The sequence below is a fragment of the Spiroplasma ixodetis genome (genome assembly GCF_059729505.1).
The window spans coordinates 173,015-230,685 of sequence record NZ_AP038353.1 but is presented as its reverse complement, the minus strand read 5'-3'; the positions used below and the strand labels follow the sequence as shown (position 1 = coordinate 230,685).

The window sequence follows — 57,671 nt, the reverse complement described above, 5'->3', positions numbered from 1 at the left end:
GGTGCTTGTGGTATTGATAGTAGTTTTAATCTTGCAAAAGCATTTATATTATTAAATTATGGACAAATTGCAGCAAATACTTTAGCAACTGGTAAAAGATATACAAATCAAATTATGGGAATGGAATTTTATGAAAGTTTTTATTTAGAACAAGATTTTATTCATGATACTGTTTCTGGTATGCATTTAGAAAAAGATTATAAATTATTAGATTTATTTGGTGTAGTTTATAACAGATATATGTGAGGTATGACTATTTCATTTACTAAAGTAAGAAATAAATTAGATAATGCTACAGATAATATTCGTATTATTGGTAAAGCATTATATTCATTACCAGCAGCAATAAGACCTAATTTAATGTATATTATTCAAGAAAAAATGCCAACAATAGATGAAATTAAAGAAGCAAGAGCAAAAAATTATAAAGTTGATACAACTAATATTAATGCAACATATCAAAGTACTGATTATGATAATATGAATATTTTAGATTTACAAGATGTAATTTATTATAAAAATTTAGGAAAAATTACTATTGCAGGAACTACTCCTAATAATAATGAATTAGAAACTATAATAATAAATATTGGTAATAATGGTTATGAAAAAGGTAAAACAACATTTAGTAATATTACATCAACAAGTGCTATTATTTCTGGTAATAATAAAGATTATTATGGAACAGTAAAACTAGAATTTACTAAAAAATAATTATGGAATTTATATATAAATATTTTAATGAAAAAGCACATATTACTATTTATTCTCCTAAACCAGAAGATTTAACTACAAGTAATGATATAAGAGCAATTTTATTAGATGAATATCCTAAATTAAGAAATGATTATTTTATAGTAAGTAATGTAAATGATAATTTTGCTATATGTGTTGGAGATAATATTCATTGTCAAGGAACAGTTAGAATTCAAATTAAAAAAACTAATCAATTATTAAAAGGAGAAATTAAAAATGCCACAACATGCTAAGACTACACCATTGAATAACTATACTTTATTAAAATTAATTAGAGCTGGTATAAGTCCAATTTGTGCAATGATAGGTACAAGTGCTTATTATGGGCAAGTAATTGCAAATCCAGTATTAGGTTCAATTAATAGTTCTAAAAAAATATTATTAGGTTTAGAAACAATTGGTTTAGCAAATTATAGTAAATTTACTAACTCTTCTATTAATCCCAATCCAACAGAAAATACAATTACTACAACAACAGTAGACCCTTTTCCACCAGATTTATTATTTAGTAATAATGATAAACAATCTTTTATGGATTGAGATACTTATATTAGTTTAAATGCTTATGGTATTTCAAATCTTATTAATGGAATTCTATAATTAATTCCTAATAGATTTGAAACTATACGTAAAATAGCAAATATGGCTACTGGTGGATGTTTAATATCTTCTGGAGTTGCTATGGGTATTAATAATGATTTTAATAATGATTATGCCATTCCAACTATTGTTGCTGGTGCAAGTGAAATTATTCATAATTTATTACCTATGGAAAGAAAATTTGATGTAGAAATGCAAGAAACACCATTTACTAATGAAACTGCAAGATTAATTAATGATAATGCAAGTCAATATGGTAGTGATAATATGAGCGAAGTACCATTAAATGATGATAATGGTTCATTAACTTGAGATTATAATCATATGATTTTATAATGTTTCCTTTAATTATTGAATGAATATATTATGCATTAGCAAGTAATGATATTAAATTAGCATTAATAAATGCTTTAAAAAATTATTATAAAAATCAATCATTAAAAGCAGTATTTGATAGTGAAAATGTTAATGAAAATGAAATACATCAACCTTATTCATTTTTAAATCCAAATATACTTAAAAAATTAATAACTATATTAAAAACAAGTGAATTAAGTATACTTCAACATGAAATTAATAAATTTAAAAATCCAATAAATAGTTTTAAAAAATCTATTATGCCAACAGAAATTAGAACAGTTAAAAATTATGTAAATAAATTTAATAATTTATTTAAAGAAAATGAAGAAGAAATACCAGATAATGAATGATAAGTATTATCAAGTTCATGATTTAAAAAAGGAATATTTATCGTTGATAATAAAAATTTAAAAATTGGAACTTTAAAAACATTATTTCAAAGTGATAATGATAAAAAACAAATATGATATGGTCGTTATACTTATCCAGCATTTCCACAAGAAATATGAATATTAATGACACAAGCAAAAGGTAAAAATGGTACTGGTGCTGGAACTATATTTTGAAAATTTTGAAATAGAAAATGATTACCAAGTGAATTAAGAAAATATGTTAAAAGTGAATTAGCAAAAAAAGGTAAATATTATGGTTCACAAAATAATAGTGTAATTTATCCAAATAATATTAATGTACAAAAAACTATGAATTTTATTAATAGATTAGAAAAGGGATTTTTTAAATTAAAAGAATATAAAACTTTATCTAAAAATGAAATAGGAAGTAATCAATGAAGATATGAAAGAAAACAATTATTAAAAAAATCTTTACATACAAATAAATATATAAAAATTAAAAGAAATTCTAATTTTTATAAAACATGAAAGTAGGTGGTAATTATTATTGAATTAGATACACCAATTAAACCAATTGGTATATGAAATACTATTAATCCATTAAGTAAAGATAATAAAGAATATAAAAGATTAAATAAAATTTGATTTAATAAAAATAGTACTCATATAGATAAAATAAAAATTTTAATATCAAATATTTTAAAAATAACAAGTCATATTATTGGTATGTTAATAACATTATTTTTTTACAATAACACCTTGATTGATACCTAAAATACCAATATCACTGGGAATAGGTAATTATACTAATCAATATAATTTTACTTGACCAGACCATTTAATATTAACTTTATTTCCTATGTTTGGTCATATTGGATTAAATTTAGTAACTAAATTAGGTAATTATGGAAAATTAATTAAATATTTATTAATAACTATACCAATTATTATTACAAGTCCTTATTTAATATATCAATATAAAGAAATTAAAAAACATAAAAAAGAATGTCATTTATGTAAACAACATTCAAATAAAATACAATTGGAGGAATAAAAAATGAATTTATCAAAAGAATTAATATCAGCAGTATTAAGTGGAGCATTAGCGAGTGGAGTATGTATTACTTTAGCATTTCTATTATTTGGCAAATTAATTAAAAAATCAAAACAATCAAATTTAGCAAAAGAATTAAAACGTAATAAAGAATTAGAATTTATTACAGCAAATATTAAACAATTAAATACTCATTTACAATTAGAAACTACATCAACTGCAAAATTACTTGATAGTTTTAATGTAGATAAAGAACAAGTAGATAATTTTGTTTTTTTACAAAAATCTAAAAAGAAAGAATTAACTGAAAAAGATAAACAAAAAGCAACTAAATTTAAAATTTAAAGGGTTTAAATAACCTTTATTTTACATTAAGGAGTAAATTATTATGGCTATTAAAAACCCAATTTTATTTATAACAGTTCAAGAATTTAAATTATCTAAATATTTTAATGATTTATTATTTGATAAAGTTACTACTCCAGATAATGAAATTTGATTTGCAATATCTGTAGCAAGTAGTAATATTGATTATTTAAGTGGTTTTACTATTTCAAAAAAATGACCAGAAATAACACCAACTGATTTTACTGATAATATTCAAACAGCAACTACTCATTATGTTAGATTTTTATTAACTAAAGATGTAGATTATTTAGGTGGTCAAGGTTCAATTAGTCAAGGTTGATTAACTTATAGTTAAACTAATCCAGATGACCCTTATTTTATACCACCAGAAGTATTTAATTGTTTAAGAAAAATTAAATAATATCCAAATATTAAAGGTTTTAAATTAAAAGATATAGAACCACAAAAAAATAATTGATTTAATAAATTTATTTCAAATTGTGGTGAAGATAGTCCATTAAATGCATATATACCATATAATAATATAAAATCATTAGATTTTAGAACTAAAATTACTATTAGTCATCCACAAAATTTATTAAGACCAATAGTTAATATTGATACTACTCGTATTAAAACAGATATTGATAATTCATTGTGAGAAGTTGATAAAGATAATCCTAATTTTATTAAACCAAAAGATGATAAAGGTATTGATGTTAATGGTAAAAGAATAATTGATGTTGGAACTCCTACATTTTTAAGTGATGCTAGTACTAAAGAATATGTTGATAGAAAAATAGATGAAGAATGTGGATATTTAGATACTATTAAACAAAATAAATTAACAGCAGGTAAAAATATTACTATTGATGATGATATTATTAGTGATAATGGTGGTAGTGGTGAATCATTATGAATAATAGACCCTAATTCTCCTAATATTATTCAACCTAAAGAAAAAAGAATTATTACTTCAAATAATACTAGAATTGTTGATATAGGAGACCCTACACAACCACAAGATGCTGTAAATAAAAGATATGTTGATAATAAAATACAACAAATTCCAAGTATTTTACAATGAAAAGAAGTTGGAACAAAAGTTAATATAAATCACATTAAATATATTTTTAAAACAAATACTAAATATAAAATTTTTCATAATTTTGAAAGTCAAACAAGTATTAAAAAATTTGCTTTTATTTGTAAAGAATTTTTATATGGTGAGTTAAATACTGAGGTTCAAACTTTGGATTGAGATAATATTAATGGTATAATAATGCTTTCTTTACAAATGCAGAAGGATACAATCGCTATTGTTAGTGACCTTATAAGATATGGTCAACTTTTAAAATTAGAAGAATTACAGTAATAATATTATGAATAAAGAATTTACTTATTTACATGAAATTAGTTATTGATTATTAAATAAAAGTGATTTTACTCATAGTGAATATAATTCAAGTGGAAGTAGATATTCAAGTAAAACATATAGTATTGCTGAAGAATTAGCAATATTAATTGCTATTTCAATTAAAAATAATAAATCAATTGCTATATATTGTTTTAGAAAATTAAATAAATATATTAATGATTTAGTTAAAGAAATATATAATGCTTTATTAATAATTGGATTAAATGATTATAAAGATTTTAGTCTAAAATATCCAAATAAACAAGCAGATTTTCGTTTTAAAGGTAGTAAATCATTTATTAGAGTTATGGGTGTATATAGTAATTCAAATGATAGAATACCTTTAAAAGAACTTTCTCGTAGTGAAATAAAAGGTTTTGATTTAGCAATTGAATGATGTGAAGAAGCAAATGAATTTAGTCAACAAGAATTTCAAGCAATTACATTTGCATTAGGTAATGCTAAAAAAAGAATAAAAATAAAAAGTTGTAATCCAGATAATATTTATCAATATTTTATTGAATATATGAATAATATTGTTCCATTTAATTTAGAAATTATGAAAAAAAATAATGAACAAATTAATTCAGTATTTGATAATAATATATTTAAATTATTTCATTATTCAAATTGAAAAGTAAATGCTCATAATTTAACATTAGATATGATTAATGATTTAGAAGAATTAAAAGTATTAGACCCTATTAAAGCACAAAGTTGATATTATGGAGTTCATAGTATTCTTACTGGTGCTATATTTGCAAGATATTTAGATAAAGTAGGAACTAAATTAGATTTTCAAGTAGAAAGATTAACTGGTGGATTAGATATTGGTATGGCAACAAGTTCAAGTGGTCATCCTACTGCTGGAAGTTTATGATTTATTGGTGAAAATGAAAATAGTAGAAGAGCGCATAAAGAAAGTGAATTTTATCATAGTAATGTTACTATGCAATATAAATATACTGATACTTTAGCAAATGATATTATTAATTATTATTTAAATGAAATTAAACGTTATATAGCAATGGTATTTGGTTTTATTTGTTATGTTGATTATGGTAATGGTGGATTAGTATTTATTGATGTTTTAAAAAGTTGAGTTAAAAAACGTAATATAACATGATTAAAATTTATAGCAGTAGATAAATCAATTTTATATTTAAATGATAGAATTGATTTTACAAAAATTTGTATGCTTAAAAATATTATTATTTTTAATTGAGAAAAATGTCCAGAAATTAAAAGACAATATAGTTTAATGCAATGATTAGATAAAAAGAAATTAGATAGTAATAATAATACTCCTAAAATGTTAGATTTACATGATGATACTTGAGATAGTGATATGTATGCTTTAATGCATGAAATGAAATGATTAATTAATGGTATTAATAATAAATTATTAATTAATAAAAATAAATTTAATGGTGATGAATTATGATAAATACAATGGAATATTTAAGTTGTGATAAAAGTAATTGATATATTGATATACCTATGATTATTGCTCAAAAATCAACTAAATTATGATTAGGTAAAGGTTTTTTATTTAATTCAAGTAAAAAAGAAATATTAGATTATTTAAATGAAATGAATTTAAAAAATAAATGATTAAAAAAATTTTATAAATTTGGTTTACAAAATAGTTTAATGGGTAAAGTATTTATTATGATTATAGTTAATGAAGATAATAGTAAATCACTTAAAATATTACCTAATAGTTTTTGTGGTAGAGTTGCTAAATATAATGAACAATAACAATCAGCAGAACTTTATTTTATTAATGAACAAGCAGATAGTGCAACTTTAACATGAGTAACAATACAAAATGGAAAAGTTAAATATTAAACATATAAAGATAATAATAAAGATATTATTTTAGGTTCTACAAGAACAAAATTAAAACCAAATATTATTCCATTAAAAATTTATGAAATTAAAAATCCATTTAATTATATACCTATTTTTGAAATAACAAATTTAACAATAATAAATTTATATGGTAATTAAACTACTTTAAATGCTTATCAAGATTGTACACCAGTATGAGATTTTATTTGAGATTTAAATCGTGTAATTAGACAAAAAAGATTAGAAAGAGAATTAAACGTTACTACTTTATTTGCTGCATTAGATAATGAAACAGTTAAAGAAATGCAAGAAAATGGTAATATTGCAGAAAATCCTAAAAAAGATATGTTTGTTAATGTTGGTAGTGCTGGATATGATAAAAATGGTAATGGCGGTATGCAAATTATTCAAGGTGACCCTAAATTTAATGAATATTGATTAGATTATAATGGTACTGCTAAAGCAATATTTAATGGTGCTGGTTATGATTATGATGAACATGGTAATGATGTTTATACTAATAAAACACAAAGTATGTTTAATAATAAATATGATATGGAAACTACAGAAATAAAAATAGCATTTTATAGTGCTTATTTTTATCGTATATTTTATTTATTACTTATTAGTGAAAATTTATGAAATGGTATTGGAGAAAGACCTTATAGTTTTAAATTTATTCCAATTGCTATGACTGACCAAATAGTACAAGACCAAATTATTAATTCAAGATTAAATAATGGCACAATGACAATAATTAAAGCAATTGGTGAATATGATAATATTGACCAATTAATGGCTGAAAATAAATTAGAAAATATTATTAATGAAAATCAAAAATTAAATAAAGATTTAGGAGATAATGAAAATAAGCAGACATCAACAAATACAATTAATGAAACACGCTCACATGAGATTAAAGATGCAACAAATAATGATTAAAAAACAATCACATTGAAAAATATTTTCATTTATTATAAATAATGGTGCAATACCTTTAACTGAAACTGGTTATAAACCAATTAATAGTAAAATAAGTGATTTTGGTCAATATGAATTAATATTAACTGGTAATACTCCAGTTGTATGTATTTGAAAAAATAGTACAAAAATATATCAAAAAAATAAAGGTAAAATTGACCCAGTAACTCATAAAGTTACAGGTCAAAATGAATTTTATACAAAACAATATAAAATTGGTGATTATTGAAATGCTTATTTAATTGATGATACAAGTGGTGTTGATTTTAGTAATTTACCAAATAATCAAATATTTAAAACAGTACAAACTAAAAGACAATATAATTTAGTAATGTTTAAAGAACATATTACAATTGATGATTATTTACAATTTTTTTGTGTATTTAATGATGAAAATGAAAATATTGGTGGTAATAGTGGTAAAAATCAAGATAGACAATTATTATATATTTCAAATGTAAAAAATTATTATAGTCCTTATAATGGTGCATTTAGTATGCAAGTTTTAACTTTTAGTATTTTAAATGATAGAGTAGTTGCAAGTGGTCAAAATACACTTGATTTTGTACAATATGCAAGCCCGGGTAGTGGTTATGCTTTTCCTACTATTCAAAAAGGAAAAGTAACATTAAATCGTACTTTAATGAAAGATATAGGAGTAAGATATAGTCATAGACAAAGTTATGGATTAGAATTATTATCAAGTTGTTATTATTATGGAAGACCAATAATACAAGGTCAAGAACCAATACAACAAAATAATGAAGAAATATTTGAAAGTAAAGTATTTGCTTCAAGAAGATTATTTATTGCTGGTAATAATGAAAAATATACAACTAATATTAAAAATAATGGTGGTTTACTTGCTGGTATAAATGATAAAATAACAACAAGTAGTCATCCAGAAACAACATTTTATAATATTATGGATGCTAAACCTACTGGATTTACTAATTTTAAAAATTTTACAGAATGATTAAAAACTTCATTAAATTTTCAAGATAATTTATTTGTAACAAAAGATTTTAAAGGTATGCTTTCTTTTGATAAAGATAAAGCAAGATTAAGTAATGGTACATCAGTAGTAGAAGCAAAATTCTTTTGAGATAGTGAATGAAATATAAATAATTTAACGGGTAATTATAATGTTGATATGAGTAGTAATTTTAAATATAAAGACCCAGATACACATTTAATTATAGGAAGTCCAACTGTTGATTATAGTAAAATATCACAAAAATATATGTCAGCAATATTAAATTTTAATAGTGTTGTATTTTCTCCGTTAATACAAATGCCTTATGATAGTAATCAATGATTACCTTTTGCATTAAGTGATATTCCTTTAATTGGTAAATTATTAAATTCTTTAACATTAGGTATATGAAGTAGTTGAGTTATTACTCAAAATATTCAACAATATAAAAAAATGTTATATTTTAATGTTTTTATGAGTGCATTTTTTACAAGTAATTTAGAAAGTATTATTGGTAATGGTGGTTTAATTCCATTAAATGTATTTACAAATAATAATGATTTTACTATTGGTAAATTATTAGGTGCTAATGTTTCAACAACTGCTATGACAATGAAATTAAGTGATAGAATAAGTGTTTATCCATAAAACCCTACTACTGGTAAGAAATTAGAAATTAAAGAACAAATATCAACTGTTGATTTATCACAAAAGAAAAATAATAAAGTTTATATTTTAGCAGAAGATACTGAGTTTTTAGATATTGCTTCACCATTTACAAATGAAGATACTGAATGTCAATGAAATCCTACAAGTAATGGTGTAATTGATGGTTCAAATTATGCTTATATTATTGATACAATTGTAACTCAATCATTACATCAAGGTGAAGAAAGACATACATTTTATAGTGATAATCCTTTTACTTATCAAGGTGATTATAATGAAATAGCAGTTGCACAATTTCGTTATAATAATATGGGTTATTTAACTGGTAATGCTTTTAATTGAACAACTTTGTATAAATTAAATCATGATGAATATTCAGAAAGTGAAGAAACTACTTTTAGTTATCCAGCAAAAATATTACCACCAAGTCCTCAAAATATAGCAAAACAAATTGTAATAATTCCAAAAAATCCAAGTATAGAAGTTAATATACCACAAACAGTTATATTTACTCATACACAAGATAAATTAATATGAGATTATAATTCATGAGTAGAAAATATAGTTCCTAAAATCAAACCATTAGAAATAAATATTAATTTTAAAGATTATTTAGACCCTACATTATTAATTAATACTTTTAATGATTTAAAGAGATATTATAAAAGCATAGATGTATATTTAAGTTATGAATATGAAACAGAAGAATGATTTAATCTTGAATTAAGTATTTGTTCTACAACAGAAAACTTTAACCCATCTAAATCTCAAACTTTTGTTTTTTCAAGATAATTAAAAGAATTAGCAATATACAATCAACCATTAAAGTTAAAACATTATGAAGATAATAAAATAACATATCAATGATATCATCAAGGATTATATGCTGGATACTGAGGTAACGGTAAAATAGGATTAGAAATTAATAGAAATGAATATAATTTATATAGTATCGAAAATACTTATATGCAATCTAAAATTGATGATTATATTGTTGCACAAAGCATTGAAAATAAAAAAGATACAATGTTAGGATTTTTTGATTTTTATGATAAAGAATTTAATTTAATTGTCCAATTATTTCCGAATATCATGCAATTAGATATTGAGCTTTTTAGTGAAAAAGATATTTTAAGACCAATAACACAATATATAAGATATTATAAATACTATAAATTAACTATTTCAAAAATAATATTTAATCCTAGATAATGTGCTATAATAAAAACCATTAATGATAAGTAGGTGAATAATTTCATGAAAAAATTAATTAGAATTTTAACAACAATAATTTTATCAAGTACATCTAGTGCTAGTATAATTGCTTGTAATAATAATCCAGATGTTTTACCACAAAAATATGATATATTTTTTAGTGAAATTAAAGAAATTAATGTTGAAACATTTGACAAAAAAACCTTTTATTTTCTTTAAAATTGATAAAAAAAATATTATTGGTAAAACTTCTATACCGGATGATATAAATTCTCTTTATGAAAAAGCAAAATATGTTTATTTTGTTGTAAATAATAATAGTAATTTAAAACAAATTTTAAATGTATATAAACTTAATGAAAACTCTACAGAAAAAGAAATAAAAGATAAATTATCTAATACTGTTATTAAAAATGCTAATATTAATGTTTCTAAAAATGGTTATCCTTATTTTAATATTATTGTAAATTCTTTTTCAGGAAAAATATAAAATAATATTTTTTGAGGCTTTTTAATAATCTGTGTATCTTTGTTTTACAAATTTAATAGTTTAGATTAATTCTATCTTCAAATTTTATCATAAAATGAGCAATTGCTGTATTTCAATTTTGAATGGGCATTGTTCATTTTTTTGTTATATTTTCAATTGCTAAGTAAAATATTTTGAAAACTGCCATATCATTTGGAAAAACTTTTTTATTTCTAATAACTTTTCGTAATTGACTATTAACAGATTCAATAGCATTTGTTGTATAAATCACTCTTTTGATTTCTGCAGGATAACTAATAAAAATCATTAAATTATCTCAATTTTTATATCACGATTTAGCAATTTGAGGATATTGTTTATTTCATTTACTTTCAAAAGTTTCTAAAGCTTGCATTGCTTGTTCTTCACTACATGCACTATAAATTGGTTTTAAATCTGTAACTAGTGATTTTCTATGTTTGTATGAAACATATTTTAAACTATTTCTAATTTGATGAACTATGCATAATTGATGTTCGGTTTTAGGATAAACTGATTGTATTGCTTCTGACATTCCTGTTAAATTGTCACTACAAGCAATAAGAATATCATTTAAGCCTCGATTTTTCATTTATGTGAAATTAGATAATCAAAAATTAGAACCTTCATTTTCGCTAATTCATAAAACTAAAACATCTTTTTTACCTTCTAAATCAACTCCTAATGCTATATAAACTGATTTGTTAATAATGCGTTTATCTTGTCGTACTTTAACTACTATACAATCAAAATAAACAATCGGATAAACACTTTCTAATGGCCGATTTTGTCATGCTTTAACATCATCAATAACATCATCAGTAATTTGACTAATAACACTTTCACTAATATCAGCACCATGATATAACTCTTGTAACTGCATTCTAATATCTGATAAAGTAATGCCTTTGGCATATAATGAAAGAACTTGTTGATCAAAACCATCAAATCTTCTTTGTCTTTTTGCAATTATTACTGGCTCAAAATTACTATTACGATCTCGTGGTACATTAATCTCAATTTTACCTTGTTGGGTTATTAATTTTTTTGAATTTATACCATTGCGAGCATTATCACTATTATTATGTTGATTTTTTTCATATCCTAAATAATTTTACATTTCAGAATTCAACATTTTTTCAACTAATCTTTTTGTTAATTCTTTATATAAACCTCCCTCTTTAAATACGGTTGTTAAATCTTCAGTATTTTCTAATAATAAATCTACTGCTTTTGATATTGGATCATTATTATTAATATTTTGTTTTTTAGACATACCTAACTCACTCTTTCTAGTTATTTAATTTTATTTACTAGAATTAATTAAACATAGTTATTTTTGTAAGTTACACAGATTACTAAACATTACCTATTTTTCCACAATCTTAAATAATGTATAATATAAAAGTACTTAATTAAGTAAGTATAATTAATTCTGTATATGATTAGGTTGGCACCTAATTAAAAAGTTACCATATAGGTAACTTTTTTTATTTATATTTTTATAAACTTGTTACATTATTTGTAACAAAATTTGTTTTATTATCAATTGGTAAATGTTGTTCATGATTAATAAAATTGGTAATATTTTTGTTTCATTTTAATGTGTTTTGTAATTCATTGTTTTCTTCTAAATCATCTATAACAGATATTTCTCTTTTCTTTCTATTCTTTTCTACTTTATCATTACTTCATCCTATGAAATGTAAATGATATTTTTCACCTATATTATTTGTTACAAAAGCACTACCATGACCATCAAGTTCAATATTAACTATTGGAAAATTTAGATTATCAAATCTACTAATATCTGGGTTATCTTTAAATACTTGATCACCATTTACAAAATAAACACCATTTTCAGTACCAATATATATTGCTTTGTTAACTACATGATCTTTATCATCAGTATGAGTTACTACTTTTACAATATTTACTTTAAAATTATCTTTATCAATTTTTGTGTGACCTCATCCAAACAAATTTAAACGAAATAGTTTTCTTGCATTGTTAATAACGTAAGCACTACCTTTGTGGTCTAAAATTATATCTTTTATTGGAAAATTTAAATTATCAAATCTTTCAGTATATGGATCATCATTATACACTTTATCACTATTTATAAAATAAACACCGTTTTCAGTACCAATATACAATGCTCCTTTAACAATATGACTACCTTCATCATGTTCTTCATTCATACATTTGATAATATTTACTTTATTTCCAGTATTGATAGTTCCCGTTTTTCTAATACCTCATCTATTATCAAAACCATAATATTTAGTAAAAGTGTAAATTATTCCCATATTATTTGTTACATAAGCGTTTCCGTTATTATCTAATATAATATTTTCTACCGGAAAGTTTAATTCTTCAATTTTATCAATTCTTTCTCCATGAATTAAATATACTCCATTATCTGTACCAATATAAATATCTCCTGCTTTTAAATTTAAACCTTTACCACCAACTTTTTCATCTAAAATTTTTATTGTAGTTATTTTTCCTTGAATTTTATCAATTTGTGGTTTTAAATCACAAAATTTTTCATGTCAATAAGTATTTTTTATTTCTCTTTTTCCTCTACGACAATTTACATCTCGTCCATTATTTCTTAATCTAAAATTAATATAGCCAAGTAAAACTTGAACTGACGGTGAATTTAATTCTTTTGTAAGGTCTAACATTGTGAAACCATTTCAGTATCGATTATTAATATTATCAACAGATTCTATTAGTCTTTGTTGAAGACGATTATTTCTTGATCTTTGACTTCAACTAACTAAAATTCTATAAATTTCACTTCTTCGGTTAAATTCTAAATTTTCATCTTTATTAACTAAATGTGTTACAATACGGGCATAAATATCTGGAAATCTTATTGCTTCTGCAGTCATAAAAACAACTTGTCCCAAAGATCTGGCTAAGTTTCCTAAACTATGCTCTTCAGAAACATTAATATCATTAGTTAATACTATAAAAGCATTAACAATACTATTTCAATTAATATTGTTATTTTGAGTTGGAATCATATCTATATAATCTGGACTAATTCCAGTTAACTGTCTATTTTGCATTCCATCAATGTTTATTAAATGTGGAACTGTTCCATCTTGAACAGCTCTAGGTTGCATATTTGGATTAATATTCTCAAAATTAAAATGATAATAAGTAGACATTTCTCCTATATGATAACCTCTTTCAGTAACTATAAAACCTTGAATATATAAATTATCGGTTCTTAAAACTAATTCTAAATTATTTTCAATACTTTGTGTATTTTGTTGTCATCTAATTACAATTGGAAGCCGAAAATAACCATAATTTTGAGTATTTAAAGTAAATATTCTATTAATTTCTCCTCAATTTGTATTTTCGGTATTATCAAAAAAAACTCTTAATATATTATTATTTACTAATGAGTGAAGAACTGATTGAAAACTATTTCTATATTGTTGGCGATTATTACTATCAATAGTTAATTGTTCAGTTAATTGAAAAATTGCTCTTCGATTTGGATTAGGTTGTCTTTTATGTCTGTTTCTATTTTTTTTATGACGATGTTTATGTGTACTTGTTTCTAGTTCTGTTTGATAAATTGGATTAATATTTTGATTTGTTTCATTTAAACTATATGGTTGATAATTATTACTTGATTTTGTAAAATTAATTTCTTGATTTATTGATTTTAAACTGGTATTTTTACTAACTCAATCTTTAATCTTTTTATTATCAATTGACTTAGCATTAATACCTTGTGTTTTATCATTAAATAATGGTGCAGATAATACTCACAATTTAAATTAATAACTTGGATTAAAATATTTCATAATTTTATACCTCTTTATTTTAAACATAAAAAACCAATTTACTTTTTTAAATAAAGCAATGAGTTAAAAACTTATATTAAGTTTTATAAATTTTTTATACACCATTATTTTTTTTATACTTATTTAAACTTTTTTATAATATTCTTTAATTTCTTTTGCTTTATTTTTAAATTGTTTTTTATGAAAATAACACATATTAAAAAATTGTTCTGTACTATTTTCTATATCTAAAGTTTTTAAAGTAACTAATACATGACTATTACAATCTTTAACAATACTTTTTCTTGTTTTTGTTTTTGCATTAATTATTTACTCCTTATTTAAATAATATCAACTAATTAATAAACTATCTGCTTCATCATGATTATTAATATTAATATTTCATTCATATTTTTCATTTAAATAAAAACATATATCTTCACTTATTTTTTTATTTCAATTTTTTAAAGAAATATTAGTAATATTATTATCTATATATCATTTCTTTCATGAAGAAGGACTTATTAACATATTTTTTGTTAATAATTTATTAAATCTTCCTGCAATAAAACCACGTAAACGTTCTTGAGTTTAATAACCAATACTATTTTTTGAATGAAAAGTACCACGTTCCATTAATAAATCATATTCATTCATATCAATTAAATAACTTATTTGTTTTTGTATTTTTTCTCAATCATAATTATAATTTTTAAAACTATAACTATTTATTCATATTGGTTTTTTATTTTCTCATAATGTAAATCCAGTATTTTTTTATTGATGGGTCAATTGAAAGTAAATAATTATTCATAATTTCTATATTCACTTTTATTATTATTTTTTAAATTCTTAAATATTTCACGAATTTCTTTAAATTTATCAAATAATACTTTTAAATAATTTTCACCCATTAATATTAAAAAATCTTTATTATTACTTGGATTTAATCTTTCCATATCTTCTCTTATACATTCATCAAATAAAACTGTATTTGTAATCATATATTTTTCAAAATAATCTAATTGTTTTTCACTTGGTTCTCATTTTTCATTAGACATTTTTATATTATTACTATAACTTTGTTGTTTATTATTATTTGTAATTAAATTAACATTATCATTATCTGGGTCAAGTTCATCTTCACTTAATAAAAGTAAATTCATTAAAAAATATCTATAAGCATAAGTTTCTGCACTACCTTTTGCTTTTGCTATATCTGTATTTTTAGCACAAGCAAGTATATCAAAATATTTTAATTCTTTATCATTATCTAAATCTATAATTGTATATCTTTTAAAATAAGTTATTTCTACTTCTTTAGTATCTAAATAATTTAGGCTTTTATCCCTTTATGTACTATTTTTAAATTTTATCACATAAATGGAGATAAAAGCCTTATTAATATTTTCTTCATTAACACCTTCATTGAAATGAGGAACAATAATACCATTATTAATTATTTTACTAAAATCAGTAGTAACTGCTGCATCAATAATATTGTTATTAATATTCAAGTTTTTAAACTTATTAATAGCGTTTGTTATTGCTGCAAACATATCATATTTAATAATATTTTTTTTATTTTTATTTAATTCTTCAATAAAACCATCTAACATTTTATTAAAATTAGTAGTTAAATTTAAAATACGTTCCTTATCTTTTTCTTTATTTTTAAATAAAGGGATAATACTAATATTAGGCACATTACATAATAAAATATGTTGAGCACCTTTATTTATCAATTTAGTTAAAGCATTTTTTATTAACTCAACTGCTTTATTAATAATTTCTTCTTGGTCCTTTAATAATGATTGTTTAAAAGCATATAAAATATCATTACCACCAAAGTCAACTAAAATTATATCATTAATATTAATATGATGCTGACTAATTAAAGCATCTACTTGATGAGTAATATCAAAATGATTAATAACAAAGTTTTCTACTGTTAATTCTTTTTTCTACTAGCTAAAGTTCCACTAACTGCATAATTATTACCAATTTGCTCATCAGCAAATAAAAAAAGGTCAAATCTTCAAGCAGAAGTTAAATTTATATGCAAATAATCGGCAATAATTTTTGCTGCCACAGGACCATTAGAAAAAGAATTTTTATAAAATGGTGGCAACATTTTAACTATTTTAGGTATTTTTAAATGCTTAAAAAGAGCTGTAAAACCACTTACTAATGCTCCTGTGTCTGATAAACTATCTCCCAGAACATAAAAGTTACCTTTTATTTTTTCATTATTATTCATAACTTCTCCTTCTAACATAAACTTAAACTGAAAATATCTTAACATAATTGATTTAACTTGTCATAGTACAAAAAATAATTATGCTAAAAGCGGAAATTATTATATTTAAATAATAGAATTTCCTCTTTGTTTATAATTTTTAATAATATTAATAGTAATTAATGTTGACATTAAACAAGTAATACAACTAATAATATTTAAAACAACAGCAACAATAGTAATTTGATATGAAAAAACTTTATTATCATTAAATTGAGGTAAAAGCACAATAACACTAATAATTTCGCAACTTGTTCCAATAATACCTAAACAAAAACTAATAAAATCAAGCGAAATACTAAATTGATCTTTTCGATATAATTTCATATTTTGTTTTATCAAAGTTTTCTTTAATCTAATTAAACGGAACATTAAGAAAAAAGATAGAAAAGCTAAAGTAAAACTAGTAATATCAAAAAAAGATGCAACAACAGTTATTCAAAGTGATGCTTTATCATTATCTCAAAAAGGTTGTAATGCTAAAATACTTAAAATTCCCAAACAAATACCTATTAGACCAGTTCCAAAACTTATTAAGTCCATTTTAAGAATTTTTTTATTAAACTTTAAAAAATATACTCTTTTTTCCAAAGTGACAAATCCTTTCGTGTCTATATATATAAATAAAATTTTATCATATAAATGGATATATTTTCTCCAGTTTTAGATTACAAATAAATAAAAAGAATAACTATAATTGTGTTATTAATCTATTGTTTGTTGAAATTTCAATATTTTGTACATTAATTGAATTTATTTCCTTAACAAGAGAGACAATATTTTCTTTAAATAAATTAAGTCTTTGTCTTTTTTTCTAATTTTTATTTCAACTTTATTTAAACTTTTTTTAATATTACAAATTTTTAATCCAATTTTATAAAGTTGCTCTTTTTGATTATTTAAAACAACTTTTTCACATTCTATTCTATTAACTAATCTTATTTCAAAATTATAATAACCAAAAGTTAAAAACTTAACTAATTTACTTTTAAATTTAAAAATCTTACTTGTTTTCTGTTTTTGAAAAACTTCTAATTTTTTAAGACTATTATTATGAAAATTTAAAATAATTTCTTGTTGATTATTAATTTTATATAATTTTTTTTCAATTCTCATTTTTTACTACTTAATTTACAATTTAATTCTATTTTTAATGCTGTAATTTTATCAATAAGTTTATTCTTTTCCTTCTGATTTTGTTCTTTTCATATTAAAGTAAATTCAAGTAATTCAAACTCTAGTTCTTTATCTCATGGGAAAAAATTTTCTTTTTCAAACTTAAAAAAAAGAAATTCAAGTTTTTTTCTTTCATCAGTAAATACTTCATCTTTTACTTTCACTAAAAATTTTTGCATTCATTGATACTGTTTTTCCGTTATTTTTATTTTTTTTAAAAAAAATCTTTTTCAAAAAAAATAAATCAATACTCTAAGTATTGTATATTAGAAGAAGTACTAAAAAAATCTTTTAACTTTATTATATTACTTTTAACATTTTGTATAGTTGAATTTATAAGTACTTCTTTTAAATTTGGTACTACTTCTAAAGACATTTTATTTCTCCACTTCTTTTGTTAAAATTCAAGAATACTACAGAAAATATTTTAATTATTTTCTATTCAAATCGCGATTAATAACTGCTTTTAAATATTGTCCAGTATAAGACTTAGGATTTGTTATTACTTGTTCTGGTGTTCCTGTAGCAATGATTTCACCACCAAATTTACCACCCTCAGGTCCTAGATCAATAATGTAATCAGCAACTTTAATAACTTCTAAGTTATGTTCAATTACAACAACAGTATCACCATGATTAACGATTTTATTTAAAACTTCAATTAACCTTTTAATATCATCAACGTGTAAACCAGTAGTTGGTTCATCTAAAATATACATAGTTTTGCCAGTAGCACGTTTTTGTAATTCTTTAGCTAGTTTCACTCTTTGTGCTTCACCACCAGATAATTCAGTAGCGGGTTGCCCTAATTTTACGTATCCTAATCCTACTTCTTGTATCATTGCTAATTTTTTATGGATTTTTGGATGATTAGCAAAAAAAGTTAATGCTAAATCAACAGGCAGTTCTAGTACATCATAAATATTTTTACCTTTATATTTAACTTGTATTGTTTCACTATTATAACGTTTTCCTTCACAAATTTCGCAAGTTACATAAACATCTGGTAAAAAATGCATCGCAATTTTAATAACACCATCGCCAGAACAACGTTCACATCTTCCTCCTGGTACATTAAATGAAAATCTACCTTTAGCATATCCTCTAATTTTTGCTTCTGGTGTTTGTGTAAATAAATCACGAATATCATCAAAAACTGAAGTATAAGTAGCGGAATTACTCCTTGGTGTTCTGCCAATTGGTTCTTGCGAAATAGCAACAATTTTATCAATAAATTCAATCCCTTTTATTGCTTTATGTTTTCCTGGTCGTTGTCCCTTTAAACCCAAATACTTTTGAATACTAGTATATAAAATATCATTAACAAGCGTTGATTTACCACTTCCTGAAACACCAGTAACACAAATAAATTTACCTAAAGGTAATTTAACATTTATTTTACGTAAATTATTAGCTTGTGCTTCTTGAATTTCAATAACTTTACCATTACCACTTCTTCTTGATTTAGGTAACACAATAAATTTTTCACCATTTAAATATTGTCCAGTAATTGAATTAAGATTATTAGCAACTTGCTGTGGTGTACCTTCAGCAATTACTTCACCACCATAAATTCCGGCTTTTGGACCAATATCAATTAATCAATCTGCTGCTCACATTGTATCTTCATCGTGTTCTACTACTAATAATGTATTATCAAGATCTCGCATTTGTTTTAAAGTTTCAATTAACTTAACATTATCACGTTGATGTAAACCAATTGAAGGTTCATCAAGAACATACAATACTCCCGTTAATTGCGAACCAATTTGAGTTGCTAATCGAATTCGTTGTGATTCACCACCAGATAAAGTTTGTGCCATTCGCGATAAGTTTAAATAACCTAAACCAACATTAGTTAAAAAACTTAAACGATTAATGATTTCTACTAATATTAATTTAGCAATTTCTTGTTGATAAGGTAATAATTTAATATTTAACATAAATGTTAAACTTTCTTCGATGTCTAAATTAGTATACTGACTAATATTCATTTCTTTATTATTTTCATCTTTAATTTTAACTGCCAATGCAAATTCATTTAATCTTGTTCCTTGACAAGTTAAACAAGTGCGTTCACTCATAAATTTACGATAATAATCACGGGCAAAATCACTAGTTGTTTCTAAAAAACGTCTTTCAATTAAAGTGGCAATGCCTTCAATATAATCATGATTAGGATATTTACGACCATTTGCCGAAGTAATACTGAAAGTAATGGCTTCATCACTACCGCGCATAATATAATTAAGTTGTGTTTTTGTTAAATTTTTTAATGGATGATTCAAATCAATTAAATAATGATAACAAAGAACTTTTAATTTTTGTCATTCTAAATTACTAGTACCAACTAAGTTTTTATAATACTCAATGCCACCATCATTAATTGATAATTTTAAATCTGGCATTAATAATTCTTCGTCAACTTCTAATTTTACTCCCAAGCCTTTACAATCAAAACACGCTCCACTTGGTGCATTAAAAGAAAATAAACGCGGTTCTAAACTGGGAATTGAAAATCCACAAATTTTACAAGCATATTTTTGAGAAAATAATCACGTTTCATTTGTTTGCGATAAAATAACCTTTGCTAAACTATTACTATGATTTAAAGCAACTTCTAAAGCATCATGAATTCGTGAAATAGTATTATCATCATTGGTAAATTTAATACGATCAATAACAATATCAATATCATGACGTAATGATTTATTCAATTCAATTGGTTCATCTAAACTATATATTTTATTATTAATTTTAACTCGCAAAAAATTTTCTTGTTTTAATTTTGCTAATAAATCTTGATGACTACCTTTTTTAGCATTAATAACTGGTGCTAAAATTTCAATATTAGTATTATCTTCTAACGTTTTAATTTTATTAACCATTTCTTTTAAAGTTTGTGTGCTAATTGGACCATGACCCTTATTACAATAAGGAATTCCAATTCGTGCATAAAGTAAACGCAAATAATCATAAATTTCAGTAACAGTACCAACAGTACTGCGAGGATTATTACTTGTAGTTTTTTGATCAATAGAAATTGCTGGTGCTAAACCATCAATAGCATCAACATCAGGTTTTTCGCTGTTTCCTAAAAATTGACGAGCATAGGCTGAAAGTGATTCAACATATCTTCGCCTTCCTTCTGCATAAATTGTATTAAAAGCTAATGATGATTTACCACTTCCTGAGACACCAGTAATAACTACTAACTTATACTTTGGAATTTTAATATTAACATTTTTTAAATTATGTTCACGTGCACCTTTAACAGTAATATATTTTTGATTATCTGTCATTTATTCCTCCACTTATATGCTTTTTCTAATTAATTATATACTATATATAATTAACTTTAATATCAATTATAATTAGTTTAAAATATTATCTAAATCAATATTTAAAATTTTAAAATTATTTATTGCAAAAGAAAGTATATAAAAACTTAAATTACAAAAAAAATGAACAATATATATTCAAAAATGAAATACAGCAATTGCTCATTTTATAATAAAATTTAAAAAATAGAATTAATTATTACTAAAAAATGTTATATTCCAATATTTTTTTCTAATAAAAAATAATTGGAATAATTTTATTTACTTAAATTATATAAATTTATCCATTAACTTTATTTATATTATTTTTGGCTTTTATCCCTTTATGTACTATTTTTAAATTTTATCACATAAATGGAGATAAAAGCCTATCTAGGAAATTATCCCCACATGTATCTAAATCAAACACAAAATTATAGTTTCAAAACTAGGTATCTTATTGAATTTATATGCAGCTTCATTTGCATATAAATGAATATTGTGTTTTGAAACTTTTATGTGTGTTCGGAAAGTTCGTCGGATGTGTTTTCATGCAGATTCAATCTGGTTTGTGTTTACACCTGTTGATGACACATACCCAACTTCATGATTTACGATTTCATGTTTGTGATATAAGTTTTTGAAACTTCCATATCTCTTCCAAGAATCCGTAAATAGACAACACCCAGTAGAAATGTGTTTCAATGCAAATCATAAAAGGTTTTTCTCATCTGCTTTTTTCAATACTTTCACAATTAGTTTGTTGCTGGTTTTCTCATAAACTCCAACAATCAAGGTTTTATTCAACAAGAAAGATCCTTTTTTTTTTAAAACCTACATGTGAAAGATACATTTCATTCATCTGTGCTGTGCCATCATCAATGAACCCTACATCTTGATTCCAAATTCTAGTTCTGATTTCATGACCCATTCTTCAAGTTGTTTTATATGTCACACCCAATTCCCTTGCAACATCTGTTGATGGTATACCATGTTTGGTGTTTATTCATCTAAAGATGAGATAAAACCAAGATGTCAAAGATGTTTGTGACTTGTGAAAAATGGTGTCATGAAGAATAATAAGATGTTTGATGACATTTCAAACATCTTATTCTTCTCAAATCAGAAACATTCAAACTAGAAGAAGCACACCTGATACATTTCATTACTTTCAACTTCGCTATATATTTCTAACAATCATTTTCATTTTGAAATATGCTATTGAATTCATTTCAATTCATTTTTTCTTCCACACTAGTAAATGTGGGGATAATTTCCATATTTTTTTTCTTTCTTTTTTATTAACTTTAACTACTACTATTTTCTCCTTGATATTGTCAAAGTTCAGCAAATATTCCAGCAGCTAAATTATTCTCGGTATTAGAGATGCCTTTTTCAGTATCAGCAGTTGTTTTAGTTCGCAAAAGATTATTATAACTACCTAAGAATGGTACATATTTAGAACCTAATGATCCTGAAGTTCTTTCATTAATAAAAACTAGTTTTGCTGAAGCAGGAGTGGTTCATACCTGACCATTATTTAAAAATGTATGATTATGCTTTCCAACACTTCCTGATGTTTGTCCTTCTTTATCACTATGAACTATTGTTAAACCTTTAGCAAGATCTACTTTTACTCAACCTTCTGGCATTTTTGATCCAACAGGCATTCATTTATATTCACCAGGAATTCATTGTCCTTTACTTTCATCTGATTTTTTATTTTTTTCTTGACAATCTTTTAATTGTTCTTCCAATTCTTCTCTTTTTGCTTTACATTCTTTTAACTGTGCTTCTAGTTCTTCTCTTTTTTCTTTACATTCTTTTAAATCTTCTTCTAATTTTTTAACTTTATCTTCAAAACTTTCTAATTTTTTATTTTTTTCTCTACATGCTTTTAATTGTTCTTCCGATTCATCAATTTTATCTTCTAGTTCTTTAATTTTTTTGATTTATCTAATGATTCTTTTACTGATTTTGCATAAAGACTACTTATTTCTTCTAATTAATTAGCTGTTTCTTGTAATTTTTTATTTAATTTTTCCATTTTTGCTTGACAGTCGCTATCATCAACATTAACAGTAGTAACACTTTCTCAACTATCTTCTTCTACTGTCTTATTTTTTTCATTTATCATTTTTAAGTATCCTCCTTTTTATTAAAATTCTCGTATACTATTTTTATTAATAATGAAAATTATTGAAAATATTATTTTGTTTCAATTTTAAATAAATCTCACTTAAAGTTTAAAAATGAAAAAATTACTATACAATAAACTTTCCTAGAAAGCAATTATTAATAAAATTAAATATTAAAAATTATTATTAAAATTGAAAAACAATTAAGTTATAAAAAATTATTAATTTAATTATTTTAAAATAATTAAATTAACATACATTAATATTTTAAACATTTGATAAGATAGCGTAAAATAATTAGTAGTTTAGAAAAGGCTTAAAAATGACAGTAATCAACACATCTGTGAATCAAAAAATTTTATTAACTGTTTATAAAAGATTTTGTTATTCTTTTAGCAAAATTTTATTAGTTATTCTATTATTTATTTTTGTTTATTTTTATTCAAAAAAATATCAAAAACAATTTTTAGAATTTTGCTTTTCTTATCAAAAAGAAGGTAAATTTAAAATAAATAACGAACAAACAGTTGATATTAATAGTTTTAATTATCATCAATATGATTGTCAAATTAAAAATCTTAATAAATATGACTATCCAATTGATTGAAAAAAAGAAAATTATCAAGAATTTACCATTAAAAATGATAATAATCAAAACATTAGTTGTCTAAATGTCATTCAAAAAAAGAAAAGTGATAAATGAGTTATTGGTTTTCATGGTTGAACAGAAAATTAATATTTAGTATTAAGATTAGTCTCATGATTTTATGAAGAAGGATAAAATATTTTAACTTTTGATAGTGTTGCTCACGGTAAAACTGATGGCCAATATAGTGACATTGGTCTTACTTGTGCTGAAAATATTAACTGTTTAATTAATTGAATAAAAGATAATTATCAAGTTAGCAGTATTGGTTTAATTGGTAATAGTATGGGTGCATCAACAATTAATTATTATTTAGGAAATTATCCCCACATGTACTAGTGTATAGGAAAAAATGAATTGAAATGAATTCAATAGCATATTTCAAAATGAAAACGATTGTTTGAAATATATAGCGAAGTTGAAAGTAATGAAATGTATCAGGTGTGCTTCTTCTAGTTTGAATGTTTCTGATTTGAGAAGAATAAGATGTTTGAAATGTCATCAAACATTTAGTATTCTTCATGACACCATTTTTCACAAGTCACAAACACCTTTGACATCTTGGTTTTATCTCATCTTTAGATGAATAAACACAAAGCATGGTATACCATCAACAGATGTTGCAAGGGAATTGGGTGTGACATATAAAACAGCTTGAAGAATGGGTCATGAAATCAGAACTAGAATTTGGAATCAAGATGCAGGGTTCATTGATGATGGCACAGCACAGATGGATGAAATGTATCTTTCACATGTAGGTTTTATTCAACAAGGATCTTCCTTGTTGAATAAAACCTTGATTGTTGGAGTTTATGAGAAAACCAGCAACAAACTAATTGTGAAAGTATTGAAAAAAGCAGATGAGAAAAACCTTTTATGATTTGCATTGAAACACATTTCTACTGGGTGTTGTCTATTTACGGATTCTTGGAAGGGATATGGAAGTTTCAAAAACTTCTATCACAAACATGAAATCGTAAATCATGAAGTTGGATATGTGTCATCAACAGGTGTAAACACAAACCAGATTGAATCTGCATGAAAACACATCCGACGAACTTTTCGAACACAAATAAAAGTTTTAAAACACAATATTCATTTATATGCAAAAGAAGCTGCATATAAATTCAATAAGATACCTAGTTTTGAAACTATAATTTTGTGTTTGATTTAGATACATGTGGGGATAATTTCCTAGATAGGCTTTTATCTCCATTTATGTGATAAAATTTAAAAATAGTACATAAAGGGATAAAAGCCATTATTTATTTAATTATAAAGTAACCAATTTAATTAACTGGGCAATTACTGATTGTGGATTCTCTAATCTACTTGTTCAATTTCGTTATGTCGTGCAATATCGCTATAAAAAAACTTGATGATTAATTAGTAATGGTTTAACAAAAAGATATCAAAAATTTAAAAATACAAATATTTTAGAATATGATTTATTAAAAAAAGAAAAACAGGTTTTCAAGTTCCTACTTTATTAATTAACGGTAAAAAAGATAATTTTGTCCCATTTTTCATGGCTAATGTCATTCATAATTATCAAGTTAAACTCCATTATAAAAATTATGATTATTTATTTTTGGAAAATATTGGTCATATTGAAACCTTACCAAATGCTTATCAAACTTACATTAATAAAATAAAAAGTTTTATCAATACATACGAAATAAAAAAATAGAGATAGGAAAAAGACATGAAATTAAAAAAGAAGTATTCGTTTTGAGTAATATTAATGATGGCAATTTCTGCCACAGTTGGATCATCAGTACTAATTTCATTTGGACAAGTAGCATTTCAAAGTGGATTTAATCCGATTTTAATGATATGTGCCTGAATTTTAGGCGGTATTTTAATTTTGCCAGAAATGTTATTACTAGCAGAAACTGCTATTTCTTTTCCGGGAAATGGAAGTGCTTATTATTGATTAAAAAAAGCAAATTGAATGGCTTGTTCGTTTTGATTGGGATGGATTTTAGTTTTAATGGTTAGTGCTACTGCCGTTGCTTCTGCTACTTTAGCATTAGGTAATATTATCGGTACTTTAGCTCATATTACTAACCAATGGTTGATAAAATTATTTGGAATTTTAATTTTATTTGTATTAACTATAGTCCAAATATTTATTAAAAATAGTTCTGGAAAAACACAAATTATTTTTACAATTTTAAAAGGATTACCAATTACTTTTGTTTTATTTATTGCTATGATTTATGGCAATACAGATAGTTTTAATAGTGAACTAGTTCAAAAAGATTTATCAAAAATTTTTCTCGCAACTTATGTTTTATTACCAGCTACAACAATGACACTATTTGCCTATTCAGGAATTGAAGCAATAACTTATGTTACTGAAGAAGTAGAAAATCCAAGAAAAAATGTACTTTGAGCTTTAATTGTTGCAACTGGACTAATTATTTTTTTATATTTAATACTATTAATTGCTTTGTTAACTATTAATGAACAATTTTCATGATTAGATAAAAATGATGGATTTAGTAACGTTTGATATTATGCTATTATCAATAATCCTAATATTCCTCATGTTTTAGCTTATATTTTTTCAGGACTAGCAATTTTATTATTTGTTGGTTCACTAAATGCATTTCTACTTTATCAATCACGTTTAATTTTTAAAATGAGTGAAGAAAAAGATTTGTTTAAATTTTTTCAAAAAACAACTAAAAGAACTAATATGCCATGAGCTGCTATGCTACTATTAATATTTGTTGCTTTAATTTATATTTTATGAAATCAATTGTATGAAGTAACTAATTACTTTATTATTGCTATTAGTTTTTTAAAATTAATTGTTAATTCAGTCATTATCTTTTTAAGGCGCAAACATCCAGACTACCAAAAGATTTTTAATAATTTTTGATTTTATTTTTTCATTATTATTGGTTATTTAGGAGCAATAATTGCTATTGTTGGATCATTTTTAGCAATGTATTATTATGGTACACAAAATAATAATATGTGAGCATTATGAAATTCACTAATTTTAATTGCTGTTATGTTAGTAGGATATCCTGTTTACTATATTAAAAATTATGTAGTTAAAATTGTTAACAATTTTAAAAATCAAAAAAAGATAATCAATCATAAAAAATAATCTTATACCTTATTTACTTTCTTGTGCTAATAAAAAATTTTTTAATATGGGCAACATAAAGATAATTAACAATATTCTTATTTTTATTAACAACACGATGACAAGGAACAATAATTGCTAATGGATTTTTACTTAAAGCCGAACCCACTGCCCTACTTGCTTTTGGATAACCTATTTTTTGCGCTAATTCTTGATAAGTTAAAGTTGTCCCAAATTGAATAGTACAAGTTTTACTCCATACTAATTCTTGAAAAGGAGTTCCTTTTAAAGCTATTGGTAAGTTAAAATCACTTAATTTTTTATCAAAATACATTGCTAGTTGTTTTAAACAATTAAATACCACTATATTACTACTATTCTTAGCAACTTGACGAGTATTAACGAAACTAACTTTTACTACTTGTTCTGCAACTACTATGATTTCAATTAAACCTATTTTAGTAGTTAAATAACCATATTTTTTGATATTTTTTATTACCCCTTTATTTTATTTAAACTATTACTTTCTTTTACAAGTTTTTGTAATATTTTAGGCTTTTATCCCTTTATGTACTATTTTTAAATTTTATCACATAAATGGAGATAAAAGCCTATCTAGGAAATTATCCCCACATGTATCTAAATCAAACACAAAATTATAGTTTCAAAACTAGGTATCTTATTGAATTTATATGCAGCTTCTTTTGCATATAAATGAATATTGTGTTTTGAAACTTTTATGTGTGTTCGAAAAGTTCGTCGGATGTGTTTTCATGCAGATTCAATCTGGTTTGTGTTTACACTTGTTGATGACACATACCCAACTTCATGATTTACGATTTCATGTTTGTGATAGAAGTTTTTGAAACTTCCATATCCCTTCCAAGAATCCATAAATAGACAACACCCAGTAGAAATGTGTTTCAATGCAAATCATAAAAGGTTTTTCTCATCTGCTTTTTTCAATACTTTCACAATTAGTTTGTTGCTGGTTTTCTCATAAACTCCAACAATCAAGGTTTTAAAAAACAAGGATCTTCCTTGTTTTTTAAAACCTACATGTGAAAGATACATTTCATCCATCTGTGCTGTGCCATCATCAATGAACCCTGCATCTTGATTCCAAATTCTAGTTCTGATTTCATGATTCATTCTTCAAGCTGTTTTATATGTCACACCCAATTCCCTTGCAACATCTGTTGATGGTATACCATGCTTTGTGTTTATTCATCTAAAGATGAGATAAAACCAAGATGTCAAAGGTGTTTGTGACTTGTGAAAAATGGTGTCATGAAGAATACTAAATGTTTGATGATATTTCAAACATCTCATTCTTATCAAATCAGAAACATTCAAACTAGAAGAAGCACACCTGATACATTTCATTACTTTCAACTTCGCTATATATTTCAAACAATCGTTTTCATTTTGAAATATGCTATTGAATTCATTTCAATTCATTTTTTCCTATACACTAGTACATGTGGGGATAATTTCCATATTTTATTATCAGAATTTTTGTTTTAACAAATCTGAATTTTCAATAATCTTTTCAATACATCAATCTCATCACTTTATATTTTGTAATTTTTGAACTATTTTTTTAGAAAAACGATATTTTATAATTTTAGCAAGATTACCACCAACAATAGCATAATGAGGCACATTTTTTATAACTACACTTTTAGCTGCAATTACTGCCCCATTACCAATAGTTACCCCTCTTAAGAGTCACATCATGACCAATTCAAACATCATTTTCTATCACTGTTGGTGATTTAATCGGAAATTTATCTAATTTATCTTTTTCTGTAACTTCTGATAAATTTAATGATTTATAAAATAATGGTAAAGTAAATGTTGAAACTGCACAATAATTATGATTGCCACCATTCATTATAAATAAAACACCTTGTGCAATTGAACAAAATTTACCAATAATTAATTCATCATTTATCATATTTGGAAAATGATAAATTATATTTTTATTTTCAAAATCAATAACTGCTTGATCATCATTAAAATCATGATAATAAGTATAATCACCAATAAAAATTTTAGGTTTAGTAATATAATTTTTTATTAAAAATATTGTTGGTATATGAGGATTAATTTTAGTATTTGGACTTATCAAAATACCTTTTTGTGCTTTATCGGTCAACTTATTTTACTCCTTTATTTTTCACTTTCAATACTCAAAATTAAATCACGAAGTGAAGCTGCCTTTTCAAAATTTAAATCTTTAGCTGCTTGTAACATTTCAACTCTTAAATCAGCAATTATCTTTGTTTTAGCAGTTATTTTTGTTTTACCTTTACTTGAATTTAAAATTTTTAAATCAACATCTAATTCTCTAGTACTTATGATTTCACTCAACGGTTTTTTAACAGTAACTGGTACTATATTATGTTTTTTATTATAAGCAAGTTGAATTTCTCTTCTTCTTTGCGTTTCTTCAATTGCTTGTGTCATTGCCTCTGTCTTAATATCTCCATATAGTATAACATGACCATTAACATTTCGTGCTGCGCGACCAATAGTTTGGATTAATGATTTAGTATTACGTAAAAAACCAGATTTATCAGCATCCAAAATACAGATTAATGACACTTCTGGTACGTCTAATCCTTCACGTAATAAATTAATACCAACAATAACATCAAAAACACCTTTTCTTAAATCTAACAAAACTTTAGTACGTTCTAATGTTTTTAATTCATTATGAATATAAGCAACTTTAATTTTTTGTTCTTGTAAAAAATTTGATAATTCTTCTGCCATTCTAATTGTTAAAGTAGTAATAAATACTCTTTCATTTTTTTTTGTTCGTAATTTTATTTGATTAATAATATCTTCTATTTGATTTTTAGTTGGTTTAATTTCAATTGTTGGATCTAATAAACCTGTGGGACGAATAATTTGTTGAACTGGTACATTAAAGGGCTCAACTTCATTTTTAATTAATGCTAATTCATAATCAGCAGGAGTTGCTGAAGTATAAATAACTTGCTTTAACTTATTAGAAAATTCATTAAAATTTAAAGGACGATTATCCAAAGCACTAGGTAAACGAAAGCCATATTTTACTAATGTTTCTTTTCTGCTACGATCAGTATTATACATTCCTCTAATTTGCGGTAATGTCATATGAGATTCATCAATAATTGTTAAAAAATCATCTGGAAAAAAATCAATTAAAGTATATGGTGCTGAACCCACTTCTCTATTTTCTAAATGACGAGAATAGTTTTCAATACCACTACAAATACCAAATTCTTTTAAGGATTCTAGATCATGTTCTGTTCTTTGTTCTAATCTTTGCGCTTCTACTAACATATTATTTTTTCTTAGTTGTGCTAATGTTATTTTTAACTCTTCAGTAATTTTAATAATTGCCTGATCAACACGATTTTTACTAGTAATATAATTTTGCGCAGGAAAAATTGTAATAAAGGGAAAACGCTCTAAAACATTAGCGCCTAATGTATCAATACGTGCTATTTCTTCAATTTCATCACCAAATAAACTAATTCTTAAATAAAATTGATCATTTCAAGATGGAGCTAACTTTATTAAATCACCTTTTGCACTAAAACTACCCGGTTCTAATGTAATATCATTACGTACATATCCATTTTTAATTAGTCTTAATAATAAATCTTTTCTATTAATTTTTTGTCCTTTTCTCAATTCAAAAAAGTTATCTTTATATGCTGTTGGTTCTTGTTCACCATAAATTGCTGCTACTGATGCCACAACAATAACATCTTTACTAATAGATAAACCATTTAAAGCACTTAATCTTAACATTTCAATTTCTTGATTTTGTTTAGAATTTTTATCAATATAAGTATCGGTTTTTGGTAAATATGCCTCAGGTTGATAAAAATCAAAATATGAGACAAAATATTCAACGCGATTTTCAGGAAAAAAAGTTTTCAATTCTCCATATAATTGCATAGCTAATGTTTTATTATGTACTAAAATTAAAGTTGGTTTTTGCACTTGCGCAATAACATTGGCCATTGTAAAAGTTTTACCCGTACCAGTGGCTCCCAATAATACTTGGTATTTAATATTATTTTTAATAGCTACTACTAATTTTCTAATTGCTTCGGGTTGATTACCTGTTGGTTTATAAGGTGCTTTTAATTTAAACATAACTTTATATTCCTTTAAAACTTCTATATACAATACCATATTATTTTAAATAAAATAATAATAAAAATTTTATATAATCAAGTAATAGGGTCTTTGCCCCTCGTTGCTTGGCAACTCACCCCAGCGGGGCTAAACCCCGCGGCCAACTAACCAAGGTTCTGGTTGGCACCGACGAATAATATAGGTTTATTCTATTTTAACATTTTTCTTATTTTTCTTAGAATGTTTATTTCTATAATAACAAGTACGGCATACAATATTTTCAGTTTCTTTCTTTTCAGTTTGTAATATATTATCCAACTTATCTAATCCTACTGTTCTAATATCATCAACAATAAAATCTAATGCTTGTGACTTGGAATGGCAACCTTTTTTAGGACTGTTTTTTGGTAGACATTTGTGCTTGGTGTTTTATGGAGGTTAAGTAGTTTAGAGTGTTGTGGATTCTTATGTTGTTGTATCAATTGATACAATCAAATAATTCTAATTTTAATTGGATTAATGATGTAAAATTTTTATCATTATTAAACTCTGTTTTGAAAGTTTTGAAAGTTGCTTCAGCAACAGCGTTATCATAAGGACAACCTTTTTTGCTTAAAGAGTGGGTAATATTAAAGGCTAATAAAACTATTGATAAACTTTTATTATTAAATTCATTACCGCGATCGCTATGAAATATTTCAATATTTTTTAAACAACGATTTGAGCACATAAATGCTTGATATACTAATGATGCATCTTTTTTAGTACCTACACTATGTCCAATAATTTCGCGATTGTACAGGTCCATTAATAAGCAAATATAGTTTCATTTATCATTAACTTGAACATAAGTTAAATCACTAACAATAACTTCATTTTTAAGCCTATTATTAAAGTCTCTATTAACAAGATTAGTAATTTGACTATCATTGACTTTATTATGATAATTTTTTTATGATAATTTAGTGTAATTTGATATTAAATTATGTTTATTCATAATTTTTTTAATTTTTCGTCTTGATAAATTAATTTTCTTTTCTTTTAGAACAACTTTTAATCTTCTTGTTCCATAAGCTTCTTTATTTTCTTTAAAAGCACTAATAACAGATTCATAATACATATTATTTTGAATTTTATCTTCTTTTTTCTTGAAATTAAAATAATATGTTGATTTAGAGATTTTTAAAAAACGAGACATTGTGCTAATTTTATATTTAACTTTATTTTTAGTAATAATTTCTATTTTCTGCCTATTATTAGTGCTGCTTGCTTTAAAATATCATTTTCCATTCTTAATTGTTTTAATTCTTTTCTTAATTTAATTAATTCATTTTCTTCAATAGAACGGTTATCTTTGGTTTTAAAACTGCCTGAATTAGTAAATTGCTTAATTCAATTATAAGTAGCTGCTCTTGTAACATTGTACTCTTTAGCAAGACAAGACACTGACTTACCACTTTGATATAAAGTTACTATTTGTTTTTTAAATTCATCTGAATATGAATTAATATTGGCCATAATTATAATTACTTTCTTTTAACTAATTTGTTCACTTGTCTACGTAATTAGTGTCCAATAAAGTGTAACCCATCCAGAACCCTGCATCTTGATTCCAAATTCTAGTTCTGATTTCATGACCCATTCTTCAAGCTGTTTTATATGTCACAACCAATTCCCTTGCAACATCTGTTGATGGAATTCCATGTTTGGTGTTTATTCATCTAAAGATGAGATAAAACCAAGATGTCAAAGGTGTTTGTGACTTGTGAAAAATGGTGTCATGAAGAATACTAAATGTTTGATGACATTTCAAACATCTTATTCTTCTCAAATCAGAAACATTCAAACTAGAAGAAGCACACCTGATACATTTCATTACTTTCAACTTCGCTATATATTTCAAACAATCGTTTTCATTTTGAAATATGCTATTGAATTCATTTCAATTCATTTTTTCCTCCACACTAGTACATGCGGGGATAATTTCCTCTAAATAATTAAAAATTACTAATAGTTCACATCATAATAATATTTATTAAAATGGTTAGTAAGTAGTAACAAACACCCCTATATATGATATTATTTTTATAAAGATTGGTAATTGTTTTAAAAATATTAAAATTAAACAAATTAAAAATAGTAATAATAAAATTGGTATCTTATTAGGCACTCTAATTTTATTGTTATTAATAACTTTTAGTTTATTAAAACTACTACCAATTGGTAAATTTTTAGACGATTTTATATTCTTTTTTTTATTTGGATGAAGCAAATATTTAAGGCTTTTATCCCTTTATGTACTATTTTTAAATTTTATCACACAAATGGAGATAAAAGCCTATCTAGGAAATTATCCCCACATGTATCTAAATCAAACACAAAATTATAGTTTCAAAACTAGGTATCTTATTGAATTTATATGCAGCTTCTTTTGCATATAAATGAATATTATGTTTTGAAACTTTTATGTGTGTTCGGAAAGTTCGTCGGATGTGTTTTCATGAAAATTCAATCTGGTTTGTGTTTACACCTGTTGATGACACATACCCAACTTCATGATTTACGATTTCATATTTGTGATAGAAGTTTTTGAAACTTCCATATCCCTTCCAAGAATCCATAAACAAACAACACCCAGTAGAAATGTGTTTCAATGCAAATCATAAAAAGTTTTTCTCATCTGCTTTTTTCAATACTTTCACAATTAGTTTGTTGCTGGTTTTCTCATAAACTCCAACAATCAAGGTTTTATTCAACAAGGATTTTCCTTGTTGAATAAAACCTACATGTGAAAGATACATTTCATCCATCTGTGCTGTGCCATCATCAATGAACCCTGCATCTTGATTCCAAATTCTAGTTCTTATTTCATGACCCATTCTTCAAGCTGTTTTATATGTCACACCCAATTCCCTTGCAACATCTGTTGATAGTATACCATGCTTTGTGTTTATTCATCTAAAGATGAGATAAAACCAAGATGTCAAAGGTGTTTGTGACTTGTGAAAAATGGTGTCATGAAGAATACTAAATGTTTGATGACATTTCAAACATCTTATTCTTCTCAAATCAGAAACATTCAAACTAGAAGAAGCACACCTGATACATTTCATTACTTTCAACTTCGCTATATATTTCAAACAATCGTTTTCATTTTGAAATATGCTATTGAATTCATTTCAATTCATTTTTTCCTCCACACTAGTACATGCGGAGATAATTTCCTAATTTAATTAATGATTATTATCAATCTTGATGAAATTCAACTATTTTTAATAAATATCACGGATTTTTCAAATCACCTATTTCCTTTAATAATTGAAATATTGATAGTTTCTTTCCTTCTTATCTTGTTGGTGGATTAATCGGTAATACTATACTAGAATTTTTAGGTTACACAACTTTTTTTGTTAATTTTATATTAAATATATTAATGATTATTATTTGTTTTAGTTGATTATTTTTTAACCGTCTCTTAATTTTATTTATCACTATTTCAAATCATATCAAAGAAACAATTTTAGATTTTAAAGTTAAGCGAAAAGATCAAAAAATTAATAAATTAGAAAAAGCAAAAGAAAAACAAAAAAACTTACTTTGGCACAAAATAATACTATCAAAATCAATAATCTAAAAAAAGAACTAAAAAGAAATAAATAACAAGCAAAAAACAATAATAAGCAATCTAAATTAGAAACTAAACAATTTACAAAATAAAATTTAGCAAACAATAAAGTAAAAAACGAAAAAATAAACTTTGACATAGAAACCAATAAGGAATTATTACAAGAAAATAACAAAATTAATAATCAAAAATCTGAAAATAATGAAACAAAAATTAAAGAGCAAAACAAAATTATTAATCAAATTGAAAAACAAAATAACAATCAAGAAAAAACAAAAGTTTTTCTTCCTGAACAAACTATAATTAATCAAAAATATATTTTACCAACATTAAAATTAACTAAAAAATCAGATAATCTAATAAAAAAGCAAGAAGAAAATGAAAAATATGTTTTAGAAAATAAAGAAAAAATTAATCAGTTATTTAAAAAATTTTCTGTTCAAGGAAAAGTCAATGATTTTACTATTGGTACAACAGTAACAAAATACGATGTTTCAATCACTTCAGGAATGAAAATTAACAAAATTACTAACTTAGAAGAAGAACTAAAACTAGTTTTAGCAAATAATAATATTAGAATCGAAGCATCAATAGCTGGTAAATCAATGATTGGAATTGAAGTTAGTAATAAAAATATTGTTCCAATTAATATGCAAGAACAATTTGAAAATATAAGCGAAAAATATAAAAATAAAAAATTAATAATTAGTATTGGTAGAAATACTACTGGTGATTACATCTTTCATTCATTAAAAGAAATGCCCGACTTATTAATTGCTGGTAGTACTGGTTCAGGAAAATTCCTTTTTATTAATGATTTACTAATTTCTTTGCTCTTACAATACAAACCTCATGAAATAAAACTAATATTAATCGATCCTAAATGAGTATAATTAGCAATTTATAATGATATCCCACATTTAATTATTCCAGTAATTAATGAAGTAAACAAAACACCAGCAGCATTACAAGTAGTAATTTTAGAAATGATGCGTCGATACCAACTATTTGCAAAAAATGGAAATCGTGATATTGAAAGTTATAATGAAAAAATAAGTCAAGAAATTGATAAATTACCTTATTATATTATTGTTATTGATGAATTAGCAGATTTAATGGTACAAGCAAGCAAGCAAATTGAAGAAGGAATCATGCGAATTACACAAATGGGTCGAGCGGCAGGAATTCATTTAGTAATAGCAACACAAAGACCATCATTAGATGTAATTACTCGCGTAATTAAAAATAATATTCCAACAAGAATTGCTTTTAAACTTGCATCTTGAATTGATTCAAAAACAATCCTTGATACTGCTGGAGCAGAAAAATTATTAGGTAAAGGCGATATGTTATTTTTATCTCCAGGACAAAATAATATCAATCGCTTACAATTACCATGAATTAGTGATGAAGATGTTTCAGAATTAATAAAGTTTAGTAAATAACAATCTTCGGTTAAATATGATAATAATTTTATTGAAAAAATAAAAGAAATTAAAGATTCAAAAAAATAAAATAAGTTTTCTGTTAATTAACAGAAAACTTATTTTCATATTCCAAATGTAAAATAATTATTTTATTATTGAGGTAATTTTATATCTTCATAAATGGGAAATTTATTTAAAAGTATATCAACTTTTTTTCTTAATTCATGTAAACCATCATCATTAATACCCTTAGGTAATTTTCAAGCACTAATAATAATCTTTCCTAATTCAATAAACTGCTCTTCTTTAAAACCTCTCGTTGTCATTGCTGGACTACCAAAACGAACACCACTAGTAATAACAGTTGGTAAAGGATCAAAGGGAACACCATTCTTATTAGCAACAATATTAATCTTTTCTAAAATATCAACAGCTTCTTTACCATTTAAACCGTTAATATTAGTAACATTAACAGTTAATAAATGATTATCAGTTCCACCCGCCACTACATGAAATTTTGCATCAAGAAAAGTTTTTGCTAATGCTTGCGCATTTTTAATTACTTGCATTTGATAAGTTTTAAATTCTGGTGTTAATGCTTCATAAAAAGCTTGTGCTTTTGCTGCAATAATATGTTCCAATGGTCCACCTTGATTACCAGGAAATACCGCACTATCAATTTTCTTTTTTAATTCTTCAGTGCAAAGAATAGCACCACCACGTGGTCCTCTTAATGTTTTATGAGTTGTTGTTGTTGTAATATCAGCATAACAAATAGGATTTTGATGTAATCCAGCAGCAATTAATCCAGCAATATGCGCCATATCAACCATTAAATATGCTCCAACAGTATCGGCAATTTTACGAAACTTTGATCAATCAATAAGTCTTGAATAAGCACTAGCTCCTGCTACAATAATTTTTGGTTTACATTCTTTAGCAATTTTTAAAATTTCATCATAATCTAAATATTCACCCTTTTTACTTACACCATAATTAACACCGTGATAAATTTTACCAGAAAAATTAATTTTATAACCATGAGTTAAATGACCACCGGCATCAAGTTCCATACCAAGAATAGTATCACCTGGACGTAATATAGCAGCATATGCTTCAGCATTAGCTTGACTACCAGAATGAGGTTGTACATTAGCATGAAAATTACCTTTTTTACATTGACCTGGTTTATGATTACAATTAAATAATTGTTTAAAACGCTCTATTGCCAAATTTTCAATTTTATCAACATTTTCGCAACCATTATAATATCTTCTCCCTGGATAACCTTCTGCATACTTATTAGTTAATATTGTTCCAGCAAGTGTAAGTACAGCTGGTGATACATAGTTTTCTGAAGCTATTAATTCAATATGATTTTGTTGACGTTGTCATTCATCTTTCACAATTTTTTTTAATTCTGGGTCAAGACCTTTATTAAAAGATTTATCCATTTTTAAACATCCTCTCTTTAATAATTTAATAGTAAAATTATTTTAGTTTTGCAACTCTTAATTGATGTCTTTTTTCATCACTTGTTTTAGTATTTAAAAATAATTTCACAAGTTCTACTGCTTTATAATCAGAAATAATTCTAGCACCTAGTGCTAAAACATTAGCGTCATTATGAATCCTTGCCAATCTTACTGTTTCTTCCTCATAGCAAAGAGCACAACGAACACCATTAATACGATTGGTAGCAATGCTAATACCAATACCAGTACCACAAATTACAATACCAAAATCTGCTTTTTTACTAACAATAGAATTTGCAACATTAAAACCAAAATTAGGATAATCAACAGGTTCACTGCTATTTGTTCCTAAATCTAAAATTTGATAGCCTTCTGTATGTAAAAATTTAATAATTGGTTGTTTAAATTCATAAGCGGTATGATCATTACCAATAGCAACTACTAAACCATTAGTTTTCAACTTTATCACTTCCTTAGTTTAAATATTAGTTTTATTATACCTATTAATTTTAAAATTAATATATTTTCTTTTTAAAATAATTTTTATTACAAAAAGAAAAATATTTTTTTCCTATAATAATCAATTTTAATCATTATTTCTATTAATAAATATGTTAAAATACTGCTAAAAGAAAGGTGAGATTCTTATTATGAAAATTAAAAAAATGATTGGAAATAAGTATGCATTAATTATTGAAAAAGATGAAATGATTATTAAAAATTTAGAGCAATTTGCTATTAAAGAAAACATAGGAATGGCACAATTCCAAATGATTGGTGCTATTACTAATGTCACTTTAGGCTACATTCCTAAAAAAAGTACTGATTATGTAAAAAAAATTTTCTTGAACAATATGAATTGTTATCAACAATTGGAACAATCATTTAAGATGAAAAAGATAGAAATAAAACAATTATTCATTGTCATACTACTTTTGGTGATGATAATTTTAACGTAATTGGTGGTCATATGTTAGACGCGAAAGTTGCTATTAAGGCCGAAATTTTAAGTAATGAAAAAATATCACAAGTTATTGATAATAAAAGTAATTTTCATATTTGAAATTTATTTTAATTTAAGGAAAATTATTTAAAAATGGTCATACTAGTAATAATATGGCCATTTTTTTAAGATTTTCCTAATGAACCAAATTCTGTTAATAATTCTTTAGATTTAAGTTTAATTGCTTCCATTCCTGGCTTAAAAATTTTTCTAGGATCAAACCCTTTATCTTCATTAAGTTTTCCTTCCGTAACATATTTTTCAATAGCTGCGGCGAATACTTCTTGTAATTCAGTATTAACATTAATTTTACTAATTCCTAAATTAATAGCTTTTTTAACCTGATCTTTTGGAATTCCAGAACCACCATGTAATACCATTGGCTTATTTGAAGCTACTGATAAATTTTTTAACACATCAAAATTTAAACCATCTCAATTTTTAGGATACTTTCCATGAATATTATTTATTCCGGCTGCTAAAAAGTCAATTCCTAAAGCTGCTAATGATTTACAATCTTCCTCACTAGCAACCTCACCACTACCAATAACTCCATCTTCTTCACCACCAATAGTACCTGCTTCTGCTTCAACAGATGCATTTTTTTTCTTAGCATAAGTAACTACTTCTTTGGTACCTTTTATATTTTCATTAAAATCTAAATGAGAACCATCAAACATAACTGAACTAAAACCAGCATCTAATGCTTTCTTACAAGAATCTACTGATTGACCATGATCTAAATGTAATGCCACTGGAATAGTAATATTTAAATCATTCAATAACGCTAAAGTCATACTAACAACTGTGTTAAATCCACCCATGTATTTAATAGCACCTTCTGAAACACCTAAAATAACAGATGATTTAGTTTCTTGTGCAACTTCAAGAATAGATCTTGTTCATTCTAAATTATTAATATTAAAGTGAGCAACGGCATATTTACCTGCTTTTGCTTTATCAATCATATTTTTTGCACTAACAAATTTATTCATTTCTTTTCCTTCTTTCTTAAAATATTATAACCTTATATTATATATTTTCATAAAAAATCTAGTTGCATATATATTTTGAGATTATACAATTTATAACAATTTTAAAATTAAATTTTCTTACTTTATCATTATTTTTTAATAATACTTTTAATTAATCCTAAAAATAAAGGATTTGGTTTATTAATTCTTGATGTGAACTCAGGATGAAACTGACTTGCAATAAAGAATGGATGTACTTCTTTTGGCAACTCAATCACTTCTACCAAATCTTCTTTATTATATATACCACTAAAAATTAATCCATTTTTTGCAAGTAATGTTTTATAACTATTATTAAATTCATAACGATGACGATGACGTTCAATAATAATAGTTTGTTTATAAAGAGATTTTGCTAATGAATCATTAATTAAAGTGGTTGGATAATTACCCAATCTTAAAGTTCCTCCAATTTGATCATTTTTATTTTTACCACGTAATAAATCAAAAATAGGATTTTTAGTTTTTTTATTAAATTCAGTAGAAGTAGCATCTTGTAAATTACATACATTACGAGCATATTCAATACAAGCTAACTGCATACCTAAACATAATCCCAAGAAAGGAACTTTATTAACTCGAGTATAATTAATTGCATTGATTTTGCCTTCAACACCACGATTACCAAAGCCACCAGGAACAATTATTGCTTGGAAAGGAGAAAGCATAAAATTAATGTTTTTACTATCTAAACTTTCGGCGTTAATAATTTTATAATTAACTTTAGTATTAAGACTATAACCTGCAATTTTCAATGATTCAATTACTGATAAGTAAGCATCACTTAAATTCGAATACTTTGCCACAATACCAACAGTAACTTCTTGATTAATATTATCTAACTTTTTAAAAATTGCATGTAATTCTGACATATCTGGTTTAGTTTTATTTAACTTTAATAATTCTGAAACTACTTCATCAATTTTTTGTTGTTCTAAAGATAATGGCACTTTATAAATATTATCACAATCAGGAATTGCTAAAACATGACTGCGTTTAATATTACAAAATAAAGATAATTTATCAAAAATATGATCAGGTGGCATAGTTTCACTACGACAAACCAAAATATCAGGTTGAATACCTAATGATAATATTTCTTTTACTGAATGTTGACTGGGTTTTGTTTTAAATTCACCAACCGAATGTAAATAAGGAATTAATGTAGTGTGAATAACAATAACATTTTCATGACCTTTTTCGTTTTTAACTTGTCTAATGGCTTCAATAAAAGCTAATGATTCAATATCACCAACTGTTCCACCAATTTCGGTAATAATAACATCAGCCTTACTATTAATTGCGGAATTAAAAATATGTTTTTTAATTTCATCAGTAACATGAGGTACAACTTGTACAGTTTTCCCTTCATAAAAACCATCACGTTCCTTTTTTAAAACAGTTTGGTATACTTTTCCGGCAGTAATATTGGAATCTTTAGTCAGATTTTCATCAATAAAACGTTCATAATGACCTAAATCTAAATCAGTTTCAGCACCATCACTAGTTACATATACTTCACCGTGTTGATAAGGACTCATAGTACCTGGGTCAACATTAATATAAGGGTCAAATTTTTGCATAAAAATCTTAATATTTTTTTGCTTTAATATACGCCCAAGCGATGCTGCTGTAATTCCTTTACCTAAAGATGATACAACACCACCAGTAATAAATATATACTTTGAATTCATTAGTTTTCTCCTAAATATTAATTAATAATATCATTATTATTCATCATCATAACTATCTTCTAATGGTTTAATACTAATGGTATCTAAATCATCATCTTCATCTTCTACGCCTTCACTTAAATCTATAGTTTCATCATTATCTGTAACTGTTTCAGTACTATCAATTTCGTCTTTTGTATTACTTGGAATTTCTACTCTTGTCATATGTTCTTTAATTTCCTCTAATGAGACTTCATTACGTGGATATCAAAGTTTATCATTTTTTAAGAAAAAATTGGTATTTAAAATAATTCCAGTATAAAGTTCACCAGCAATTTTTTCTTCATCTTCTTTAGAAACATTACATTGTTTTTTAACATGTGTTCAAATTTCATTAAAACTGCTTTTTTTCTTTTTGCATAAAAAACTATATGCTACTTCTACTAATGTTTGTTTGTTTTGCATTTCTTAATCACCTTCTAAATTGTATATTATAAATAATAAAAAATATATTTTTTACATCTTTTTAGGCGCATCCACACCAATTAAATTTAAAGCATTGGCCATTATTTGTTTTATTGCTAAAACTAATGTTAATCGTTGAATTGTTAATTGTTGATCTTCACTAATAACTTTATGTTTATTATAATAAGAATGAAATAACTTAGCTAATTTCTGAATATAATTTGTAAGTAAATGCGGTTGATGCTGTTTTTCAATTTTTTGCAAAATAATTATATATTCATCTAATGTAATCAATAATTCTTTTTCCTTTTGTTCTGTTAATAAATTAATACTATTTGCAATTTCAAATTTTGGATAATTCTCTATAATTTGATTTATACGTGCATGAACATATTGAGCATAATAAACAGGATTTTCGTTAGATTGTTGTTTAGCAAGTGCTAAATCAATATCAAGATGTGATTCAACTGATCTTGATACTAAAAAATAACGTAAAGCATCCTTTCCAATTAAATCTATCATATGTCTTAAAGTTATTGATGTTCCTGCTCTTTTTGACATTTTTTGTTCTTTGCCATTATAAATAACCTTTACCATTTGCATACATAAAATATCAAGTTTAGTGGCATCATTATTAATGATATATAATCCTGCTTTAATTCGTGGAATATAGCCATAATGATCTGCTCCTCAAATATTAATTAACACATCACTACGTTGAAATTTAATATAATGATAAGCCAAGTCAGGAAGCATATATGTATAAGTTTTGTCTTTCTTAACAATTACACGATCTTTATCATCTTCAAATAAAGTAGTTTTTAAAAAAATAGCACCACCAAGTTGATAAGTATTGCCTTGCATTTCAAATTGTTTGATTAAATTAGAAATAATATTTTCTTTATATAAAAATGATTCAGAAAATCAAATATTAATTTTAACTTTAAATTTTTTTAAATCTTTTTTAATTTCTGAAAGCATATAATTAATACCAAATTCTTTAAAAATTAAAGAAGAGGTTTCATCAAAAGGTTTATTTGCAAATTTATTACCATTTAATTTCAAAAATGATTGTGCAGCAGTTAAAATTTCAGAACCACGATAACTTTCTTTTGGTAATTCAACAGCATTGCCAGAAAGATTTTGATAATTTATGAAAATTGAATTGGCCAAAACATTAATTTGATTACCAGCATCATTAATATAGTATTCTCTAACTATATTATATCCTCTATGTTCTAATATATTAGCTAAACTATCACCAATAGCCGCATTTCTTGCATGTCCTAAATGTAAAAGTCCGGTTGGATTAGCACTAATAAATTCAATATTATAAGTAATATTTTTTTTATTAGATTGACCATATAATGATTTCTCATTAATAATTTTCATTAATAACAAACTAAATACTTCAACATTAATATTAATATTAATAAAACCAGGAGTAATATAATCAATTTTTTTAATTAATGGGTGTTTCTGATGAATATTTTTAACTATAATTTCAGCAATGTCTAATGGTTTTTGTTTATATTTTTTTGCTAATATCATTGCTATTGATGTAGAATAATCACCTAAGTCATTATTTTTATTAATTTCAATAACAACTTGATTCAATTCTATTTCATAATTTGCAAATGCTACTGCATCAAGAATAATAGTAGTGAGTTCATTAATAACATAACTGTACACAGTTCAGACCCCTTTCAATATCTAAAATATTATACTCATAAATTTAATTTATATCATATAAAAAAATAAAAATAAATACTTTTTTATAAAAGTTGCTCAATTGTATCATTAACATACTGTATAAATCCAATTCTGATTAAAAATTCCAAAATAGAAACATCATTGTAATTTAAATCAATTAATTCTTGATAGTTACCAAAAATTTGATTATCCATTACATTTCTTAATTTATCATTAATTTTTTTTGGATCATCTTCGATCTTAATTCCTGAAACTTTAACTAATTCTAAATCAATTTTTTTTTGAATTTTAACTTTAGTATTATCATCTTTATATAATTCTATTAATTTTAAATATAATTCTTGTAATAAACTTAAAGCCTTGACAAAATTACTTAGTAATTCTTGTTCATTAATTATATACGAATTTAAATTATGAAAATAATTATGATTTATCTCAGCTTCATATCTTGCTGCTTGACCACCAGGATTAATTTGTTCAAAATAGCGCAAACGTTCTCTTAAATTTAATAATATTTTACTCATTTCCTCACTTTCAACTCTTGTAGTACTAATTAATTTAATCAATCGTATTAAATTATGAAAATTAAATTTTTTCTTACTAGCTGAAGGTTCAACTTGAATATATTTTCTTAAACAATGCTTTAGTTTTAATTCTAACGATTGATATACTGAAAAAAGAGTAATATGAAAATTATCATATCCAATCCCTTTTTTAATATTTAAAATAGCGTTAACTGCATACATATTAGCGCGATCATTATCATTACCCAAAATATTAGTTAAATGCAAAGTTCTTGGAAACTTATTAATCATTGTAAGTAATGTTTCTTTAAATTTAATTTTTAACGTATTATCTTTAAATTTAATTTGATTTATTTTAACTGATTTTAAATCATTATATTCATTACCTATTATAAGGTAAGCAAAAATAGAAAAATAAACTATTACTTTTTCTTTAAAATTTATTCAAGTAAAATTTAAAGTTTTAATAGCATTTTCAATTTTTTCTTTATTAATTAATACGCCCAATATCACTATTAATTCTTGCGTTGCTAAGTGATACTCATATGAATTTAAGTAAAAATCTCCTGGCGTTAAATCTAAAATATTTGGATACTCAAAAACTTTATTAATTGATTTTAAAATTTTCATAATTACCTCATTTTATAACACTTTTAAATTTCTATTTCTTTTTTAAAAAATAAATTGTATTTGGTGCTTTAATTGGATCTTGCAAAATTTGTGAGATTTTTTCTAAAGTAATATACTCTTCGTTTTTTGTTTTAATAATAATTGGATCTTTTTTAAAATAATAAAGTACATTTTTTAAATCTTGTTTAACCCCAATAACATTAGTGTTATTTTGACTTGTTAATAATAACAATTCATTTTCTCAGTTAAAACAAAATAAAATTACTTTTGATATTTTTACTAACTCATTATCTTTTTCAAAATTAATAATATCTTGCATTAATTTAATTAAAGTAGCATCTGTTCAATTTAAATATGTTTGTATTTCAACGCTTTTTCCCTCAAAAATAGCAATAAAATCATGAATATTGACTTTAAATGAATAAGTTTTATCAAAATATAATTGAGTTATTCTTGAAAATAATTTTTGTAAATTAAGATCAAAAAGAATTCCACTTTTATGATAATAAACTTGAGAATACATATGGAACCTTGTGATTAAATAATTTTCAATAGCAGAAATTGCTTTGTATGAAAAAACTAAACCCTCTTTAATATCAATTATCATATTTGTAATAATTCAATCAATATCAATACTTCCATAACCAACTCCTGTAAAATATCCATCACGCATTAAATAATCAATACGATCACAATCTAATTGCGATGATACCAATTGAATTTGATATTTAGGATAATTTTTATAATCCTTCTTAAGGATACCAATAATAGCATTAATATTAATATTAAATTGTTTTAAAATCATGTTAATTTCAGTACTATTATCATTAATAATAGCACAAGTATAATCTTCATGAGTAAAATTTTCTTTTTTATTAACATTAATGTTTATGACTTTTTCAAAAGTGTGTGAAAAAGGACCGTGTCCTAAATCATGTAATAAACCAGCAATTTTAATGTTTATTTTTTCCTCTTTAGTTAATAAAGAAGAACTTTCAACTTCACTAAGAACACGATTTAATATATGATAAACACCGATACTATGAACATATCTAGTATGAGTTGCATTAGGAAAAGCAATTTGCACACCACCAAGTTGATTAATTCATCTTAATCTTTGAAATTCTTTACAAGATATTAACGCCTGAATAACGGGTTCGCTGATATTAATATTTTTGTGTATAGCGTCACGAATAAAAGTTACTTTATAATTATTGCTTGACATAAATTTTAACCTCTCATTAATATCTTATAAATTTTAGGTATTATTAATTTTTTATTTTAATAGTAACATAATATAAAATTTTTCTTCTATTTTAATAATTATTTTGAGTAAAAAGAACAATTTTATAATTTTTATTTATAACAAAAGTAAATATTATATTTTCTATATAAGTAATAATAATTATTTTTTTTAATATTTAAAATTTAATTTCACATTATTAATAATGGTATCATAACCTAATAGTTTAATGGTGCTAACTAAATCAAGTCCATGCATTTGTCCTGTCGTAATAATTCTAATTGGCATAAATAATAATTTGCCGTTAACATTAGTTTCTTTTTTAACTTCATTAATAATGTTTTTAATATTATCACTAGTTCAATTTTTACAATCAATAATCTTTTTAATAAATGTTGTACAAACTAAGTTACATTCATTATCATTCAAAAAAGTCTTTGCTTGTATATCTACCTTAAAATTATTTTTAAAAAATAAACTTACCAATTCATTAATTTGACTACCATATTCTAACTGTGATTGATAAATTAATAATACTTCTTTTCATCATTCAATAGTTTTGCTATTTCAATTATATTTTTCTTTAATAAAAGGTGTTACTAAAGCTAAGTATTGTTCAACATTTAATCTTTTAATATAATAATTATTCATTCACACTAATTTTTCTTGATCAAACATGCTTGGTGCTTTACTTAAATATTTTGGGGTAAATAATTTAATTAATTGTTCTTTAGTATAAATTTCTTTTTCTTCATGCGAACTTCATCCTAATAAAGCAATAAAATTAAAAATTGCTTCTGGTAAATATCCTTCTTTACGATATTGATGAATAAATTGGATAATGCTACCATCACGTTTTGATAATTTTTTACGTTTATTATTAACAATTAATGTTAAGTGGGCAAAAATTGGCATTTTCCAATTAAAATAATCATAAATAACTAATTGTTTTGGTGTATTTGACAAATGTTCTTCACCACGAAAAACATGACTTATTTCCATTAAATGATCATCAATAACAACAGCGAAATTATAAGTGGCCACTCCATTTGATTTAATAATAATATAATCTCCTAAGTCTACTGAATTAAATTCAACATTACCACGAACTAAATCTTTAATTTTATAACTTTTATTAGTGGTAATTTTAACTCTAATAGCATATGAAATTTTATTTTGTAAATTTTCTTCAATTACAGACTGCTCTAATTTTGAACATGTTCCATCATACTGGAAAGCTAAAATATTTTTATCTGCTTGTTTCTTACGCATTTCTTCTAGATATTGAGGTGTACAAAAACAATAATATGCTTTTTTTTCTTTTATTAGTATTAATGCATGTTGAATATATATATTTAAACGTTCAGTTTGTTTATAAGGACCATATTTACCTGATAAATCAATAGTTTCATCAGGAATTATTCCCATTCAACGTAAATTATCTAATTGTGAACTAATTCCATCTTCAATATTACGTTCTAAATCAGTATCTTCAATTCTAACTATAAAATCTCCTTTGTTATTTTTTGCAAATAAATAATTAAATAATGCTGTTCTAGCACCACCAATATGTAAATACCCAGTAGGACTAGGTGCATATCGTACACGAATTTTCATTTTTTCACCATCTTTATTAAATTTAAGATTTTTTAATCTTACTAACTTTTTTTCTACTTTATTATTCTTTTTTTTAGAATTTAATTTTTTTTTATTATTTTTAGAGGATTTTATTATTTTTTTACGATTAGTTTATTGTAATTTTTCATTTACTTCTTCATCAAGAAAAATTGTAATAGTCTGTGTATCATTTGGATCAAATTCATTAGAACTTGGTAATGGTTGTTTTAATTCTGGTTCAAATTCAATTGCTTGTTCAATACGTTGACGATAAAAGTCATATGTTTGAACATTAATTAAATTTAATTTAAGTAATAAAATAACTGCTGCAACAAGTAATGCAAAATAAAAACCAAAAATTGATCAAACAATTGTTGAAGAAATTCAATTTCGATAATAAAAACTTGGTGTTTCAATTGTTCCACCCTTATTAGGTATTATTTGTGCACTATCATTACTTCATTCACAATAAAGCAATTGACCAGAAAAACTTATTAAAAATCCAACAACAAAAATTATAAAGTTTACAACTAAAAATACAAATTTAAAACGAGGAGATTTTTCAAGAAAAACTCTTTCCGTAAAAATACAACTTATCAACCCAAAACTACTTACAATCAAACCTATTACTGGTAAATAATAAACTGCAGTATAACTTGAAGGATTAAAACTTGGTGAAGTTTCTGCAATTTCAAAACCATAATAATATAAATCTTTTAAAACTGTATTTTTTGACAAAGCAATTAAAAAAAATAATTCATAAATAATAAATGTGCTTAATAATAAATAAAAACTAATAAACCACCAATTACGAATTCTCATAAATCTGCCCCCCTTATTTAATATTCAAAGTTTTTTTTACTAAATTTCTTTTCTTGTTTTTTAATTTTTTTTAATTCTTGTTTTCTAATTCGTCTTTGTTTTTTTTTAATACTTCTAGTGGTATAAATTTCATAATCTGAGTTCATAAATGTAAACTTTCTACGCATAATTCAAAAAAATAGTTGTGTAATCAAAATTAAAAAAAGACTAAAAATAATAAATATTATTGCAATAATTGGATTAATTCAATGATAATTTTCATTATATAATATTCCAGATTGTGAAATATAAGTTAATTGTGCTTCTGAACTTAACATTACACTAAGAATTAATAATCAAAAAGCAGTATAAAACATTCTACTGCTATACTTTGAAGAGACAATACTTACTCTAGGAGCAAATATTAATAAAATCATACTTACAGTAATTGCAATTAAACAAACAATTGGTGAATAAAATAAATTAAAAATAGGATAATTAAAATCAGTAAGTTTTACATTATATAATTTATATTTTGATACATTAATAGCAGCAAATAATGAAAAAATAAAAACTGATAAAAAAAGAACTATTGATATTGTCAAATAAACAAAATATGCATTTTTAGTCTTTTGTTCATATGGAATAAAACATGTTTCTTTGTTTTTAATATTATCTAAATCTTTAATTTTCATTATTTTCACCTACTTTATTTTTCATTAGGCAATTCTTCAACTACTAAAATTAAAATAATCGCTGCTACTACTTCACATATTCATACAATTAATGATATTAATGAAAAAAATAATAATACTGGTATTGATCAAAAAAATAGACTACCGCTTAATATTAATGTTGATAATATTAATGTTGAAATAGCAGTAATTCTAAATGAAGATTTCTTTTTAAGTTTCTTTGCTGGTATCATAAAACAAATAATACTGACTAAAATTGCAATTCCAACATATGATAATGATAAAGCTAATTGTAGTTTACTAAATTCAAACCCCATTTTTTGCTCAACAAATGCATTAACTATTAATAGTATTAAAAAAGCAATACTACCAATAATTTGCACAATTGGTGATCAAAAAAGTAAACCTCTTGAAACTTTTATTTTATTAAGAACATCAAACTTTTTAGTTTTTTTATTTGGAACATAATTGTTTTCTTGAATGTCAGAATCAGGATTTTGTAAATTACTTTTTAACATAATATTTTTTTTCCTTTCTTGCTAGTATATTTTCAAATTAATTATAGCAAAACTATAACCTTTTTATAATTAATATTATCTTAAAACTAAACATTAAAAAGGAAATGACAAATATCACCATCTTCAACTATATAATTTTTACCTTCAACTCTCATTTTTCCCTTTTCCTGAACATTTTTTTCACTACCCAATAATTCTATATCTTGATAATTATAAACTTTAAGCCTAATAAAACCTTTCATGAAATCTGTATGAATGATAGCAGCACACTCTGGTGCTTTCATTCCTTTAATAAAAGTTCAAGCATGAACTTCTTTGCGTCCAACAGTAAAATAAGTACCTAAATTTAATAGTTTATAAGTTGCTAATACAATTTGATCAATTCCTGATTCAAAAATATTTAACTCTTTAAATATTTCTTTTTTTTCTTCTGCTTCTAATTCAGAAAGTTCACATTCTGTCTTAGCACAAACAACAATTACAGTAATATTTTTTTTGCTCATATATTGTTGTAATTGTTCAACATATTTATTGGTTTTAGTTATTAAATCTTTTTCATTAATATTAGCAATAACAATTATTGGTTTAGCAGTTAAAAAATTATAAGGTTTAATCATTAGTAATTCTTCTGAACTTAACTTTTGATTGCGAATAGCAATACCATTGTTTAATTCATTATTAATTTTTTCTAATAAAGCTACCTCAGTAATACCTTGTTTATCTCTAGTTATTTGCGATTTTTTACGAACTTTTTCTTTTCGTTTACTTATTACTTCTTGATCAGCTAACATTAATTCCGATTCAATAATTTCAAAATCATTAATTGGATCAATTTTATTTTCAACATGAGTAACATTAATATCATCAAAACAACGAATAACTTCGCATATTGCATCAACCGTTCTAATATTGGCAAGAAATTGATTACCTAATCCTTCATCTTTACTAGCGCCTTTGACAAGTCCAGCAATATCATGTAATTCTAAAATTGTTGGTACAACTTTTTGTGGATTAAAAATTTTTATTAAATTTAAAATTCTTGAATCATTGACTGGAACGCTACCAATATTTGGTTTTATAGTAGCGAAAGGATAATTTTCAATTAATACTTGTGAATTGGTTATGGCTTTAAATAATGTTGATTTACCTACATTAGGTAAACCAACGATACCAGCAGTTAACATATAATATACACCCGTTTCTTTTACTTATATGATTACATCGTATCATATAAATTATAAAGAAAAATATAAAATTAATTATCAATTAAGAAAAATTTAATTTTGGAATTGATTTGGATGGTAATGGTACAGTATTTACTAAATTATTAGATTCATTAATAGTATTACCAGCAAGTTCTTCATCATCGCTTTCATCATCAAAAAGATTTGTGCTAACTGGTTTAGGAGTAATCTGACCAGAACAAATGCCACTATCACTAGATGCTGTTCTAGTAAGACAATGATTAAATTCTTGACGAGATGATTCAGTACTGCTTTCTAAATCACTATACTGTGCAAAACTATAACTATTAAGTTCTCTTAATATTTTATCGATATCAATAATAGAATAATCATTTTCTTCAAATTCAGAAGAAAGTGAACTTATCGCAATATTAGTACTATTTGAACCTGATAATTTAGGTTTTTTTTCAATTATTCATTCATCTCAAGGCTCAGATGTTGGTAATACTTCTGGTATACTTTGTGTTTGACAAGGTATATTTATTTCTTCTATTAATCTTTTATTATCATTTAAATTTGCAATTAAAGTTCCAAATTTTTTTGTATTATTTTCTTTAACTGTCTTAATAGCTATTTTTGTTTTTTTTCATGTTCAAGATATTTTATTTATTATTTTTTGTCATCAACTAAGTTTTTTAAATTTTGTTTTTGATAATTATACTAAAGATTTTTTACAATCTTCAATGTCAATGTCTTTAATATTATTAATTTTATTTAAAGACATTGTTTTATAATCATCAAAATTATCATAACCATTATATATTTTTAACTTATTTTTAATAATTTGATAGTTTTTATCTCAATACAAATATTTTTTCATATCTGAAGGTGTATCTTCGATAACTAGATCATAATATCTAATAAAAGTTATATAATCATTATAAAACCATGAATTTTCTACTTTTTGGTCACTTAATTTAAAAATTTTATATTTAATGTTAATTACTTGTTTATTAAGTTGTTCAATATCTAATTTTAATTTTTCTATTACTCGTTTATTTTGAAATTGAACATTTAAATTTGTATGATTACTTAATGTTTCCCATTCTTCTTTTTTAATTTGTAAAAGATTAATAATATTAGGAAATTATCCCCGCATGTACTAGTGTGGAGGAAAAAATGAATTGAAATGAATTCAATAGCATAAAACGATTGTTTGAAATATATAGCGAAGTTGAAAGTAATGAAATGTATCAGGTGTTTTTCTTCTAGTTTGAATGTTTCTGATTTGAGAATAATAAGATGTTTTATATGTCACAAACACCTTTGACATCTTGGTTTTATCTCATCTTTAGATGAATAAACACAAAGCATGGTATACCATCAACAGATGTTGCAAGGGAATTGGGTGTGACATATAAAACAGCTTGAAGAATGGGTCATGAAATCAGAACTAGAATTTGGAATCAAGATGCAGGGTTCATTGATGATGGCACAGAACAGATAGATGAAATTTATCTTTCACATGTAGGTTTTATTCAACAAGGATCTTCCTTGGTGAATAAAACCTTGATTGTTGGAGTTTATGAGAAAACCAGCAACAAACTAATTGTGAAAGTATTGAAAAAAGCAGATGAGAAAAAACTTTTATGATTTGCATTGAAACACATTTCTACTGGGTGTTGTCTATTTACGGATTATTAAAAGGGATATGGAAGTTTCAAAAACTTCTATCACAAACATGAAATCGTAAATCATGAAGTTGGGTATGTGTCATCAACAGGTGTAAACACAAACCAGATTGAATCTGCATGAAAACACATCCGACGAACTTTCCGAACACACATAAAAGTTTCAAAACACAATATTCATTTATATTCAAATGAAGCTGCATATAAATTCAATAAGATACCTAGTTTTGAAACTATAATTTTGTGTTTGATTTAGATACATGTGGGGATAATTTCCTAGATAGGCTTTTATCTCCATTTATGTGATAAATTTTAAAATAGTACATAAAGGGATAAAATCCTAATATTATTGTGTAAGTTATTTAAATCATTAACTGCGGTTCTGATCTTACTATCAACTATTACTACTTAATTTCTTATCTTGCTAACTTCTTCTTTTATGGCTGCTAATCTTTTTTGGGCGGTTGTCAAAGGACATATGAGATTAACCCTTAGAATTATGAGTAACATTAACAATATAACTGCAAATTCTATGATTTGTTATTTTAAATTGTACCATAAATTTTAAAAAAATTAAAAAATATAATTACAAAATTACATTTAAACAACACAAAAATTATAATCTTAAAATTAGGTTTTAAAAATATTAAATTTTAACTTATTAAGTACTATTAAGATAACTTCTAGCATTTAAATAATTTGCTTTTGCAATTAACATATTATTTAATGTTTGATAATTATATATTTTTGCTCCATTAGTTAAAGATTTTAAAAAATGATAAACATCACTTTCAGCACTACAACCAATATTTAAACTAGCATTTTGATTAATTATTCCTTGTTCATTATTTTTAAAATAATTATAAGTTTTTTTAGTAACTTTATTATGATTATTTTCTAAAATAGTAATTAATTCATTATAATTACCATTTGAAAAAGTAGTTGTTACATCTAAATACTTTGTTCAATCAAGTGCTTTCTTTTGATGTTTACCACGAACATTAACAAAAGATTTTCATAAATAACTATAAGCATGATATTTATCTAAAATATAATAACAACCCAATCAACTAGCCATTGCTCTAATTCATAATGCACCATCACCAGCAACTACTAAATTATAATTATTATATTCTCAATTAATAGCAAATATATTTAATTTAATATCATAATGATTATTAATAGTTTGCATTGTAAAATTATGTAATTCTTCTTGTTTTGGTGCATTATTAGTTTTAAATAACATAAATGAAGTTATTTTCTTTTCTAATTTATTTCTATATGAATAAATTTCTTTTCTTACTAAATTAAAAGTTAAAAGTCTACAACAATATTGCTGTTTTAAAACATTTTCATCTCAACAAGTTATATAAGCATCATCTGCACATATATTTAATTTTTGATTATGTAATACTTTAAATTTTTCTTCTGGTATTCATTTTTCAATTTTTGATTCTTTAAAAATTCTTGAAATAAGATTTTTAGAAAAAGAAGTATATTTAAATTATGATTGAATATTAAAATAACCTTTTTTACTTATTAAATTTTCAATTAAATTATCTAATATATCAAAATATAAATCATTAGTAATTCTTGCTCTTTTTTTAATACCAAATTCTTCATAAATTGGATAATAATGTTTTTTATTAATTGTATCTCAATAAACTCTTTGTCTAAAAGTATCCATTTCAATTGGAGTATTTACTGTTCTATTAAATGTTCAAGCAACTTTATATTGATTTTTATCTCTATTTAGAAAAAATATTCATCATAATCATAGATTTTTTGAAAATATTTTGCTAAAATATTAGTGATTTCTGATTTTAGAAATTATTTAAAACTAAACATTTTTTTAACAAATTTCTATTTATTTTTTAACTTCAAAATTGTATCAAATTTATTAAAATATTAGTTGAAAAATGTTTATTTTTAGAATATAATATTAAAAAACGATAAAATAAACTGCAAATTCTATTTACGTTTAAAAGATAAATTTTATTAGTTATCTTTTTTTTTAATAAAATAATGTACAATAAAAAAAATATAAATAGAAAATAAAAATAACAGTAAAAATGGATTTAGGATTATGGATATCTTTTGCAATAATAGAGCAGTAATTTGAATTTTATTAATACGCTATGGAATTAGACATTGTCTTAAAAATAATGCTATGGGAGTGTTTATTTTATTCGTTAAATTAAACATATTTGGTTTAGTTTTAGGTTGGGGTATTTTATGAAATAATAAAAATTTTAGTAATAAAAAAGAAGAAGAAAAAATAAAAGAATTAGGAATTTTTAATATTTTAAATGATGAACAGAAAAAAAGTTTGTGGAATTTGTTTTAAAGTTAAAGATAATCCTGAAACTATATGTACTAATTGTTTAAAAAAATTTGAAAAATAGCACTATAAATGCTATTTTTTGTTATAATTATATTATAAAAATTAAATAAAAAAGTATATGAAGTAATTAATAAAGTTAATAATTTATTTTTGTGAAGTTTAACTTAAAGATTATATTAATTATAGAATAAATTTTTTTTAAAGTATATGAAAGTAGATTTTTATGTGCAAGACGAAAAAATAAAAATAAGAACAATTTTTAATGATGCTACAAAATTAAGAGAAGCATTAGAAAATTATTTTATTCATTGTAATGAATTTAAAGAAGTTCCTACAAAATTAGTAATGTTAATTTATTTAGATATAACTGAAAGTACTATTAGGTCTTGAAAACAAAAAAAGAGAAATACTTTTTTACAACAAATTAATTGAGCGCATTCTCAAATTTAACAATTAAATTTACAAATATATTTAACTTCAAGTGCTGGTACTTCATCATGATATTTAGAAAGAGCATTTGTTAATAAATATCATTTATCAACAAAAATTGATAAAAAAAAGTAGTGATAAGATTGCCCCTATAGCAATTAGTTTAGAAAATAAAGGCAAGAATAAATGTTAAGTAATTTTGGTTATTTATTAGATATTGCTAAAAGAATGTATTTAAAACAACCTTTAAATATTACTAAAATTAAACAATTAGGTAGTCGTAAATCTGGTAAAACATTTAGTGATATTGAATTTCTTGGTATTTTATTAATGTTAGATAATATTAATATTCATGCTTATTTAATTCGTAATATGTCAAAACAATTAAATGATAGTTGACAATAATTAAAACAAATTATTAAAGCAAAATATCCTAGTATTAATTTTATTATTAGTGAAACTAAAAAAAACTATTGAATTTAATGGTAGTAAAATAACTTGTAAATATTTACATTCACAAGATAATAGTAATGTTAAATTAACTGGATTAGCAAGTAATTATTTATATGATTATGTAATTATATGAAGTGATGAAAGATATGAAATTACTGAAAATGATTATCAAGATTTAAAAGACGCTATTCGTGGTGCAAATCAATTATTAGAAATTGAAAGTTATAATCCTTGAAGTATTTTAAATGAATTTATTAAAAAAACTATAAATGCTTGTCCTCAAAATGAAAAACAAATTATTAATGAATATGAACAATTTACTATTATTGATAATACTATTTATCATTATCAAAATTGAAAATTAAATACTCATTTAAAAGATAGTGATAAACAACAATTATTAGAAATAGAAAAATTAGACCCAATATCTGCAAGAGTAAGAATTCATGGTTTAGTAGGTTATGAATCTGGTGGAATATATTCACATTTAATTCATAAGATATCACGTTTATTACAACCAAGTTATAGATTTAGTGCTGGATTAGATTATGGGTTTAAAGATGATGCTTTAGCATGTTTATTAATAGGTTTTGATTATAATTTTAAATTTGTTAATGTTATTGATTCATTAAAAATAGAAAATAAATTAGTACCTTATGATAATAAACAATTAGCAAGATTAGTAGTTGAGTTTTATATTAAATTAGCAAAAGAAAATAATTTGTTATCTGAATATGGTTTAACTGTATATTGTGATTTTAGTAATTATACATTTATTGAAATGTTAAATGATACAGCAATTAAATATCAAGTTAATTCATGGCTATATTTTAAAGATTGTGTCAAGTTAAGACTTGAGTTTAGAATAGGTAAAATGTGGCTTTAATGGCTTCAGAACGTTTAAATATTAGTATGAATGCACAAGCATTATTAGATGAATTTAGATTGGCATGAGACCCTAAAAGTATTAAACAGATACCATTAGCGGGTAATGACCATTTAAGAGATGCATTTGATTATGCAATTGAGCCGTATATTAGAAATTTAAGTGCAAATATAAATCCTTATTTTGAAAGGAAGTAACATATGAATAATAATGAAACATTAATATCTAGTAATTCTAATAATACTGAATTATTATCATCTGAATGATGTATGCTTAATTTAACAGAAATGATTGCTAATCATGCTTCAAAACTACTATGGGTTAATGGTTATACATTAACAAGTGAACATGAAGAATATAAAAGAGCAATTTAAAAATTAAAAGAATGAAATAATTTAGATTCATTATTTTATCAAGATTGTAATATTAAATATGATTATGGTTATAGTGTTGTTCAAATTGATAGAAGTAAAACTGGTAGAATATCATTAAATTTTGCTCAACCATATGCTC

At 24.1% G+C, this 57,671-nt stretch carries 69 protein-coding genes and 4 pseudogenes (1 of these 73 cut by a window edge); 35 read left to right on the top strand and 38 right to left on the bottom strand.

Annotated features, from left to right (window positions below):
* The 19 genes from AC6I4F_RS01535 to AC6I4F_RS01445 form a co-directional block, all read left to right on the top strand.
* Window positions 1-714, top strand: the 3' portion of a protein-coding gene (locus AC6I4F_RS01535; protein WP_497874072.1) for a hypothetical protein. 111 nt of this gene lie to the left of the window's left edge; the window shows 714 of its 825 coding nt (coding positions 112-825); its start codon lies beyond the left edge, outside the window; its stop codon occupies window positions 712-714.
* A gap of 2 nt (window positions 715-716) precedes the next feature.
* On the top strand, window positions 717-989 hold the full coding sequence (locus tag AC6I4F_RS01530) for a hypothetical protein (RefSeq protein ID WP_497874071.1): 273 nt from the start codon (window positions 717-719) through the stop codon (window positions 987-989).
* Window positions 973-1,356, top strand: a complete 384-nt coding sequence (locus AC6I4F_RS01525) for a hypothetical protein (RefSeq protein ID WP_497874070.1) — start codon at window positions 973-975, stop codon at window positions 1,354-1,356. The genes AC6I4F_RS01530 and AC6I4F_RS01525 overlap by 17 nt, the downstream gene beginning before the upstream one ends.
* Window positions 1,357-1,398: 42 nt before the next feature.
* Window positions 1,399-1,692, top strand: coding sequence for a hypothetical protein (locus tag AC6I4F_RS01520; protein ID WP_497874069.1), 294 nt, complete (start codon window positions 1,399-1,401; stop codon window positions 1,690-1,692).
* Window positions 1,692-2,069 carry a hypothetical protein gene (locus AC6I4F_RS01515; protein WP_497874068.1) on the top strand — a complete coding sequence of 126 codons (378 nt, stop codon included), beginning with the start codon at window positions 1,692-1,694 and terminating at the stop codon, window positions 2,067-2,069. Before AC6I4F_RS01520 ends, AC6I4F_RS01515 begins: the two co-directional genes overlap by 1 nt.
* A gap of 162 nt (window positions 2,070-2,231) precedes the next feature.
* On the top strand, window positions 2,232-2,603 hold the full coding sequence (locus tag AC6I4F_RS01510) for a hypothetical protein (RefSeq protein ID WP_497874067.1): 372 nt from the start codon (window positions 2,232-2,234) through the stop codon (window positions 2,601-2,603).
* On the top strand, window positions 2,604-2,843 hold the full coding sequence (locus AC6I4F_RS01505) for a hypothetical protein (protein ID WP_497874066.1): 240 nt from the start codon (window positions 2,604-2,606) through the stop codon (window positions 2,841-2,843).
* Window positions 2,833-3,123 carry a hypothetical protein gene (locus AC6I4F_RS01500; protein ID WP_497874065.1) on the top strand — a complete coding sequence of 97 codons (291 nt, stop codon included), beginning with the start codon at window positions 2,833-2,835 and terminating at the stop codon, window positions 3,121-3,123. Before AC6I4F_RS01505 ends, AC6I4F_RS01500 begins: the two co-directional genes overlap by 11 nt.
* A gap of 3 nt (window positions 3,124-3,126) precedes the next feature.
* Window positions 3,127-3,468: a hypothetical protein gene (locus AC6I4F_RS01495; protein WP_497874064.1), complete on the top strand. Its 342-nt coding sequence runs from the start codon at window positions 3,127-3,129 to the stop codon at window positions 3,466-3,468.
* Window positions 3,469-3,511: 43 nt separating this feature from the next.
* Window positions 3,512-3,826: a hypothetical protein gene (locus AC6I4F_RS01490; protein WP_497874063.1), complete on the top strand. Its 315-nt coding sequence runs from the start codon at window positions 3,512-3,514 to the stop codon at window positions 3,824-3,826.
* 300 nt (window positions 3,827-4,126) lie between these two features.
* Window positions 4,127-4,846 (top strand): hypothetical protein, encoded by a 720-nt coding sequence (locus AC6I4F_RS01485; protein WP_497874062.1) that lies wholly within the window; start codon window positions 4,127-4,129, stop codon window positions 4,844-4,846.
* Between the two features lie 7 nt (window positions 4,847-4,853).
* Window positions 4,854-6,335, top strand: coding sequence for a hypothetical protein (locus tag AC6I4F_RS01480; RefSeq protein ID WP_497874061.1), 1,482 nt, complete (start codon window positions 4,854-4,856; stop codon window positions 6,333-6,335).
* A complete protein-coding gene (locus AC6I4F_RS01475; RefSeq protein ID WP_497874060.1) occupies window positions 6,329-6,649 on the top strand; it encodes a hypothetical protein in 321 nt (106 codons plus the stop codon). The genes AC6I4F_RS01480 and AC6I4F_RS01475 overlap by 7 nt, the downstream gene beginning before the upstream one ends.
* Window positions 6,650-7,045: 396 nt before the next feature.
* Window positions 7,046-7,684: a hypothetical protein gene (locus AC6I4F_RS01470; protein ID WP_497874059.1), complete on the top strand. Its 639-nt coding sequence runs from the start codon at window positions 7,046-7,048 to the stop codon at window positions 7,682-7,684.
* Window positions 7,665-9,347: a hypothetical protein gene (locus AC6I4F_RS01465; RefSeq protein WP_497874058.1), complete on the top strand. Its 1,683-nt coding sequence runs from the start codon at window positions 7,665-7,667 to the stop codon at window positions 9,345-9,347. The genes AC6I4F_RS01470 and AC6I4F_RS01465 overlap by 20 nt, the downstream gene beginning before the upstream one ends.
* Before the next feature lie 330 nt (window positions 9,348-9,677).
* Entirely contained in the window at window positions 9,678-10,160 is a 483-nt protein-coding gene (locus AC6I4F_RS01460; protein ID WP_497874057.1) for a hypothetical protein, read from the top strand.
* 174 nt (window positions 10,161-10,334) lie between these two features.
* Window positions 10,335-10,580, top strand: a complete 246-nt coding sequence (locus tag AC6I4F_RS01455) for a hypothetical protein (protein WP_497874056.1) — start codon at window positions 10,335-10,337, stop codon at window positions 10,578-10,580.
* 45 nt (window positions 10,581-10,625) lie between these two features.
* Entirely contained in the window at window positions 10,626-10,802 is a 177-nt protein-coding gene (locus AC6I4F_RS01450) for a lipoprotein (RefSeq protein WP_497874055.1), read from the top strand.
* Window positions 10,774-11,073 (top strand): hypothetical protein, encoded by a 300-nt coding sequence (locus tag AC6I4F_RS01445; RefSeq protein WP_497874054.1) that lies wholly within the window; start codon window positions 10,774-10,776, stop codon window positions 11,071-11,073. Before AC6I4F_RS01450 ends, AC6I4F_RS01445 begins: the two co-directional genes overlap by 29 nt.
* A gap of 52 nt (window positions 11,074-11,125) precedes the next feature.
* On the opposite strand, the pseudogene AC6I4F_RS01440 reads toward AC6I4F_RS01445, so the two are convergent.
* The 15 genes and pseudogenes from AC6I4F_RS01440 to AC6I4F_RS01370 form a co-directional block, all read right to left on the bottom strand.
* Window positions 11,126-12,367: pseudogene (locus AC6I4F_RS01440) on the bottom strand (IS256 family transposase).
* A 226-nt stretch (window positions 12,368-12,593) separates the two neighbouring features.
* Window positions 12,594-14,891 (bottom strand): ribosome-inactivating family protein, encoded by a 2,298-nt coding sequence (locus tag AC6I4F_RS01435; protein WP_497874053.1) that lies wholly within the window; start codon window positions 14,889-14,891, stop codon window positions 12,594-12,596.
* 342 nt (window positions 14,892-15,233) lie between these two features.
* The gene (locus AC6I4F_RS01430; protein ID WP_497874052.1) at window positions 15,234-15,434 is read right to left on the bottom strand and encodes a hypothetical protein; all 201 of its coding nucleotides are present in this window, start codon (window positions 15,432-15,434) and stop codon (window positions 15,234-15,236) included.
* A 275-nt stretch (window positions 15,435-15,709) separates the two neighbouring features.
* On the bottom strand, window positions 15,710-16,213 hold the full coding sequence (locus tag AC6I4F_RS01425; protein ID WP_497874639.1) for an ERF family protein: 504 nt from the start codon (window positions 16,211-16,213) through the stop codon (window positions 15,710-15,712).
* Window positions 16,214-16,255: 42 nt separating this feature from the next.
* On the bottom strand, window positions 16,256-16,822 hold the full coding sequence (locus AC6I4F_RS01420) for an SGNH/GDSL hydrolase family protein (protein ID WP_497874638.1): 567 nt from the start codon (window positions 16,820-16,822) through the stop codon (window positions 16,256-16,258).
* A 32-nt stretch (window positions 16,823-16,854) separates the two neighbouring features.
* Window positions 16,855-17,163 carry a hypothetical protein gene (locus AC6I4F_RS01415; protein ID WP_497874051.1) on the bottom strand — a complete coding sequence of 103 codons (309 nt, stop codon included), beginning with the start codon at window positions 17,161-17,163 and terminating at the stop codon, window positions 16,855-16,857.
* 105 nt (window positions 17,164-17,268) lie between these two features.
* Window positions 17,269-17,703: a hypothetical protein gene (locus AC6I4F_RS01410; protein ID WP_497874050.1), complete on the bottom strand. Its 435-nt coding sequence runs from the start codon at window positions 17,701-17,703 to the stop codon at window positions 17,269-17,271.
* A 560-nt stretch (window positions 17,704-18,263) separates the two neighbouring features.
* Window positions 18,264-18,557, bottom strand: coding sequence for a hypothetical protein (locus tag AC6I4F_RS01405; protein ID WP_497874049.1), 294 nt, complete (start codon window positions 18,555-18,557; stop codon window positions 18,264-18,266).
* Between the two features lie 35 nt (window positions 18,558-18,592).
* Window positions 18,593-18,754 (bottom strand): hypothetical protein, encoded by a 162-nt coding sequence (locus AC6I4F_RS01400; protein ID WP_497874048.1) that lies wholly within the window; start codon window positions 18,752-18,754, stop codon window positions 18,593-18,595.
* Between the two features lie 55 nt (window positions 18,755-18,809).
* A complete protein-coding gene (gene uvrA, locus AC6I4F_RS01395; protein ID WP_497874047.1) occupies window positions 18,810-21,680 on the bottom strand; it encodes an excinuclease ABC subunit UvrA in 2,871 nt (956 codons plus the stop codon).
* 435 nt (window positions 21,681-22,115) lie between these two features.
* Window positions 22,116-22,505 carry a transposase gene (locus tag AC6I4F_RS01390; protein ID WP_497873632.1) on the bottom strand — a complete coding sequence of 130 codons (390 nt, stop codon included), beginning with the start codon at window positions 22,503-22,505 and terminating at the stop codon, window positions 22,116-22,118.
* Window positions 22,498-22,737 (bottom strand): hypothetical protein, encoded by a 240-nt coding sequence (locus AC6I4F_RS01385; RefSeq protein ID WP_497874046.1) that lies wholly within the window; start codon window positions 22,735-22,737, stop codon window positions 22,498-22,500. The genes AC6I4F_RS01390 and AC6I4F_RS01385 overlap by 8 nt, the downstream gene beginning before the upstream one ends.
* Window positions 22,709-22,873: a hypothetical protein gene (locus AC6I4F_RS01380; protein ID WP_497874045.1), complete on the bottom strand. Its 165-nt coding sequence runs from the start codon at window positions 22,871-22,873 to the stop codon at window positions 22,709-22,711. The genes AC6I4F_RS01385 and AC6I4F_RS01380 overlap by 29 nt, the downstream gene beginning before the upstream one ends.
* A 132-nt stretch (window positions 22,874-23,005) precedes the next feature.
* Entirely contained in the window at window positions 23,006-23,455 is a 450-nt protein-coding gene (locus tag AC6I4F_RS01375) for a hypothetical protein (protein ID WP_497874044.1), read from the bottom strand.
* A 248-nt stretch (window positions 23,456-23,703) separates the two neighbouring features.
* On the bottom strand, window positions 23,704-23,835 hold the full coding sequence (locus AC6I4F_RS01370; RefSeq protein WP_497874043.1) for a hypothetical protein: 132 nt from the start codon (window positions 23,833-23,835) through the stop codon (window positions 23,704-23,706).
* A 344-nt stretch (window positions 23,836-24,179) separates the two neighbouring features.
* Between AC6I4F_RS01370 and AC6I4F_RS01365 the strand changes: the two genes are divergently transcribed.
* The 3 genes from AC6I4F_RS01365 (at window position 24,180) to AC6I4F_RS01355 (ending at window position 27,606) form a co-directional block, all read left to right on the top strand.
* The gene (locus tag AC6I4F_RS01365) at window positions 24,180-24,572 is read left to right on the top strand and encodes a hypothetical protein (protein WP_497874805.1); all 393 of its coding nucleotides are present in this window, start codon (window positions 24,180-24,182) and stop codon (window positions 24,570-24,572) included.
* A gap of 262 nt (window positions 24,573-24,834) precedes the next feature.
* The gene (locus tag AC6I4F_RS01360; protein WP_497874041.1) at window positions 24,835-25,656 is read left to right on the top strand and encodes an IS1595 family transposase; all 822 of its coding nucleotides are present in this window, start codon (window positions 24,835-24,837) and stop codon (window positions 25,654-25,656) included.
* Window positions 25,657-26,187: 531 nt separating this feature from the next.
* The gene (locus AC6I4F_RS01355) at window positions 26,188-27,606 is read left to right on the top strand and encodes an APC family permease (RefSeq protein ID WP_497874040.1); all 1,419 of its coding nucleotides are present in this window, start codon (window positions 26,188-26,190) and stop codon (window positions 27,604-27,606) included.
* A gap of 13 nt (window positions 27,607-27,619) precedes the next feature.
* Here AC6I4F_RS01355 and AC6I4F_RS01350 read toward each other — a convergent pair whose 3' ends face one another.
* The 6 genes and pseudogenes from AC6I4F_RS01350 to AC6I4F_RS01325 form a co-directional block, all read right to left on the bottom strand.
* The gene (locus AC6I4F_RS01350) at window positions 27,620-28,054 is read right to left on the bottom strand and encodes a methylated-DNA--[protein]-cysteine S-methyltransferase (RefSeq protein WP_497874637.1); all 435 of its coding nucleotides are present in this window, start codon (window positions 28,052-28,054) and stop codon (window positions 27,620-27,622) included.
* Window positions 28,055-28,224: 170 nt separating this feature from the next.
* Window positions 28,225-29,046, bottom strand: a complete 822-nt coding sequence (locus AC6I4F_RS01345) for an IS1595 family transposase (protein ID WP_497874039.1) — start codon at window positions 29,044-29,046, stop codon at window positions 28,225-28,227.
* 45 nt (window positions 29,047-29,091) lie between these two features.
* Window positions 29,092-29,746, bottom strand: a pseudogene (locus AC6I4F_RS01340) (CatB-related O-acetyltransferase).
* A 14-nt stretch (window positions 29,747-29,760) separates the two neighbouring features.
* Complete coding sequence (gene uvrB, locus AC6I4F_RS01335; RefSeq protein ID WP_497874038.1) at window positions 29,761-31,746, bottom strand: excinuclease ABC subunit UvrB; 1,986 nt, start codon at window positions 31,744-31,746, stop codon at window positions 29,761-29,763.
* 373 nt (window positions 31,747-32,119) lie between these two features.
* Window positions 32,120-33,246: pseudogene (locus AC6I4F_RS01330) on the bottom strand (IS3 family transposase).
* Window positions 33,247-33,268: 22 nt separating this feature from the next.
* The gene (locus AC6I4F_RS01325) at window positions 33,269-33,679 is read right to left on the bottom strand and encodes a transposase (protein WP_497874037.1); all 411 of its coding nucleotides are present in this window, start codon (window positions 33,677-33,679) and stop codon (window positions 33,269-33,271) included.
* Window positions 33,680-33,991: 312 nt separating this feature from the next.
* Between AC6I4F_RS01325 and AC6I4F_RS01320 the strand changes: the two genes are divergently transcribed.
* On the top strand, window positions 33,992-34,117 hold the full coding sequence (locus AC6I4F_RS01320) for a hypothetical protein (protein WP_497874036.1): 126 nt from the start codon (window positions 33,992-33,994) through the stop codon (window positions 34,115-34,117).
* On the opposite strand, the gene AC6I4F_RS01315 is transcribed toward AC6I4F_RS01320, so the two are convergent.
* Entirely contained in the window at window positions 34,095-34,916 is an 822-nt protein-coding gene (locus tag AC6I4F_RS01315; RefSeq protein ID WP_497874035.1) for an IS1595 family transposase, read from the bottom strand. The genes AC6I4F_RS01320 and AC6I4F_RS01315 overlap by 23 nt on opposite strands.
* Window positions 34,917-35,448: 532 nt before the next feature.
* Here AC6I4F_RS01315 and AC6I4F_RS01310 point away from each other — a divergent pair.
* Window positions 35,449-36,798: pseudogene (locus AC6I4F_RS01310) on the top strand (DNA translocase FtsK).
* A gap of 134 nt (window positions 36,799-36,932) precedes the next feature.
* Here the strand turns inward: AC6I4F_RS01310 and glyA are convergent.
* Both glyA and rpiB read right to left on the bottom strand, forming a co-directional pair.
* Window positions 36,933-38,234, bottom strand: coding sequence for a serine hydroxymethyltransferase (gene glyA / locus AC6I4F_RS01305; protein ID WP_497874034.1), 1,302 nt, complete (start codon window positions 38,232-38,234; stop codon window positions 36,933-36,935).
* 37 nt (window positions 38,235-38,271) lie between these two features.
* Window positions 38,272-38,715 carry a ribose 5-phosphate isomerase B gene (gene rpiB, locus AC6I4F_RS01300; RefSeq protein WP_497874033.1) on the bottom strand — a complete coding sequence of 148 codons (444 nt, stop codon included), beginning with the start codon at window positions 38,713-38,715 and terminating at the stop codon, window positions 38,272-38,274.
* A 190-nt stretch (window positions 38,716-38,905) separates the two neighbouring features.
* Between rpiB and AC6I4F_RS01295 the strand changes: the two genes are divergently transcribed.
* Window positions 38,906-39,214: a PCC domain-containing protein gene (locus AC6I4F_RS01295; protein WP_497874032.1), complete on the top strand. Its 309-nt coding sequence runs from the start codon at window positions 38,906-38,908 to the stop codon at window positions 39,212-39,214.
* 169 nt (window positions 39,215-39,383) lie between these two features.
* Here AC6I4F_RS01295 and fba read toward each other — a convergent pair whose 3' ends face one another.
* From fba to ychF, 11 genes are all read right to left on the bottom strand, one after another.
* Window positions 39,384-40,253 carry a class II fructose-1,6-bisphosphate aldolase gene (gene fba / locus AC6I4F_RS01290; RefSeq protein ID WP_497874031.1) on the bottom strand — a complete coding sequence of 290 codons (870 nt, stop codon included), beginning with the start codon at window positions 40,251-40,253 and terminating at the stop codon, window positions 39,384-39,386.
* A 128-nt stretch (window positions 40,254-40,381) separates the two neighbouring features.
* On the bottom strand, window positions 40,382-41,986 hold the full coding sequence (gene pyrG / locus AC6I4F_RS01285) for a CTP synthase (protein ID WP_497874030.1): 1,605 nt from the start codon (window positions 41,984-41,986) through the stop codon (window positions 40,382-40,384).
* A gap of 36 nt (window positions 41,987-42,022) precedes the next feature.
* On the bottom strand, window positions 42,023-42,430 hold the full coding sequence (gene rpoE / locus AC6I4F_RS01280) for a DNA-directed RNA polymerase subunit delta (protein ID WP_497874029.1): 408 nt from the start codon (window positions 42,428-42,430) through the stop codon (window positions 42,023-42,025).
* A gap of 51 nt (window positions 42,431-42,481) precedes the next feature.
* The gene (argS, locus tag AC6I4F_RS01275) at window positions 42,482-44,122 is read right to left on the bottom strand and encodes an arginine--tRNA ligase (protein ID WP_497874028.1); all 1,641 of its coding nucleotides are present in this window, start codon (window positions 44,120-44,122) and stop codon (window positions 42,482-42,484) included.
* Between the two features lie 83 nt (window positions 44,123-44,205).
* Window positions 44,206-45,297 (bottom strand): HEPN domain-containing protein, encoded by a 1,092-nt coding sequence (locus AC6I4F_RS01270; RefSeq protein WP_497874027.1) that lies wholly within the window; start codon window positions 45,295-45,297, stop codon window positions 44,206-44,208.
* 31 nt (window positions 45,298-45,328) lie between these two features.
* Window positions 45,329-46,522, bottom strand: coding sequence for an HD domain-containing protein (locus AC6I4F_RS01265; RefSeq protein ID WP_497874026.1), 1,194 nt, complete (start codon window positions 46,520-46,522; stop codon window positions 45,329-45,331).
* Window positions 46,523-46,711: 189 nt separating this feature from the next.
* Window positions 46,712-48,157: a glutamate--tRNA ligase gene (gene gltX, locus AC6I4F_RS01260; RefSeq protein ID WP_497874025.1), complete on the bottom strand. Its 1,446-nt coding sequence runs from the start codon at window positions 48,155-48,157 to the stop codon at window positions 46,712-46,714.
* A gap of 132 nt (window positions 48,158-48,289) precedes the next feature.
* The gene (locus tag AC6I4F_RS01255) at window positions 48,290-48,979 is read right to left on the bottom strand and encodes a hypothetical protein (RefSeq protein ID WP_497874024.1); all 690 of its coding nucleotides are present in this window, start codon (window positions 48,977-48,979) and stop codon (window positions 48,290-48,292) included.
* A gap of 17 nt (window positions 48,980-48,996) precedes the next feature.
* The gene (locus AC6I4F_RS01250) at window positions 48,997-49,653 is read right to left on the bottom strand and encodes a hypothetical protein (RefSeq protein WP_497874023.1); all 657 of its coding nucleotides are present in this window, start codon (window positions 49,651-49,653) and stop codon (window positions 48,997-48,999) included.
* Between the two features lie 14 nt (window positions 49,654-49,667).
* On the bottom strand, window positions 49,668-50,171 hold the full coding sequence (locus AC6I4F_RS01245) for a hypothetical protein (RefSeq protein WP_497874022.1): 504 nt from the start codon (window positions 50,169-50,171) through the stop codon (window positions 49,668-49,670).
* Between the two features lie 86 nt (window positions 50,172-50,257).
* Entirely contained in the window at window positions 50,258-51,355 is a 1,098-nt protein-coding gene (gene ychF / locus AC6I4F_RS01240; RefSeq protein WP_497874021.1) for a redox-regulated ATPase YchF, read from the bottom strand.
* Window positions 51,356-51,465: 110 nt separating this feature from the next.
* Here ychF and AC6I4F_RS01235 point away from each other — a divergent pair, with 110 nt between their 5' ends.
* Window positions 51,466-51,699, top strand: coding sequence for a hypothetical protein (locus AC6I4F_RS01235; RefSeq protein WP_497874020.1), 234 nt, complete (start codon window positions 51,466-51,468; stop codon window positions 51,697-51,699).
* 371 nt (window positions 51,700-52,070) lie between these two features.
* Here AC6I4F_RS01235 and AC6I4F_RS01230 read toward each other — a convergent pair whose 3' ends face one another.
* On the bottom strand, window positions 52,071-52,235 hold the full coding sequence (locus AC6I4F_RS01230) for a hypothetical protein (RefSeq protein ID WP_497874019.1): 165 nt from the start codon (window positions 52,233-52,235) through the stop codon (window positions 52,071-52,073).
* A 336-nt stretch (window positions 52,236-52,571) separates the two neighbouring features.
* Here AC6I4F_RS01230 and AC6I4F_RS01225 point away from each other — a divergent pair, with 336 nt between their 5' ends.
* The 3 genes from AC6I4F_RS01225 (at window position 52,572) to AC6I4F_RS01215 (ending at window position 53,302) form a co-directional block, all read left to right on the top strand.
* Entirely contained in the window at window positions 52,572-52,718 is a 147-nt protein-coding gene (locus AC6I4F_RS01225; protein WP_497874018.1) for a hypothetical protein, read from the top strand.
* Window positions 52,667-53,059, top strand: coding sequence for a hypothetical protein (locus AC6I4F_RS01220; protein ID WP_497874017.1), 393 nt, complete (start codon window positions 52,667-52,669; stop codon window positions 53,057-53,059). Before AC6I4F_RS01225 ends, AC6I4F_RS01220 begins: the two co-directional genes overlap by 52 nt.
* Before the next feature lie 66 nt (window positions 53,060-53,125).
* Window positions 53,126-53,302: a hypothetical protein gene (locus AC6I4F_RS01215; RefSeq protein WP_497874016.1), complete on the top strand. Its 177-nt coding sequence runs from the start codon at window positions 53,126-53,128 to the stop codon at window positions 53,300-53,302.
* Between the two features lie 405 nt (window positions 53,303-53,707).
* On the opposite strand, the gene AC6I4F_RS01210 is transcribed toward AC6I4F_RS01215, so the two are convergent.
* Together AC6I4F_RS01210 and AC6I4F_RS01205 are read right to left on the bottom strand one after the other, a co-directional pair.
* Window positions 53,708-54,292 (bottom strand): UPF0236 family transposase-like protein, encoded by a 585-nt coding sequence (locus AC6I4F_RS01210; protein WP_497874015.1) that lies wholly within the window; start codon window positions 54,290-54,292, stop codon window positions 53,708-53,710.
* Window positions 54,293-54,550: 258 nt separating this feature from the next.
* On the bottom strand, window positions 54,551-54,733 hold the full coding sequence (locus tag AC6I4F_RS01205) for a hypothetical protein (protein ID WP_497874014.1): 183 nt from the start codon (window positions 54,731-54,733) through the stop codon (window positions 54,551-54,553).
* Between the two features lie 399 nt (window positions 54,734-55,132).
* Between AC6I4F_RS01205 and AC6I4F_RS01200 the strand changes: the two genes are divergently transcribed.
* The 6 genes from AC6I4F_RS01200 (at window position 55,133) to AC6I4F_RS01175 (ending at window position 57,532) form a co-directional block, all read left to right on the top strand.
* Window positions 55,133-55,393 (top strand): hypothetical protein, encoded by a 261-nt coding sequence (locus tag AC6I4F_RS01200; RefSeq protein WP_497874013.1) that lies wholly within the window; start codon window positions 55,133-55,135, stop codon window positions 55,391-55,393.
* A 204-nt stretch (window positions 55,394-55,597) separates the two neighbouring features.
* Window positions 55,598-55,840: a hypothetical protein gene (locus AC6I4F_RS01195; protein ID WP_497874012.1), complete on the top strand. Its 243-nt coding sequence runs from the start codon at window positions 55,598-55,600 to the stop codon at window positions 55,838-55,840.
* Between the two features lie 165 nt (window positions 55,841-56,005).
* Window positions 56,006-56,224 (top strand): hypothetical protein, encoded by a 219-nt coding sequence (locus AC6I4F_RS01190; RefSeq protein WP_497874011.1) that lies wholly within the window; start codon window positions 56,006-56,008, stop codon window positions 56,222-56,224.
* Window positions 56,225-56,273: 49 nt separating this feature from the next.
* Window positions 56,274-57,158: a phage terminase large subunit gene (locus AC6I4F_RS01185; protein ID WP_497874010.1), complete on the top strand. Its 885-nt coding sequence runs from the start codon at window positions 56,274-56,276 to the stop codon at window positions 57,156-57,158.
* Window positions 57,158-57,355: a hypothetical protein gene (locus tag AC6I4F_RS01180; protein ID WP_497874009.1), complete on the top strand. Its 198-nt coding sequence runs from the start codon at window positions 57,158-57,160 to the stop codon at window positions 57,353-57,355. The genes AC6I4F_RS01185 and AC6I4F_RS01180 overlap by 1 nt, the downstream gene beginning before the upstream one ends.
* 3 nt (window positions 57,356-57,358) lie before the next feature.
* Window positions 57,359-57,532: a hypothetical protein gene (locus AC6I4F_RS01175; RefSeq protein WP_497874008.1), complete on the top strand. Its 174-nt coding sequence runs from the start codon at window positions 57,359-57,361 to the stop codon at window positions 57,530-57,532.
* Window positions 57,533-57,671 lie beyond the last annotated feature (139 nt).